Consider the following 44,520-nt stretch of genomic DNA (forward strand, 5'->3'; position numbering starts at 1 on the left):
TTCTGCGCATTGTGACCGCGCTGCAGTTCATCGAACACGGCACCCAGAAGCTGTTCAATTTCCCGATCAGCGACCACGCCGGTGCTTTGAGCGGGCTGTCACTCACCGCCGGCATCCTCGAATTCGCCGGCGGCATCCTGCTGGCGCTGGGCCTGTTCACCCGGCCGGTCGCGTTCCTTCTGGCCGGCGAAATGGCGATCGCCTATTTCATGGCGCACATGCCGCGCGACTTCTTCCCCGTCAACAATGGCGGCGATTCAGCGATCTCGTTCTGCTTCATCTTCCTATATCTGGTGTTTGCCGGCGCCGGCGCCTTCGCGCTGGACAACCGCCGCAGCGCCTGACGCCCAGAAGAAGGGGCATGCCTAGTGCATGTCGCCCAAAAGTGCCCAGCGGTTTTGGGACAACGACATGCACAAAACAGGAATCTGAAGCGCATCGGCGAAGCCGAAGCGCTTCAGGCACGCATCCGTTCGAAATTGGCGTCGAAAAGCGGCACCGCCTGAATGCGCGCCGCATGGCGCTTGCCCAGCAGCTCGATTTCGAAGCCGTCGCTCTCATCGGCGATCTCCTTCGGCACATAGCCGATGGCGACGGATTTCTTCGAATGATGCGCATAGCCGCCCGACGTCACCCAGCCGCGCACCGCACCATCGAACCAGATCGGCTCGTCGCCAATGACATCGGCATCGTCGGCATCGACGATAAAGGCGCGCAGGCGCAATTTGCCGCCCAGCTTGCGCTCGGCCAGCGCCGCGGCCTTGCCGATGAAATCGGCGTCCTTGCCGTAAGCAACGAAGCGGTCGAGCCCCGCTTCCAGCGGTCCGTAGATCGGCCGGTACTCGCGCCCCCATGAGCCGTAATTCTTGTCCAGCCGCAGCGCATTGAGGGCGCGCGAGCCGAACAGGCCGATGCCGAATTCCTCGCCCGCCGCCATCAGCGCTTGATAGGCGGCGCGCTGGTATTCCGGCGCCACCCAGATTTCGTAGCCGAGGTCGCCGGTATAGCTCACACGGCCGACCAGGCACGGCGCCATGCCGATATCCATCCGGCCAATGGCCATGAAGGAAAATGCCGCATTGGAGACATCCGAACGCGTGGCCTTTGCCAGCACATCCCGCGCCTTCGGGCCGGCGATCGACAGGCCGGTGAGCTTCGCGCCCAGCGCCTCGATGCGGACCGAGCCATCGTCTGGCAGGTGCTGCTCGAACCAGCGCATGTGGTATTGCTCGGCGATGCCGGAGCCGGCGAGGAACCAGCCGTCCTCCCCCAGATTGGCCAGCGTGAAGTCGCCGATCAGCCTGCCGTCCTGCTTCAGCATCGGCGCCAGCGTCATGCGGCCGGGTTTCGGCAGTTTGCAGGCAAGCATCCGGTCGAGCCAGGCGGCCGCCCCCTCACCCGTCACCTTGTATTTGGCGAAGCTCGAAATCTCGGACAGGCCGACACCGTCACGAACCGTCGCGACCTCCTTGGCGACCTGCGTGAAGTCGCTCGAGCGGCGCCACGAGAATTCGTCCTTGACGCCTTCCGGCGCGTACCACAGCGGCACTTCCAGCCCATAGGCAACGCCCCATTGCGCACCCGCAGCAGACAGCAGATCATAGATCGGCGTCGTCTTCAGCGGCCGCCCGGCGGGCAGCTCCTCATTGGGGAAGCGGATCGAAAAGCGCCTGGAATAATTCTCGCGCACCTTGGCGTTGGTGTAGGCCATCGTCGCCCAGTCGCCGTAGCGCGCGACATCCATCGCCCAGATATCGGCGCCGGGATCGCCCTCGATCATCCAGTTCGACAAAGCAAGGCCGACGCCGCCGCCTTGCGAAAAACCGGCCATGACGCCGCAGGCGACCCAGAAGCCCGGCAGCCCGCGCACCGGCCCGACCAGCGGGTTGCCGTCCGGCGCGAAGGTGAAGGGGCCGTTGATGATCTGCTTGATGCCGGTGTTCTGGAAGGCCGGGAAATGGCGGAAGCCGACCTCCAGCGACGGCGCGATGCGGTCGATGTCCGGCGCCAGCAGTTCATGGCCGAAATTCCATGGCGTCTGGTATTCGGACCACGGCTTGTTGGCCTTCTCATAGGTGCCCATCAGCATGCCGCCGCGCTCCTGGCGCAGGTAAAGCTCGCCATCGAAGTCGACCGCGTGGATGATCTCGGTGCCGGTCTTGGCGTTCCAGGCGGCGACCTCCGGCATATCCTCGGTGATCAGGTACATGTGCTCCATGGCCAGCACCGGCAGTTCGAGACCAACCATGCGGCCGACCTCGCGCGCCCACAGGCCGCCGGCATTGACGACATGCTCGGCCACCACCTCGCCCTTGTTGGTGATGACCCGCCACAGCCCGTCGGGACGCCGCACGATGTCCTCGACCTTGGTGAAACGCTCCACTTCCGCCCCAAGTTTCCGCGCGGCCTTGGCATAGGCATGGGTGACGCCCGAGGGGTCGAGATGGCCGTCCTCCTTGTTCCTGACGGCGCCGACGAACTGCCTGGGGTCGAGAAGCGGCATCAGTTCGGCCGCCTCGTTGGGCGAGATCTCCTCCAGCTCGATGCCGAGATAGCGGCCCTTGGCGACGACGCCGCGCAGCCAGTCCAGCCGCGCCTCGGTTGCCGCCAGAAGCACGCCACCGGTCAGATGCACGCCGGTCGCCTGCCCGGAAAGCTCCTCGATCTCCTTGTAGAGGTTGATGGTGTATTTCTGCAGCTTGGCGACGTTAGGGTCGCCATTAATGGTGTGCATGCCGCCGGCCGCGTGCCAGGTCGAGCCGGACGTCAATTCGTCGCGCTCCAGCAGGACAACATCGGTCCAGCCGTGGCGGGCGAGATGGAACAGCACGGAGCACCCGACGACGCCACCGCCAATGACCACGACCTTTGCATGCGATTTCATGAGTTTTGCTCTGTTATCAGTGAGTTGGATGGGTGAGTGGATTCAAGCTGGGAACGATCACGGCTCGCCCTGCCCGATCGCTTCCTTGCGCCTGGCCATGTAAGCCTCCAGCGCCTCGCGCACGGCGATATCCATCACCGGCTCGACATAGTCTTCCAGCGCCTTCTTCCACAGCCGCGTCGCGCGCGCCGTCGCGTCGAGCCCGCCAGCCTCCTGCCACGCCTCGTAATTCTGCCAGTTGGACAGCATCGGCTGGTAGAAGGCGGTGGCGTAGCGCTCCAGCGTGTGCGGTTCGCCGAAGAAATGGCCGCCGGTCGGCACCGCGCCCAACGCCTCGACGGCGAGCTCGGCCTCATTGACCTCGATCGGGCGCAAGAACTCCATCATGTGCTGGATCATCTCGACATCGATGATGAATTTTTCGAACGACGCCGTCAGCCCGCCCTCCTGCCAGCCGGCGGCGTGGTAGACGAGGTTGCCGTGGCCGAGCACCGCGCCCCACAGCGCCATCAGCGTCTCATAGGCGCCCTGCGCATCGGCAGCGTTGGAAGCCGAGCCCGGCGTCGTGCGGTACGGAAGCCCGTAGCGCCGCGCCAGTTGCCCCGACGCAATGTTGGCCTTGGTGTTCTCAGGCGTGCCGAAGGCCGGCGCGCCGGACTTCATGTCGACATTGGAGGTGAAGGCGCCATACATGACCGGCGCGCATGGACGGACAAGCTGCGTCAGCACGACGCCGAACAGCGCCTCGGCGTTCTGCTGCGCCAGCGCGCCGGCCAGCGTCACCGGGCTCATCGCCCCCATCAGCGTGAACGGCGTCACCGCCACCGACTGGCCGAACTCGGCCATGGTCATCAGTCCTTCGGCCATCATCTCGTCGAAGCGGCGCGGCGAGTTGACCGAGATGATGGTGGTGATGCCGGGGTCGTCGCGCATCTGATCGAGCGTCAGCCCGCGCGAAACCGCCATCATCTCGATGCCGTCAAGCGCCCTGCCCCTCCCGATCGCCGAGACATGGAAACTCTTGTCGGTCAGCGTCAGATTGGTGAAATAGGTGTCGAGATGGCGGGAATTGGCCGGCAGTTCGACCGGTGCGCAGACCTGGTTGCCCAGCATGTGGATGCAGTTGAAATGCTGCGCCAACCGGGTCAGATCCGAATAGTCGCGCAAATTTCCGGCGCGGCGGCCGCGCTCCATATCGTGCACATTGGGCGGTCCGGCAACCAGCGTGAAATTGATGGTGTTGCCGCCGAGATGAACCGCGTTGGCCGGGTTGCGCGGCGTCAACACATAGCTGGACTGCGTGGTCTTCAGCACGTCTTCGACCAGGCCGCGATCGATGCGGACATTCGCCGAGGCATGATCGACTTTGGCGCCGGCCTTCTCGAACAGCGACAGCGCCCGCGGGCTCATCACCTCGATGCCGAAATTCTCCAATATGTGCATCGACGCCTGATGGATCTGCTCGATCTGGTCGGGCGACAGCATCGCCATTGGCGGATAGGGATTTGTCACCCGCCTGAGCGACAGTTGCGGGATGGCCGATGGCCCTCTGTTGCTGGTGCGCTCGGCGCCGCGTTTGCGTCTTGGTTCGTTCATGCCGGTATCAAAGCCCCGGCAAACCGGGCAAGCTGTCAGAAATACGTCGTCTGCGGGCGCGATTTTAGCCACGGCGGCATTTCTGCAATGTCTGTTTAGAAAAAGCGACGAAGTGCGTCGGATTATCGATACTGGATTTCCTTGAGAGACTGCGCCGGCGAAGCGTTAACGGACGCCGCAAGATTCCCTTTATGATTTCGGCCTATTGCTCTGCCCATGCGTAGTTCGAGTTTTAGTAAAATTGGTGCGGTTTGCGTGCTGCTGGCGCTTTCGGCCTGCGCCACGCCGCCCAGCCACATCAACAATGTCTGTGCCGTCTTCGACCAGAATGACGGCTGGTTCGACAACTGGCAGTCGGCCGCCGAGCGCGCCCAGCAGAAATACGGCATCCCCGTTCCCGTGCTGATGGCGACGGTGCGCAAGGAATCCGGTTTCAAGAGCAATGCACGGCCGCCGCGCACCAAGCTGCTCGGCTTCATTCCGTGGAAGCATGTCTCGTCGGCCACCGGCTTCTCGCAGGCGCTGGACGGCACCTGGTCGCAATATCAGCGCGAGACCGGCAACTGGGCGGCACGGCGGACGAAATTCGCCGACGCCGTCGACTTTGTCGGCTGGTACCATTCCAAGACATCCGACACGTACGGCGTCGCCCGCAACGATACCTACAATCTCTACCTGGCCTACTATCTCGGCTGGACCGCCTATGGCCGCGGCAACCGGGGCGATGCCGGCGTCCAGGGCTATGCCCGGGCCACCGACAAGATGGCGCGGGACTATGCGCAGCAACTGAGTGAGTGCGGCAACTGACTTTGCCGGAGCATTACGCAGCCAAGTGAAATCACTTGGCGCTGCGGAAAAGTGATGTCGCCCCTCGAGCAGAAAAGATCTCAGCGATTCATTTGCTTGGGATCAGATGAAGGATTGCCTTCCCTGATTTTACCGCCGTCGTCGATAGCTTTCGGTCGAACGTCGCCAACTCGCCGTCATGCGACTTGGCCAGCGCCAGCAGATAACTGTCGGTTACTTGCGTCGAAGTCAGGATCTTGCCCGCGTCGATCTCTCTGGAACTGACAAGGCTAATGTCATCGGGCCAGAACTGGTGTCCGGCAAGTGCGTGCAATTTGCCGACGATCGGCGCGACGACGGCAGGGGAGCCAGGAGAGTTGGGGTATTTGGGGTTGCCCACGATCCTGATAACGCCATTCTCGGTGATGGGGCATGTGGCCCATGAGTGATGCCCGGTGGATTCGAACCACCGATGGGCATCGTCATGCGCGACATGAGCCGGATCGATCAGCGCAATCAACACATTGACGTCGAGCAGGAAGGTCACGGCAGCTCGTCGCGAAGCGCATTGACCGTTTCGAGATCGACCATCGGCCCGCCGGGCCGCGACGAAAGCAAGGGAATGCCGTTGCGCTCACCGCCCGCCTGCGGCCGACGCAGCGAACGGCGAACCAGATCGGAAATGACTTCTCCCACGCTGCGATCCTGCTGCCGCGCCATAGCCTTGGCGGCAAGAAGGACATCATCATCGATTGCAAGTGTCGTTCTCACAATTCGTCCTCCTTTCCAAGCATCAAACATCACGCATCACATAGAGCAACAGACTGAGATTCTCAAGGGACGCATGTTTTGCGCAGCATATGAAATTGATGGCATTGCCTGATGCCGGTCAGTTCGGTTTCCTAGAAACGCCCGGCTTTGGGGTATCGCCGGTTTCCGAAACCTCGTCGCGGACCTCGTGACGGCGGGCTTTCGAAACGGCTTCCGTCTCCTCGCCGGCCTGCCTCGCTGCATCGGCTTCCGCGCTGCCCGTCTTGCCGCGCGGACGCTTCGGTGGCGTGCCGGCAAAACCGGGGCCATCGCCATGCGGCGCGTCATCCGGCACGCCTTCGTGCGCGGCGTGCTCCTTATCGAACTTGATCACCGGCTCCATCGTTGCCAGCACGTCGTCGGAGAGCCAGCACAGGCTCATATGGCCGCCGCCGAGATGCTTGACCGGTGGCACCTTGGTCTCGCACAGATTGTCAGGCACCAGCTTCTTGTAGCCGCAGCGGGTCTGGAACGGGCAGCCGGACGGTGGGTTCATCGCCGAGGGAATGTCGCCCTCCAGCACGATGTGCCGCTTGACCACGCTGGTGTCAGCGATCGGGATCGCCGACAGCAGCGCCTCGGTATAAGGATGGTAGGGCGGCGCGAAGATCTGGTCGGTCGTGCCTTGCTCGACAATATAGCCGAGATACATGACCACGACGCGGTCGGCGATGTAGCGCACGACCGACAGATCATGGCTGATGAACAGCATTGTCGTCTTGTTCTTGCGCTGGATGTCCATCAGCAGTTCGGTCACCGCCGCCTGCACCGACACGTCGAGTGCCGAGACCGGCTCGTCGGCCACCACCACCTTGGCGTCGCCGGCAAAGGCCCGCGCCACGCCGATGCGCTGCTTCTGGCCGCCGGATAGCTGGCGCGGCTTGCGGGTCTCGAACGCCCTGGGCAGCTTCACCAGGTCGAGCAGCTCCAGCATGCGCTTGCGGCGGTCGGCGACCGTCTTGCCGACATTGAACTTCTCCAGCGTGCGGATGATCTGCGAACCGACCGAATGGCTGGGATTGAGCGTGTCGAACGGGTTCTGGAACACCATCTGGATCGACGACACCGTGTCGACACTCCGCTTCTCGATGCCCGTCGACTGGATTTCCTTGTTGCCCAGCGTCACCGTGCCGGCACTTGCCGTCTCCAGCCCGAGCAGCACCTTGGCCAGCGTCGACTTTCCGCAGCCGGATTCGCCGACGATGGCAACCGTCTCGGATTCGCGCGCCATGAACGAGATCGTCTCATTGGCCTTGACGACGCGGCCCTCGCTCGAGCCGAACACCTCGCTGCCGCCCACCCTGTAGTATTTTCTGAGATCCTCGATCTTGAGCACCGGAGCGCCGGGCACGACGCGCTCATTGACCTTTTTGGCGCCGGGCGGCAGCGCCTCCCAGTCGATCTCGTTGAAGCGCACGCAGCGCGAGAAATGGCCTTCGTGACCCGCGACCTCGATCATCGGGATTTCGGCGGCGTTGCAGACGCCCTCGACGAAATGGTGGCAGCGAGGGCCGAAATTGCAGCCCTTGGGCCGCTCGTGCGGCAGCGGCAGCTGGCCGGGGATCGAAATTAGCGGCCGCGAGTTCTTGTCGGCGCCGGGCAGCGGGATCGAGCGGAACAGCCCTTGCGTGTAAGGGTGGCGCATCCGGTCGAACACGTCCTTGATCTTGCCCGTTTCGACCGCTTCGCCCGAATACATAACCGTGATGCGGTCGCAGGTTTCCAGGATCAGGCCGAGATTGTGCGACACGAAAATCATCGACGTGCCGAACTTCTCGCCGAGCCCCTTGACCAGGTCGACAATGCCGGCCTCCACCGTCACGTCGAGCGCCGTCGTCGGTTCGTCGAGCAAAAGCAGCGCCGGCTTCGACAGCAGCGCCATGGCAATGACGATGCGTTGCTGCTGGCCGCCCGAGAGCTGGTGCGGATAGGAGCGCATCATGCGCTCGGGATCAGGCAGCTTGACCGCGCGCACCATGTCAAGCGCGCGTTTATGGGCCTCTTCCTTCGACACCTTGTCGTGGATCAGCGGCACTTCCATCAATTGCTGGCCGACCTTCATCGCCGGGTTCAGGCTCGCCATCGGCTCCTGGTAGATCATCGCGATCTTGTTGCCGCGAATGGAGCGCAACTCCTCGTCGGAGAGCTCGCCCATGTCCTTGCCCTGGAACTTGATCTTGCCGCCGACGATCTTCCCGATGTTGGAGAGGTCGCGCATGATGCCGAGCGACACGGTCGACTTGCCGCAGCCGGATTCGCCGACGATGCCCATCGCCTCGCCGGGCATGACGGTGCAGGAAAAATCCATGACCGCCGGGATCTCGCCCTTGCGGGTGAAGAAGGAGATCGACAGGTTCTCGATCTCGATGATCGGCGCGTTGGCCGGCCCATTGGTTGGCGTGGCGGGATTTCGAACTGCCTCGTTCATGGGTCGCTCCAATCCTGGTTCTTCTAGGCCTGTTTCTATCAGGCGCATCGGGTCGAAACCCGCGAGATCAGTCTTTCATCGATTGTTCGCGCAGCGAGTCGGCGAGCAGGTTCAAGCCCAGCACGAACGACATCAGTGCGATCGTCGGCGGCAACGCCGGGTGGATGAAGGAGCGCAGCAGGCGGCTGGCGTCCTTGATCGCGGTGCCCCAGTCCGGACTTTCTGGCGCCAGGCCAAGGCCGAAATAACCGAGCGTGCCGAGCAGGATCGTGGTGTAGCCGATGCGCAGGCAGGCGTCGACGATCAGTGGCCCGCGCGCATTGGGCAGGATCTCCCACAACATGATGTACCAGGGTGATTCACCGCGCGTCTGCGCGGCCGCCACATAGTCACGCGTCTTGATGTCCATCACCAGGCCACGCACGATGCGGAACACGCCGGGGCTGGAGGCGAACACCACGGCCACGAAGATGTTGAGCTGGTTGGGATCGATATGCACGATCTTCAGCGGATCGGCGTCGAAGACCAGGCCGGCATAGATCCAGCCGCCGAGGATCAGGGTGATGCCGAGCAGGATGTAGAGCCGGTCGGGCCGGTTCTTGTAGCGGGTCCAGAACAGCACGCTGAAAAAGATGATCGGGAACAGGAAGAAGACGCCGGCCATGCCATAGGGGATCGGCGTGTCCATGATGCCCGGCGTCACCAAAAGGTAGAACAGCAGGATGACCGGGAAGGCGAGCACGAGGTTGGCCAGGAACGACAGTACGGTGTCGATCTTGCCGCCATAATAGCCGGCCGGCAGGCCGAGCGTGATGCCGACCATCAGCGCGAACCCGGTTGCCGCAGGCGCGATGATCAACACGATCTGGCTGCCATAGACCATGCGCGAAAACACGTCGCGCGCCAGCTTGTCGCCGCCGAACAGATAGGTCAGCCCCGATTTCGGTTCGACGGCGCCCGGCAGCACATCCTTCATGATGGGAATCTGGGCCAGCGGGTCGAAGGGAGAAATGGTCGCGGCGAAGATCGCCGTGAACAGCCAGAACAGGCAGATGCCGACGCCGACGATGCCGACGCCGCTGTCGAACAGCTGGCCGTAGAGCGCCAGCTTCTTCTTGTAGGCGAAGCTCGCACCCATGACGATGACGAGCGCGATCCAGACCGGCCAGAAGCGCGACAGCACTTCGAGAACGATGGTGAAGCCACTGATGTATTGAACCGGCATCCGCTTCGCCCCCTACTGAACTCTGATACGCGGATTGAGAAACGCGTAGCCGACATCGGAAATGAGCTGCGTGATCAGGACGATGAACACCGAGACCAGCGAGCAGCCGAGCAAAAGGTCGATGTCGTTGTTGCCGGCCGCCTCGACCAGCGTGTAGCCGAAGCCCTGGTAACGGAACATCACCTCGACGATCACGACGCCGGTGAGCAGCCACGGGAATTGCAGCATGATGACGGTGAACGGTGCGATCAGCGCGTTGCGCAAGGCATGTTTGACCACGACGCTGCCGAAGGAAAGACCCTTCAACCTGGCAGTGCGGATATATTGCTGCGTCATCACTTCGACCATCGAAGCACGCGTCATGCGGGCGATGTAGCCGATGCCGTAGATCGCCAGCGTCATCACCGGCAAAGTGAAATTGTAGAAGGTGATGCCCTGGCTGGCCGAAGCCGCCGAGCCGTTCAGCCAGCCGAGCCATGAGGCGAAGATGACAGTGAAGATGACGCCCGACACATATTCAGGCGTCGCCGTCGAGGCGATCGACGCCACGGACAGCACCCGGTCGGTTCGCGACCCCTCGCGCATGCCGGCCAGAATGCCGATCAGCAGCGAGATCGGCACCATCACCACCAGCACCCAGAACATCAGGATGCCCGTAGCGCCGAGTGCCGGAAACAGCTTTGAGGCGACGGTCGCCTTGAACTTGGTCGAGCAGCCGAAATCGCCCTGGAAAACGCCGGCGAAGGTCGGCACGAGCGGATCGTTGCAGAAGGAGAACCGCTGCGCCGGCTTGCCGGTCGCCGGGTCTGTAACAGGTTGCTTGGGCACCACGCCCAGCCACTGCCCATAGCGGACGAAGAAGTTCTGCCGGTAGCCATGGTTGACCAGCCAGCTCTCGAGCTGCTCGGCCGACGTATGCATTTCGGTCTGGCTGATCGCCAGCTTCTTCAGATTGGGTTCGAGGTTGATCAGGAAGAAGACGACCATGGTCAGGCACAGCATCGTCAATGCCATGGTGCCAAGACGCCTGATAACGAAGGAAAGCATGGCGGCCCCCTGCCGATGGGTTGGGGTTTGAGCCGGCTATGAAAGCCAACCCTGCCGTAACCGGCGGGGCTGGCTGTCAAACAGGCCTTCGGATGCGATCAACCCTGTTTTTGTTGCATGGCCTTGCCCGCGAGTCCGCAACTTTTTTGAGGAAGTGCGGACCAGCAGGGACGGACGATGCAAAGAGCAAGGAAAGGGAGCGAGCCCCTTCCCCCATGTCGATGCGATCAAGCCTGCTCGAGCCAGACCTTGCCGTAGTCGCGTTCGAAGGTCGGGTGCATCTTGTAGTTCTGCACCGCCTTGACCGAGTGGCTGTAGAGCTTGCGCCAGTACGGCTGGATCATGATGCCGGAATCCTGCAGGATCTGCTCGATGTCCTTCATCATTTCCTTGCGCTTGGCGGCGTCGGCAACGGCGAGCGCCGCATTGAGCTTGGCGTCCCAGTCCGGATTCGACCAGCCGGCCTCGTTCCAGGCCTCGCCGGTGCGATAGGCGATGGCCAGAACCTGGACGCCGAGCGGGCGCATGTTCCAGTTGGTCATCGACAGCGGATACTTCGTCCAGTCGTTCCAGAACGTCGAACCCGGCAGAACGGTGCGCTTCACCTTGATGCCGGCGTCGCGCAGCTGGGCGGCGATCGCATCGCCGGTATTCTTGTGCCAGTCTTCATCGACGGTGATCAGCTCGTGTTCGAAGTCGGCCTGGCCGGCTTCCGCCATCAGCGCCTTTGCCTTGGCCGGATCACGGGCAACCTTGGGCAGCTCGTAATATTCCGGATGGATCGAGCAGACATGGTGGTTTTCGGCGACCGAACCGGCATTGCCGTAGCCGAGCTGCAAGACGACATTGTTGTCGACCGCAAGCTGCAGCGCGTTGCGCACCTTCTGGTCGCCATAGGGCTTGTTGTTGACGTTGGTGCGGCAGACGATGGTCGACGCGGTGACGATTTCCGACTTCACCAGGTCCATGCCGTCGAGGATCGACACGTAGTCGGCCGAAGTCTCGAAATTGGTGTGCACTTCGCCGGCTTCGAAAGCGCTGACCATGGCCGCCGGATCGGTGCCGTAGTCGATGAATTCCAGGCCGTCGAGGAACACTTCGCCGTCCCACCACTTGTCGTCGGTGCGGCGCTTGTAGACCACCTTCTGACCGACATCGTAGGAGACGAGTTCGAACGGACCGGTGCCGATCGGGCAGGCCTTGAAGTCGCCGCCCTTCTCATCGAAGGTCTTGTGGACGATGAGGCCGGGATAGTCGCACATGTTCGGAATCAGCGCGATGTCCGGCTTGGTGAGCTTCAGCACGACCGTGTGGTCGTCCGGCATGGTCACGGCGCTTTCGTCGAGCTTGTCGTCCTTGACCAGCGAGCCAAGACGGCCTGGCATGGAATTGCCTTCGGCTTTCTTGTCGGCCCAACGCTTCAGGTTGAAGACGACGTCGGCGGAGGTGAAGGCATCGCCATTCGACCAGGTGACGCCCTTGCGCACATGCAGCGTGTACTGCGTGGCATCGTCGTTGACGTCCCAGCTTTCCAGCAGATAGGGGCGGAACGTGTATTCGGACGTGTACTTGACCAACGGCTCGAGCGCCTGGCGCTCGGCATTGGCGATTTCCGACCAGTCGGCCTTGCGCGGGTCCTTGGGATCCTTAATCCACTGGGCGATCTTCAGCGTGCCGCCCTTCTTGCCCTTTACCTCTTCGGCCTTCGCCGGCGTCGGATCGGCGAGGCCGAGCAAGCCGTAAGCCATTGCCGTCGATGCACCGAAGACGCTGGCCATGGCCAGGAATTCGCGGCGATCCACCTTGCCTGCCTTGGCTTCTTCGGCCATGGCCAGGATGTGATCCGGAACGCGATCGCCATTACTCTTATAAATTGTCATGACTTAACTCCCATTGTTGGCTTTCCGCCTTTTAACATTCCGCATCCAGGCCATGATGTCAAAGACGGCGTGGATTGAGAACATGTTAGGGAATGTGCAACTTTGAAAGGGGAGCGGTTCGCGTGATAACGACAGTCTTGGCGCAAATTTGCTACTGTCCAACGGATTCTTCTGGAATCTCGGTAGTCGATTAAACTGAGACATTTACTCCAGCCCGGACAGCGCCAGAATCGATCCATCATGAGGCCAAAAGTCCTGCCGAACTATCAGTATTCCTTCTCGTAGAAGATGCCGCCCTTGGCTTCGCCGGCATCGTTGGCCTCGCCGCGCAGCTTGACGCCGCGTCCGACATTGAGGTCGATCGTCGCCTTGCCCGAGCCCGGCTTGTCGCCTTTCTGGATCGTGACATAGGTGCGGTCGTTGAGGTATTTGCCCGCCGAAACCGCCGTGCCGCCCTGGTCGTCGGTGGTGACGTCGAGGTCGTCGACACCAATGGCGCTGCGCAGGTTTTCCAGCAGCGACGTCGAGCCGCCGACGCCGGCCAGTTGCCCGGCGGCCTCGGCCAACTGGGCGATCTGCAGCGGCGACAGGTTCGACATCGAGCGCCCGAAGATCAATTGCGCCAGCACCTCGTCCTCGGGCAGCGCCGGCACCGAGGAGAAGGTGAACTTCGGATTGGTCGCCTCGCCCGACACCACGATGGTGACGGTGGCGCCGGTCGTCGTCGTAGTCGCCGTCAAATTGAGATAGGGCACCAGCGAACCGGAAAATCCGACCGTGCCTTCGGTGAAGGTCAGCCGCTTGCCGAGAATCGACAGCCGTCCGCGCTGCAGGGTGAAGGTGCCGACCGCTTGCGGCGACGAGGCCGGGCCGGTCAGCTTCAGCGAGCCGCCAAGTTCGGCATCGACGCCCCTGCCCTGGATGAAGATCTGGTTCGGCGCGTTGACCGTGACATCGAGCGCAAGGCCGCTACCGCCGCCCTTGCCGCTGGTCGTCGGCGGCCGCAGCGCCTTGTCCTGCGCCTTTACCGCACCTGGCGCGTTCTTGTGCTTGACGTCGAGCGCCGCCAGCGAGCCCGGCAATTTGTCCGGAACAGTGATCACCGTCTTGGCGAGATTGACGGTGCCGGCAATGACCGGTGCGGAGGTCAGCGGTCCCTTGATCGTAAGGTCGCCGCCGAGATTGGCGGTCACCACCCTTCCGTCCGTATAGCGGCCGTCGACCAGCTTGATCGACAAATCGGCCGGAAAACCCTGCGCCGGGTTGATGCCAACCGTGCCGCTGGCCGACAGGCTGCCGCGCGTCGACAGCGTTCCGGTCAACCGGTTGATCCTGGCGACGCCGCCGGCAATCGAGACATCGGCGGCGAGATCGTTGACGGCGAGGCCGGAGCGCGCATCGACAAGGCGCGCACCCGAGGTGCTGACGCTGCCGCCGATGACGGGCGATGTCGCGGGACCGCGCACCTGCACGTTGACATTGGCGGTTCCGGACAGCGACAGGCCCTGCGCGGCAAGCTTCTGGCTGAGCAGGCCGAACGGCACGACGCCATTGAAGTCGAGCACCAGTGCCGGCGTGCCGGCCGTCGTCACGCTGCCGCCGCCCTTCAGGCCAAGGCCGGCGCCATCGCCGACATTGGCATTGAAGGTCAGTTTGTTGGCGCCGAAGGTGCCCGACGAGGAGACACTGACCGCACCGACACCGGCACCGCGGGTCTGCGAGGTCTGCACGCCCGCTGCGTCGAGATTGAAGGCAATGGCGGGATTTGCCGGCGCGCCCGTCACCTTGACCGTGCCCGAAATCGAGCCGGCGGCGTCGAGGCCCGGCGAAAAACTGTTGGCGAGCGACATCGGCACCCGCGCCAGCGTCGCATTGATGTCGAGCGCCGTGCCGACCTTGCCGGTCACCGTCGCCGTGCCACCGCCAAGGTTGAGCACCAGCCGGTCCAGCGTCGTCGTGCCATTGGCGATGCTGACGGTCGAGGCCTGGGCAATGGCCGCCTTGATGCCCTGGACGGTCGCCTGGCCGGAGGCAAGCTCGATGGTCGTCGTGCCGTTGGCCACTTTCACGCGGCCGGCGGCCTGTGCCGGAATGCCCTTGACGGTTGCGCCGCCGGAGAAACCGGTCCAGTCGCCGTCGCGCTTCAAATCGACATCGATGCCGCTGATCACGGTGCCACCTGACGTGACGGTGTCGGCGCGGATCTTTCCGGAGATCACGGGCGCCGCCAGATAGTTGGCGACAAGCGCATCGATCGAGACGGCTTTCGCCTGCAGGTCGCCCCGCGTAATCGACGCGGTCGCCGCCTTGATGGCGACCTGCGGCGCGGTGCCGTTCTTCGAAAAGGCGATCGTGCCACGTACGTCGCCTTCGGCCTTTTCCAGCGCAAGTGCCGCCAGCGGGCCGATATCGGGCAGGTCGAGCGCGATGGTGCCGACCGGCACGAACTTCTCGTCCAGCGCCAGATCGCCGGAAATCCTGTTCTTGCCGAGCGACAGCAGCAGGCCGTTGATGGCGCTCTTGCCGTCCGCCGTCGCCAGCACCGCACTGCCTTGCAGCGCCTGGCCGGCGACATTGCCGGTCAGTTGCACATTCGCCGCCGGATTGGCGGCGTCGGCCTTGCCGGTGGCGGTCAGCTTCAACCCGGTGATCTCTCGCGCCGCCACGAGAAGGCGATCGCTGTCGACCGTCAGTGACAGATCCGGCGCCGTGGCCGGCCCCTGTGCGTTCAACGCAAAGGCGATGGCGCCCTTGGCATCCTTCGACAGCAGCGAGATGTCGCTCAGCGCGCCCTTGATGTCGGCGGCCACCTTGTTGTCGGCAAGGCTGGCTTGCCCGTCGGCGGTCAGCGCACCCGAGGTCAACTTCAATCCGCCTATGTTGATGCTGCCGTTGGGGTCGCGCTTCAGCGTGGCGCTGATCTCAGCGCGTTCGCCAAGCATGCCGCGCGCCGCCGCAGGCAAGGCCGACGATGGGGCATCCGCCTTCAGGTTGAGGTCTATGGCACCGTCTCGCAGCGATACCTGGCCGGCGACCTGGCTGTTCAATGCATCGCTTTTGAGCGAGCCGCTGTCGATGGCAAACAGGTCGGCCGTCAGGCGGCCGCTGACGGCTGCCGTGACCTTGCCGGCGATCAGCGGCGCGATCACCGGATTGTTGAGACCGACCTTGTCCACCGACACCGTGCCGGAAACCGGCCCTGCACGGTTCTTGAGATCGAACGCATCCGAATGCAACGCCAGGGCAAGCCCCTCCACCCTCGCCGGGCTGGTGACGATCGAGGGCAGGATCGCCGAGACATCCAGGCGGGCCCGCGTGCTCTCGCCCGCCACCTTTGCCGACAAGGACTGGATCTCGATCTTGACCGGGCTCTCGGCGCTGCCGACAGTCAGGGGCAGGCTGGGGCCGGATGAGATGAGATCGAGCACAAAATCGCTGGCGCCGTTCGGGTTGAGGGTGCCGGTTGCCTTGCCGGAAACCTTGTCGCCGGTCAGCGTCACCTGATCGAGCACCACGCCGCCGGCAATCGTGTAGCTGCCGGCCGCATCGACGGCGAGCGGTCCGAGCCCGGCCTGCCGGGTCTGGCTGGTTTCGATACCGGCCAGTTGCGCATTGAAGCGGACGTCGGGAGCGGCCGGCGGTCCGGTCAAACCAGCCGTGCCGCTGAGCGTGCCCACAGCATCGAGGCCGGGCGAAAATCCATTGGCGAGCGCCGCGGGCAGTGCCGAAAATTGCGCCGCGAGGTCGAGCGTCTGGCCAGCTGTCCCGGACAAGGTCACCGAGCCGCCGCCGACGTCGAGCGCCAGCCTTTCGATGCTGGTCGTGCCGTTGGCGATGCTTAGTGTCGACGCCTGAGCGATTGCCGCCTTGATGCCGCGAACCGTCGCCTCGCCGGAGGCAATCTCGATGCTCGTCGTGCCGTCGGCGATCTTCACCCGGCCGGCAGCGGTCGCCGGAATGCCCGCTATGGTGGCGCTGCCGGTAAAATTGGTCCAGTCGCCATCACGCTTCAGGTCGACGCCGATGCCGCCGATTTCCGTGCTCCCGGAGGTGACGCTGTCGGCCTTGATCGTACCCGCGATCGCCGGCGCCTTGAGATAATTGGCGATCAGCGCATTGACGGTGATGGCCTTGGCCGTCACCTCGCCGCGAGCGATCGATGTGCTCTTGGCATCGATGGCGACGGAGGGCGCGTCGCCATCCCCTGCGAAGCGGATGGTTCCGTCGATGTCGCCCGTTATCGCCTGGCCGGCAAGTGCGGCCAGCTGGTCGATGGCAGGTGCATCGAGCGTCAGCGTGCCGAGCGGCATGTACTTGTCGTCGAGCGCGAGATCACCCGAGACCTTGTTGTCGCCGAGCGAGACCAGAAAACCATTGATCGAACGCTTGCCTTCGCTCGTCACCAGCGCTGCTTTGATGTCGAGCGGCTGGTCGTCGACGGAGCCGGTCAGCGAGACATTGGCGGCGGGACTGGTGATATCGGCCTTGCCGCTAGCCGTCAGCTTGATGCTCTTCACCGTGCGGCCCGATGCCGTCAGGCTGTCGCTATCGGCGGTAACCGTGAAATCCGGCGCCGTCATGGCGCCGCTTGCCGACAGCGCGAAATCGACGCCACCGGCAACCGGCACGCCGACTGTCGGCGACAGCACCGAAACGTCGCCCAGTTTGCCCTTGATGTCGGCCTGGATGTCGGTGCCTTGCATGCTGGCCGTGCCGGCGGCGCTGAGCGTGCCGGAGGTGAATTCGATCGAATTGGCGGCGAAGGATCCCTGCGGATCGCGGGCCGCGCTGGCCGAGAATTTCACCCTAGCGCCGAGCACCGAGGCGATCTGCGGCGGAAAGGCCGTCGCCACGGCATCCGCGTTCATCTTGAGCTGCATAGACAGGTCGGCAAGCGCCACCGTCGCGGTCAGCGAAGCGTTGAGCGCGTCGGAACGCAGCGTGCCCTGGTCGATGGCAATGGCGTCCTTGCTGACCGACCCGGCCAGGTCGACATCGATCTTGCCGGTGATCAGCGGCGCCAGCGTCGCCACGTCGGTGTTGAGGCCGCCCGCCTCCAGCTTGACGGTGACCGGCCCGGCGCGGTTCTGGATGTCAAAACCGTCGGAATGGATCTGGGCCGCCAGATCGTCCAGCCGCGTGCCGCCGGCGACGATGGAGACGAAGGAGGCGCCGACGTCGATGATCGGCGCCTTGCCGTCGCCGAAGGCGCGGGCGGTGGCATTGCTGATCGCCAGCGTGATCGGCTGCGCCTTGCTGCCGACGCTGATCACCACGGGCGGCCCCTTGGCGGCGAGTTCGACCGAGAGGTCGCTGGCGCCGGCAGGATCGACAATGCCGGTCGCGGTGCCGTGCACCGCATCGCTGTCGATGTTGGCGCGGTCGACACTGACGCCACCGGCCGATGTGGCGGTGCCGGCAATATCGAAACTGGTCTTGCCGGCAAACAGCGGCTTGAGATTCTCAGGCAGGAAGCGAGCGAAATCGCCGTCGCCCTTGGCCTCGATATGATTGCCCTTGTCGGTCAGTTGGTGGCGACCCGTCAGCTGGGTGACGATCTTGCCGTCGACTGAGAACGTGCCGATGCCGTTCCAATTGGCGAGCGGCCCGGTGCCCGAGACATTTATGTCGACCGGTGGCGTATCGGGCAACTTGAGCAGATTGGCGATGATGCCGCCTGCCGGCTCCGAGGCCTTGAGGTCGAGATCGAGCCTGTTGTCCGCCGGCGCAAAGTGGATCTTGGCGTCGACATTACCTTGCTTGCCGTCATGGCGGGTGATGTTGAGCACCGTCTCGACCGCCAGCGGTGCGGCATCGGCCTTGACCGATCCCTTGGCCGCAAGCTCGGCGATGCCGCTGCCGGCCAGTTGCTGGCCAAGCGCGATCTCGGGCAGATCGATCTGCTTGATGTCGATGGAAACCGGCAGCGTCGTCGTACCCCCGCTCGGCGCTGGCTGCGTGCTGGCCACCGGCAATCGCGCCAGTTCGATACGCTCGGCAGCGATACGGTCGGCGCTGAAGTTTTTCGACAGCAGCGCCAGCGGCGACCAGTCGACGGCCACCTTGCGCGCCACCAGCCAGGCGCCCTCGCGGTCCTCCAGCACGACATGGTCGACGCTGAGCGCCCCGGACCAGATGCCGTCTATGCCGCTGACCGTGATCTTGCGGTTGTCGTTCGAAGCCAGCCGCGAAATGATGCCGGCGAGATTGTCGCGGCCGCGCTCGGTCTTGGTCAGCACCACCAGCGCGCCGATCGCTCCCGCAACCACGATCAGCAGCGTGTAAAGGACAATGCGGAGGATGCGCCAGACTGTTTTCATCGCTCAGAATGCCTGCCCGATGCCGGCATAGATGCCGAAACGCGGGTCGCCCGGATCGCGGTTGAGCGGCACGGCGGCATCGATGCGCAGTGGCCCGAACGGCGTGACATAGCGCAGGCCGACGCCGGCGCCGACCTTGACATCGGAGAAATCGGGAGCCGATTTGGTCGATACGGTGCCGGCGTCGACGAACGGCACGATGCCGATCGTATCGGTGATGGCGATGCGCATCTCGACCGAGGTTTCGAAGAAGGAGAGGCCGCCGATCGGCTGGCCGGTGAAGTCCTTGGGTCCGATGCCCTGATAGGCATAGCCGCGCACCGAACCGCCGCCCCCGGAATAAAAGCGCCGGTCGGCTGGCACATGTTCGAGGCTGGTGCCGACGATCGAACCGATGGCGACACGTTCGGCCAGCACGAATTTCGAAGCCGAGTCCAGCGACTGATAGGCCGACCCTTCGCCCCTCAGCTTCAGGAACGCCGCACCGCTCAAAATGTCGTAGCTGGGCTCGGCATAGGCCAGCACCCGGAAGCCGCTTGTCGGGTTCAGCCGGTTGTCCCGGTTGTCATAGACATATTGCAGCGGGATGCTGGCGATCAGGTATTTGTGCTTGCCGAAAGCGTCGTGGATGCGGGAATAGTCGAGCGCCACCTCGGCGGAAACCGTCTGCTTCTTGGTCAGCTCGTAGGACAGCCCGGTGCTGCCCTTGACCGAGAAATGGTCATAGGCGTCAGGATGTTCGAGTACCGTCTTGACGCCGGCGAAGAACTTCGATGCCGGCCCGATCACGCCCGGCTTTTCGAACATGATGCCGGCATTGTAGTTGAGCTCGCCGAGATCATTGCTGCCGATGCCACTGATCTTGCCGTCGATGCGCAGCTTCTCGGCCCGGCCGAACAAATTTCGGTGGCCCCAATAACCTTCCAGGCCCAGCCCCTCGGTGTTGGAGAAGGTGCCGCCGACGCCGAAATAGCGTGGCTTGCGCTCGCTGACCTGGACGCCGATCGGAATGTTGCCGTCGGCATCGAGCGTGTCGGCTTCCTTGAACGTCACGCTGTTGAAGACCTCGAGCGCCAGCAGCCGGTCGCGCGCGTCATCGATCTCTTGCGGCGAGTACTGCCGGCCGCGCTTGAGGCCGGTCATGTATTCGGTGAAGTCGCGGTCGACCTTTTCGGTGCCTTCCACCGTTGTGTCGCCATAGCCGGCGACCGGCCCAGCGGCGACCGTCAGCGTCACGTCCAGCGTCGAAGTAGCGTGGTCGGCGACGATCTGCCGGTCCGTCACCTCTGCCAGCGGCCTGCCTTGCTCCTTCAGCGTCCGCACGATCAGCGCCTCGGCCTTGAGCACAGCGCCGGATCCCGCATCGCCGCCTGATATCAAGCCGTAATCGGCGCTCATCAGCCCTGCCGCGTCGCCCTCAAGGTGGATATTGCCCAAGGTGAATTTCGGCCCGCTGGCAATGTCGATGACCACGGGAACCGGCTGCGGCCCCTTGAATTCGGCATCCGGCGGCAAATCGTCGAGCGGCTTGCCGTCGATGGTGACGGTGACGACGCCTTCGTAGCGGGCATCGGCATAGAGCGCGGCGACAAGCTGTTCGCGGTCGCTGCGCGCCTTGGCCATCAGCCCGAGCGAGCCGGAAACCGGACGCTCCTCGTCACTCTTCAGCGCCGAGGCATTTTCGAGCTTCTTGACCAGATCCTTGTCGGCGTCGGGGGCGGAAATGGTAACGGCGTAGCGCAGGGGATCGACGATATCGGCATCCTCGTCGCTGGACGATCCCCACAGCTTGATGCCGAAAAGCTCGAAAGCGGCCGCCGGCCGCGATTCGGCGACGAGCACGGTCGAGCACATCATGGCCAGCAGCAGGGCGCGCGGAAGCGCACGCCCTGGCGCGCGACCTCCTGACATCTGCTCTTCATGCGCCGGCATTAAGACAACCTAGATTACAAAACTAAAATTGGAATGAAGTTCTGAAGCGCTCGTAAAGGGGCCACAATCCAATTGTCTGAAATAGGGCGGGCTTGGAATTCACACCTTTTGCGTCGCCGCAAGAAAGCGTGATCCCCTGTCCTATGGAGGTACTACCGGTCATCGGCCGGAAAGGAAACCGTTGGCAGGCGGAACCCTGCCGCGTCCTCGTGTTGACAAGCCTGACTGAAGCTTGATCATGCCCGGACGTCAGCTGTGTCTGGAGGGGTGTTATGGCAATGCGCGCGGCTCGTGGTCTGTCTATCCTGATTCTTCTGTTTTTCGCCTGGGCCAATGTCCTGGCCTGGAGCAGCGCCGCGCAAGCGGCCGAGGCCCGGCGGATCGCGACAACGGACAATTCCGATTATTTCGGCTTTGATCTCAGGTCCGACCAGAATGTGACAATCGACCAGTGCAAGACGACATGCCTGGGAGACCCGGCCTGCCGCGCCTTCACCTACAACAAAAAAGCCAAATGGTGCTTCCTCAAATCCGACTACAACCAGCTGAAAACCTTCAACGGCGCGGTCGCGGGCAAGGTCGTCAACATCGATGGCGATCCTGATATCGGCGCGCCGCCGGAACTCGCTTTCTTCCCCAACTGGATGGCCGATCAGGCCCAGCAATACCGCAACAAGCTGCTCGGCCCGGCCTATGACAAGCCGACCGAAGGCATGGCTGCCTTGCTGAACGCCGCCGAACAGGCCGTGCTGACCGGGGATCACCGCTCCGCCATGCTGAAATACGAGGCCGCGGTCTCGGTGCTGCCCGATGATGGTCCGCTCTGGCTCAACCTGGCGCGTGAAACGCTGGCCGTTCAGCCCGCCGCCAGCACCTCCGAAGCCTCCACTTTGCCGGCGAACGGCACGTCGGCCGCTTTCAATGCCTATAAATTGCTGCGCACCACCAAGACGCGCGCCGAAGTGCTGGCGCTGCTCGGCAACGGGCTCGACAAGCGCGATCTCTACCGGCCGGCGCTGCAGGCCTATGAGGCCAGCCTTGCGCTGAACCCTTCGCCGGCGGTCCAGGCCGACTATGCCGATCTCAAGGCCCGCAAGGGTTTCCGCGTTGTCGATCACACCATCGACGCCGACACCAGCGCGCCGCGCATCTGCGCGCAATTCTCCGAGGATCTGGTCAAGACCGGCGTCGACTACGCGCCGTTCGTCACCGTCGACAACGCGCCACCCAAGGGCGTCGAGGCCAAGGACAAGCAAATCTGCGTCGAAGGGCTGGAGCATGGTCAGCATTACGACGTCACCTTCCGCGCCGGCCTGCCGGCGGCAATCGGCGAAGTGACCGCGGCCCCCGTGGTGCTGTCGATATATGTCCAGGACCGCGCACCGTCCGCCCGCTTCACCGGTGACAGCTTCGTGCTGCCGGCCGGCGCGCGCCGCGGCATTCCGATCGTCACCGTCAACATGAACGCCGCCGAGATGAAGCTCTACCGCATCGGCGATCGTTCGCTGGCCCAACTTCTGTCGGGCTACCAGTTCCTGCACCAGCTCGACGGCTACGACATCTCCAACATTTCCGAGCAGATGGGCGCGCCGGTCTGGCAAGGCCAGCTCGACATCGCCAATGATCTCAACAAGGAGGTCACCACCTCCTTCCCGGTCGACGAGGCGGTGCCGCAGCGCAAGCCCGGCGTCTACGTGCTGACCGCGCAGGCCGTCAACGACAAGAGCGACAACTACAATTCGATGGCCACGCAATGGTTCGTCGTCTCCGACATCGGCCTGTCGACCTATACGGGGCAGGACGGGCTCAACGTCTTTGCGCGTTCACTGGGCAGCGCCAAGCCGATAGCCGGCGCCGAACTGACGCTGGTTGCCAGGAACAATGAGGTTCTCGGCACGGCGACATCGGATGCCGACGGCCATGCCGTCTTCAACCCCGGCCTGACGCGCGGCGACGGCGGCATGGTGCCGGCCGTGCTGATGGCCAAGCAGGGCGACAATGATTTCGTCTTTCTAGATATGGGCCGGGCCGGCTTCGACCTGTCCGACCGCGGCGTCACCGGGCGCGCGGCGCCAGGTGCGCTGGACGTCTATGCCTGGACCGAACGCGGCATCTACCGCGCCGGCGAAGATGTTCATGTCGCGGCGCTTGCCCGCGACGGCGCCGCCAAGGCGGTCGAGAACCTGCCGTTGACCTTCGTCTTCTCGCGCCCCGACGGTGTCGAAAGCCGCCGCATCGTCAGTGACGGCGCTTCGGCCGGTGGCCATGCCGTCGACCTGCCGCTCGAACCCAACGCCATGCGAGGCACCTGGTCGGTGTCGATATATACCGATCCCAAGCAGCCGGCCGTGGCCAGCCACATGTTCCTGGTCGAGGATTTCGTGCCGGATCGCATCGAATTCGACATGAAGGCCGACAAGCAGGAAATCGCCCAGGGCGAAACCGCCAACATCGACATTGACGGCCGCTTCCTCTATGGCGCGCCGGCGGCGGGCCTGGCGCTGGAAGGCGAACTGACGCTGTCGACGTCGCGCGATTGGTACCGCTTCCAGGGCTTTTCCTTCGGTCTCGCCGACGAGCAGTCGGCCGAACCCACGGTCACTCCCCTCGCCGATCTGCCGGTGGTCGGCGATGACGGCAAGGTGACCTTCCCGGTCTCCGTCGACCAACTGCCCTCGACCACCAAGCTGGTCGACGCCAAAGTGACGGTGAGGATGCGCGAAACCGGCGGCCGCGCCATCGAGCGTTCGCTCAACATCGGCATCCGCCCGCAAGGCCATATGATCGGCATCCGTCCGGATTTCGCCGACAATGAAGTGCCGCAGGGCGGCACCGCCAAGTTCAGCCTGATCGCCGTCGATCCCGACGGCAAGCGCGAGGCGCTGAAAGGCGCGCAGTGGACGCTGGTCAAGGTCGAACGCAATTACCAGTGGTACCGCTCCAACAATTCCTGGAACTACGAGCCGGTCACCTTCACCAAGTCGATCGCCAACGGCCAGGTCGACCTTAGCGCCGACGGCGGCGCGACGGTCTCCGTGCCGGTCGATTGGGGTCAGTACCGCCTCGAGGTCGAGACATCGGATCCCGAGGGACCGGCGACAAGCTACGAGTTCGATGCCGGCTGGTATGTCTCCTCGACCACCACCGAAACGCCTGACGGCCTCGAAATCGCCCTCGACAAGGACAATTATGCCGCCGGCGAAGTGGCCAGGCTGAAAGTCTCGCCGCACTTTGCCGGCGAACTTCTCATCAACATCGGTTCCGACAAACTGTTGAAGACCGTCACGGCATCCGTGCCGGCCGGCGGCAGCACGGTCGACATACCGGTCGGCGACGATTGGGGTGCCGGTGCCTATGTCACGGCAACGCTTTTCAGGCCGGGCGATGCGCAGGAAACGCGCATGCCGGCCCGCGCCATCGGCGTGAAATGGCTGAAGGTCGATCCGGGCTCGAAAAAGCTCGCCATCACCTTGACGCCGCCGGACAAGACCATGCCGCGCCAGCAGCTGTCGATCCCGGTTTCGGTCGCCGGCGTGCAGCCGGGAAGCAATGCCTACGTCATGGTTGCCGCCGTCGATGTCGGCATCCTCAACCTGACCAACTACAAGGCCCCGGATCCGGAGAACTGGTTCTTCGGCCAGCGCATGCTGGGCATGGAAATCCGCGACATATACGGCCGCCTGATCGACGGCTCGCTCGGCAACACCGGCAAGCTCAGGACCGGCGGCGACGGCGCCAACATGCAGGCGCAAGGCAACCCGCCGACCGAAAAACTGGTCGCCTTCTTCTCCGGCATCGTCGAACTCGATGCCGACGGCAAGGCGCGGGTCGACTTCGACATCCCGCAGTTCAACGGCACCGTGCGCGTCATGGCCGTCGCCTGGACCAAGGATGCGGTCGGCCACGCCCAGTCCGATGTCATCGTGCGCGATCCCATCGTGATCACCGCTGGCCTGCCACGCTTCCTGGCGCCTGGTGACGCCGCCGTCATGCGCCTCGACGTCGCCGACACCGATGGTCCGGCCGGCGACTATGCGTTCTCGATCGAAACGACGGGTGACCTGTCGACCGGCGACAAGCCCCTGCCCCAGAAGCTGACGCTCGCCCAGGGCAAGCGCCAGACGCTGACCGTGCCGCTGATCGCTCAGACGGCCGGCAATGCCTCGCTCACCATCAAGCTTGCCCATGCCGACGGCACCAGGGTCGAGCAGACGCTCTATGTGCCGGTGCGCCCGGCGCAATTGCTGGTGACCACCCGGCTGGTGGTCGACCTCAAGGGCAATGGCGGCGCGCTGCGCGTCGACAAGGAACTGCTGGCAGCCAGCCTGCTCAACGGCGCCTCCGTCAGCGTCGGCGTTTCGCAGGCAGCCGCCTTCGACGTGCCGTCGCTGCTGATGACGCTCGACCGCTACCCCTATGGTTGCGCCGAGCAGACCACCAGCCGCGCCATGCCGCTTCTCTACGTCAATGAGTTGGCTTCCGGCGTCGGCATGGCCAGCGATCCCGATATCCATGGCCGCATCCAGGACGCCATCTATAAGGTTCTGAGCTATCAGGCCTCGGGCGGCAGCTTCGGCCTGTGGGGTCCGGGCTCTGGCGATCTGTGGCTTGATTCCTATGTCACCGACTTCCTGACCAGGGCGCGCGAGCAGAAATACGACGTGCCGAGCCTGGCCATGAACCAGGCGCTGAGCAATTTGCAGAACTCGCTCGGCTACGACCAGAGCGTGCAGGACCGTGGCAGCGAGATCGCCTACGCCCTCTACGTTCTGGCCCGCAACAAGAAGGCCTCGATCGGCGACCTGCGCTACTATGCGGATACCCAACTCGAAGCTTTCTCAAGCCCGATGGCCGTTGCCCAGCTGGCGGCAAGCCTGGCGCTCTACGGCGATACACCGCGCGCCGAAGCCACCTTCAAGACCGCCTTGCAGTTGGCAAAGTCCACCACCGACTACGACTACTACCGCTCCGACTACGGTTCGCGGCTGCGTGATGGCGCAGCGATGCTGGCGCTGGCGGCGGAATCGAAGCCGGTGCCGACAATCGTGCCGGAACTGATCAAGCTGGTGACCAGGGAACGCGCGGAAGCCCGCTGGACCACCACCCAGGACGAATCCTGGATGCTGCTGGCGGCCCGCGCGCTGAAGGAGGGCAATGATACGATCACGCTGGCCGTCAATGGCGCGGCGCATTCCGGCGGCTACTCCAACCAGGTGGAAGGCTCTGACCTGGCCGACAGCCCGCTGACCATCGCCAACACCGGCAAGACCCCGCTGCAGGCCGTCGTCACCACCGTGGCGTCGCCGGTCCAGCCCTTGCCGGCCGGCGGCGACGGCTTCACCATCAACCGCACCTACTACAAGCTCGACGGCACCGAGGCCAATGTCACCGAGGCGACGCAGAACGAACGCTATGTCGTCGTGCTCAAGGTCAACGAGCAGAACAAATGGCCGTCGCGCCTGCTGGTCACCGACCTGTTGCCGGCCGGCTTCGAGATCGACAATCCCGGCCTGGTGTCCAGCGCCCAGTTGACGAACTTCTCGTGGCTGGCGCAGACCGATGCCGCCCATCTCGAATTCCGCGACGACCGTTTCGTCGCGGCGTTCAACCCGGCCGACGGCGATCATGACCACAATCTGACGCTCGCCTATGTCGTGCGCGCGGTGACGCCTGGTACCTATGCGCACCCGGCGGCAACGGTGGAGGACATGTACCGGCCGCAATATTCGGCCCGCACCGCCACCGGCATGATGGAGGTCAAGGCGCCGTAAGGCGCCTTGGCGAATATGAAAGTGAGGCTTGTGCTGCCCCTCATTGCCCTGCCCGGCATTTCTCCCCGTATAGTGACGGGGAGAAAGAGGCCTGCAACAAAGCTTTCGCCAACTTTGAACGTTGCGGGAAAAGCGCCAACGGCCATGACAGCACCCTTCTCCCCGTCACTATACGGGGAGAAGGTGGCGGCAGCCGGATGAGGGGCGGCGCCATGCTTTCCAAGAAGTTCCTTCGTCGCACGGCCGTTGCAGGAGCCTCCCTCATTGGACTCACCGCAATTGCCGCCACCACCCTCTGGGCGCTCGACCGTGCCTTCCCACCCCCGCTTCCAGCCGAACTCACGGTCTCCACCGAAGTCCAGGACCGCGACGGCGAATTGTTGCGCGCCTTCGCCACGCCGGACGGCTACTGGCGGCTCGAAACCCGCCTCGACCAGGTCGACAAGCAGTTCGTCGACATGCTGGTCACCTACGAAGACAAGCGTTTCTGGGACCATGAAGGTGTCGACGTGCTGGCGCTGGCCCGCGCCGCCGGCCAGTTCGCCACCAGCGGCCGCATCGTCTCCGGCGGCTCGACGCTTTCGATGCAGCTTGCCCGGCTGATCGAGCCGCGCGAAAGCCGCAGCCTCGGCTCCAAGGTCAAGCAGATGCTGCGCGCCATCCAGATAGAGCGGCGGCTGTCGAAACGCGAGATCCTCGAACGCTACCTGACGCTGGCGCCTTATGGCGGCAATCTGGAAGGCGTGCGCGCCGCCTCGCTCGCCTATTTCGGCAAGGAGCCGAAACGGCTCACCGTTTCCGAGGCCGCCCTGCTCGTCGCTCTGCCGCAACTGCCGGAAAAGCGCCGGCCCGACCGCAATTTGAAGATCGCCCACGCCGCCCGCGACCGGGTGCTGACCCGAATGGTCTCCTCCCGCCTGCTCGGCGAGCGCGAGGCCGCACGGGCCGCCCTCGACGATGTCTCGGACCTGCGCCGCACGCTGCCGGCGCTCGCCGCGCACGCCGCCTATGCGATGTTGCCCAAGGCCGTCCCCGGCCAGCCCTTGCAGCTGACGATCCGCAAGAGCGTCCAGGAGGGGCTGGAACAGGTGGCGAGGGACGCGGCCACCAAGCTCGGCCCCCGTCTGTCGGTCGCTATGGTGCTGGCCGACTCCCGCACCGGCGACATCCTTGGCGAAGTCGGCTCGGCCAATTTCTTCGACGCCAGCCGCTCCGGCTGGATCGATATGACAAAGATCGTCCGCTCGCCCGGCTCGACGCTGAAGCCCTTCATCTACGGCCTGGCCTTCGAACAGGGCCTGGTGGCGCAGGAAACGCTGATCGACGACAGCCCCGTCGATTTCTCCGGCTACCGGCCGAAGAATTTCGATATGGGCTACCAGGGCGATGTCAGCATCCGGCAAGCGCTGCAATTGTCGCTCAATGTGCCGGCGATCCGCGTGCTCGACGCAGTCGGGCCAACGCGGCTGATGGCGCGCTTCCGCCAGGCCGGCGTCAGCCCCATACTGCCGGTCAACGAAGCCCCGGGCCTGGCCATCGGTCTTGGCGGCGTCGGGGTGACATTGCGCGACCTCGTCCAGCTCTACACAGGGCTCGCCAATGGCGGCAAGACGCACACGCTGCATGACGGCACCGAGCCTGCCAATGCCGAGCGCACCAGCGCCACCATCCTCGACGGTCCGGCCAACTGGCAGATCATCGACATATTGTCGGGCGTCAAGCCGCCCGAGGGTGCCTTGCAGCGCGGCATCGCCTACAAGACCGGAACGTCCTATGGATACCGCGACGCCTGGTCGGTCGGCTTCGACGGCCGCTATGTGCTGGGCGTATGGGTCGGTCGCCCGGATGCCGGCGCGGTGCCCGGCCTTTCCGGCTATGTCTCGGCCGCTCCCATCCTGTTCGAGGGTTTTGTCCGCTCGGGCCTCGCCGCCATCCCCTTGCCGGGCAAACCGCCCGGCATGTTCAGCCCCAGACGCGAGGACCTGCCGGTGACGCTCGCCCGCTTCGGCGCCGGGTCGGACGGCCTGGTGCAGGCGACGGTGAGCGAACCCGCACCGACCATCATCTTCCCGCCCGACGGCGCCCGCGTCGATCTCGGCACCAATTCGGCCGACGCCTCGCCACTGGTGCTGAAGCTGCAAGGCGGCCGTGCGCCGTTCCGCTGGCTCGCCAACGGCAAGCCGCTGGCAGGCATCGATCGTCGCCGCACCGCGACCTGGCAGCCCGACGGCGCCGGCTATTCGACGCTGACCGTCATCGACGCCGCAGGGCGTGCGGCGAGTGTGAAGGTGTTCGTCGAATAGATCGCGCCAAGAGATTCATGGAATTGGCTTTCCGGACGCTCGGCAGATAGCAGGATACTCACCCATGCCTGTTCCGAGGCACCCCTCGCGCAATCCGTTCTTGTCGGCAGCCTCGGCACTGGCAGCAACAATCCTTGTCGCGGCAACCACCCTCCCCGCTTTGGCCGATGCCCTGCCCGCCGGCTTCGTCCGGCTCGCCGATGTCGATCCCTCGATCCGCCAGGACATACGCTACGCCGGATCGGACAATTTTCTGCATCGCAAGGTGGACGGCTATGACGCCCCGGCCTGCATCCTCACCGAGCAGGCGGCAAAGGCACTGTCCGCCGTCCAGAAAGCGATCGCCGCCAAAGGCCTGACCCTGGTGTTGTTCGATTGCTACCGCCCTGCCCGCGCCGTCGCCGACATGAATGAATGGACGCGCGATGGCGGGTCGCCCGATCCACAATGGTATCCGAAGGTCAGGCGCAGTGAGCTGATCGCCAAGGGTTATGTCGGAGAACTATCGACCCATTCACGTGGCTCGACCGTCGATGTCGCCGTCGCCCGGACGGACCGCAGGTCCAGCCCGAACCAGGCCTGCGGCGCGGGCGATGCCGACACGCTCGATTTCGGCACCGGCTTCGACTGCTTTGATCCGATGAGCGAAACCGCCCACCGAGGCCTTGCCAGTGAAGCGGCGGCAAACCGCAAGATGCTTGTCGACGCCATGCGCGCCGGCGGCTTCAAGAACTATGCAAGGGAATGGTGGCACTTCACGCTGAAAAGCGAACCGTTCGCCAGACAGCGTTTCGACTTTCCCATCACCGCCGATTGATGCACCGGACCAAATTCCGCACCTTGCCTCGGCACCGCCCCTTGCTAGATAGGCTGAGTGGCCGGGCCATGGATTCTTCCTTTGGCCTCAAGAGGAAAATATTTCTCCTAACGGCGAAATGGCGTCGAACATTTTCTCAAGAGGGGCAAAAAAGGCAACATTGAATGCATCTAATTTCTACCAATTCGGTAGATTTGGCGCGGGTTCAACGGAGGCAGAAATGACCAAACCTCATTTCAGGAAACTGCTCGGCGCACTGGTCGCCACATCTGTCCAGTTCGGCACGCTCGGTTTCGCGTTTGCCGATACCACCATTCTCAACGTGTCCTACGATCCGACACGCGAGCTCTACAAGGCCTATGACGAAGCTTTCGTCGCGCATTGGAAGGCCGAGACCGGAGAGACCGTCACCGTCCAGCAGTCGCATGGCGGATCGGGCGCCCAGGCCCGCGCCGTGATCGACGGCCTCGACGCCGATGTGGTGACGCTGGCACTTGAAGGCGACATCAACGCCATCGTCTCGAAGGCGAAGAAGATCAATCCGGACTGGCGCACCAAATTCGAAAACAATTCAGCGCCTTACACCTCGACCATCATCTTCCTCGTCCGCAAGGGCAATCCCAAAGGCATTCACGACTGGAGCGACCTCGTCAAGGACGGTGTCCAGGTGATTACGCCCAATCCCAAAACCTCCGGCGGCGCGCGCTGGAACTATCTCGCCGCCTGGGCCTACGCCAACGCCAATGACGGCGGCGACGAGGCCAAGACCAAGGAATTCGTCGGCAAGCTCTACGCCAATGCTCCGGTGCTCGACACCGGCGCGCGCGGCTCGACCGTGACCTTCGCGCAAAAGGGTCTTGGCGATGTGCTTATCGCCTGGGAAAACGAGGCCTATCTGGCGCTCGACGAGTTCGGTGCCGATAATTTCGACATCGTCTACCCGCCGACCTCCATCCTGGCAGAACCGCCGGTGGCGGTGGTCGACGCCAATGTCGATGCCAAGGGCACGCGCAAGGTCGCCGAAGCCTATCTGAGCTGGCTCTATTCCAAAGAAGCGCAGACGATCATCGCCAAGAACCATTATCGTCCTGCCAAGCCCGATCTGGTGCCGGCCGAGGACCTCGCCAAGCTGCCGCCGATCAAGCTCGTAACCATCGACGATCCACAGTTTGGTGGCTGGAAAAAAGCACAGCCTTATCATTTCGGCGATGGTGGTATATTCGACCAGATCTACAAGCCCCAGTAAGCAGTCGATATTCAGGACGACATGACCACAGCACCCGCCCAGGCGGGGTGGCGATTCAGGCAGCCGAGCGTCATTCCGGGTTTCGGATTGACGCTCGGCTTCTCGCTTGCCTACCTCACCCTCATCATCCTCATCCCGCTATCCGGGCTGCTCTGGCGCTCGGCCGCCCTTGGCTGGCCTGAATTCTGGGCGATCGCCACCGATCGCCGCACCATCAATGCGCTGAGAATCAGCTTCGGCACCGCCTTCGTCGCGGCTGCGGTCAACGTCGTCTTCGGCACGCTGGTCGCATGGGTGCTGGTGCGCTACCGCTTCCCCGGCCGCCGCATCGTCGATGCCATGGTCGACCTGCCCTTCGCCCTGCCGACGGCTGTGGCCGGCATCGCGCTGACCACGCTCTACGCGCCAAACGGCTGGATCGGCAAATTGCTGATGCCGCTCGGCATCAAGGTCGCCTATACGCCGCTCGGTATCGTCATCGCGCTGATCTTCATCGGGCTGCCCTTCGTCGTGCGCACCGTGCAGCCGATCATGGAGGAGATCGACAAGGAAGTGGAGGAAGCCGCCGCCACGCTTGGCGCCAATCGCTTCCAGATCATCACCCGCATCCTGTTTCCGGGCCTGGCGCCGGCCATCGTCACCGGCTTCGCCCTCGCCTTCGCGCGTGGCGTCGGCGAATACGGCTCGGTCATCTTCATCGCCGGCAACTTGCCCTACAAATCAGAAATCGCACCCCTGCTGATCGTCATTCGGTTGGAGGAATACAATTATCCGGCGGCGACAGCGATCGCGGCGATCATGCTCGCTCTGTCGTTCATCATGCTTTTGGTCGTCAATCTCGCACAGTCATGGAGCCGCAAGCGCTATGGCTGACCCGGAGATCAAATCCTACGAACCGCATCATGAAAGCCAGTCGGCGGCGGTCACTGAAAGCCGCCCTGCGCGCCTTGCTCTGATGGCCGTCGCCTTCGCCTTCCTCGGCATTTTCCTGCTCTTGCCGCTGATCATCGTCTTCAACGAAGCCTTCGCCAAGGGCATCGGTGCCTACACCGAAGCGCTGGGCAGTGCCGACACGCGCTCGGCGATCCGGCTGACGCTGCTGGTGGCGGCGATCTCGGTGCCGCTCAACATCGTCTTCGGCATCTCCGCCGCCTGGGCGATCGCCAAGTTCGAGTTCAAGGGCAAGGCCTTCCTGACCACGCTGATCGACCTCCCCTTCTCGGTCTCGCCGGTCATATCGGGCCTCGTCTATGTGCTTCTGTTCGGCGCCCAGGGGCTGCTCGGCACCTGGCTGAAAGCGCATGGCATCGTCATCCTGTTTGCCGTGCCGGGCATCGTGCTGGCCACAATCTTCGTCACCTTCCCCTTCGTCGCCCGCGAGTTGATCCCGCTGATGCAGGAGCAAGGCAATGGCGACGAGGAGGCAGCGCTTTCGCTCGGCGCCAATGGCTGGCAGACCTTCTGGTACGTGACCTTGCCCAACGTCAAATGGGGGCTGCTCTACGGCGTGCTCCTGTGCAATGCGCGTGCCATGGGCGAGTTCGGCGCGGTATCGGTGGTGTCGGGCCACATACGCGGCCTGACCAACACCATGCCGCTGCATGTCGAAATCCTCTACAACGAGTACAACGCCGTCGGTGCCTTCGCCGTCGCTTCATTGCTTGCGGGCCTGGCGCTCGTCACGCTGGTCTTGAAAACACTTCTCGAGATGCGCTACGGCGCCGAGATCGCCGCGACACGCGGGCACTGACAAAGGGACCACTATGGAAGTTCGCGTTGCCAACGTGCGCAAGGAGTTTGACCGGTTTCCGGCGCTTCACGACGTGTCGCTCGACATCAAGTCGGGCGAACTGATCGCGTTGCTGGGACCGTCCGGTTCCGGCAAGACGACGCTGCTCAGGCTGATCGCCGGGCTGGAGCGGCCGACACGGGGAAAGATATTCTTCGGCGACGAGGACGCCTCGCACAAGTCCATCCAGGAGCGCAATGTCGGCTTTGTCTTCCAGCACTATGCGCTGTTCCGGCACATGACGGTGGCGGACAATATCGGCTTCGGCCTGAAGGTCCGGCACGGACCGTTGCGCCCGCCGGCGCAGGAGATCCGCCGTCGCGCCTCCGAGCTTCTGGACCTCGTCCAGCTTTCAGGGCTCGAAAAGCGCTATCCGGCGCAGCTCTCCGGCGGCCAGAGGCAGCGCGTGGCGCTGGCGCGCGCCATGGCGATCGAGCCCAAGGTGCTGCTGCTCGACGAGCCGTTCGGCGCGCTTGACGCGCAAGTGCGCCGGGAATTGCGCCGCTGGCTGCGCGAAATCCATGACGCCACCGGCCACACCACCGTCTTCGTCACCCACGACCAGGAAGAGGCGCTGGAGCTTGCCGACCGCGTCGTGGTGATGAGCCAGGGCCGCATCGAGCAGGTCGGCACCGCCGACGATATCTACGACACGCCGAACTCGCCCTTCGTCTACGGCTTCATCGGTGAATCGAGCTCGCTTCCCGTCAAGGTCGACAATGGCGAAATCTGGCTCGCCGACCGTCCGATCGGGCTTGCCGCGCCCAACGAGCCCTCGGGCGATGCGACGCTCTACTTCCGCCCGCACGATGTCGAATTGCTGGACGGCTGCAGCGGCTGCATCGCCGGCACGGTCGCCGCCAGCCGGCGCGTCGCCGGCACGCGCCGGGTCGAGCTTGAGATCGGCGGAGAGCGCCAGCGGGTCGAAATCGAACTGCCGGTCGATCACCCCGCGGCGCAGAAAAGCCGGGTGGCGTTCCGCCCCGGACGCTGGAAGCTTTTTCCGGCGGCTTGATCCTCTGGTCTATGGCTACGCCAGCCAGTTCTCGACCTTCAGGCCCCTGATCCGGTTGAACTCTCCCGTGTTGGCGGTCACCAGCGTGGTGCCCAATGCACAGGCATGAGCGGCGATAAAAAGATCGTTGTGGCCAATGGTCTGGCCCGCGGCTTCAAGCTCGGCGCGAAGTCCGCCATACTCGGCATCCACCGGCACATCGAGCGGCAAGACAGGAATCTCGGCCAGCAAGTCTTCAACCTTCTTGAGCAGCTTGGCCGATCCCTTCTTGGCGCAGCCATATCGCAATTCCGAGGCGACCACGATGCTGGTGCAAACGGCGTCATCTCCCTCGCGCGACATTGCCCTCGCGGCCTTGCCAGCCGGGTTTCGGATCATGTCGCTGATAATGTTCGTATCCAGCATGAACCGCATCTAGAAAATGTCCTCGGATTTGACTGGCGTGTCGTAGATCTCGGGGAAGTCGTCTTCAGGATCGAGCGGCGGCTCTTTCGCCCACTGGGCGAGCAACGCGGTGAGGCCAGGTTTGCGAACCGGCTCGATGACAAGACGATCGCCTTCCCGGCTGATCAGGACTTTTTCGCCGGGAAGCTCGAACTCGACAGGAATGCGCACCGCCTGGCTGCGGTTGTTGCGAAACAGCTTCGCCTCCTTGGGCGGCGTTGTTGAATGTCGGCTCTGGGGCATGTTGCAGCTCTTTTGTATATGCCTTTTGTATATGCCATGCAGCGCCGCAAAACAAGGCGCAGAAAAACTCCGACGAAGGTAGCATTATCCTGGAACAGAATTCCAACATTCATCGACTTAGGCGACATATTTTCCTACGATGAGGCCACGAACCTACGGCGCATGCCTCGTCGCACACCACGCACCCCGGCTATGGTCCCACCATAAATTGCATCGGAGCCTGTTTTCATGAGACGACTTTTCCTCGGGCTTGCCACCGTCGCAGGCCTGTTCCTTGCATCCTCCCAAGCCTGGTCGGCCGACAAACTGCTCAATGCGTCCTATGACGTCGGCCGCGAACTGTTCGTGCAGGTGAACAAGGCCTTCATCGCGCAGCATCCGGGCGTCACGGTCGATCAGTCGCATGCCGGCACTTCGGCGCAGGCGCGTGCCATCGCCGAGGGCCTTGGCGCCGATGTCGTTACCTTCAACCAGGTCACCGACATCGACTTCCTGGTCAAGAAGGACCTCGTCTCGGCCGACTGGCAAAAGGATTTTCCCGACAACGCCTCGCCCTTCTATTCGCTGCCGTCCTTCCTTGTCCGCGCGGGCAATCCCAAGCATATCAAGGACTGGAACGATCTCGTGCGCGACGACGTGCAGGTGATTTTCCCAAATCCGAAAACCTCCGGCAATGCGCGCTACACCTATCTGGCGGCCACCGCCTACGCCAAGGAAGCCTTCAAGGGCGACGAGGCCAAGGTGAAGGAGTTCATCACCAAACTTTTCAACAACGTGCCGATTTTCGACACCGGCGGCCGCGCCGCGACCACCACCTTCGTGCAGCGCGAGATCGGTGATGTGCTGATCACCTTCGAGTCGGAGACGCGCGGCATTCGCAAGGAGTATGGCGACGGCAAGTTCGAGCAGGTCACTCCGACGGTCAGCCTGCTGGCCGAATTCCCCGTCGCGATCGTCGACAAGGTTGCCGACGAGCACGGCACGCGCGATCTGGCCAAGACCTATCTCGACTTCCTCTACACGCCGGAGGGCCAGGACATCGCCGCCCGCAACGGCCTCAGAGCCCGCGACGCCGCTGTGGCGGCAAAATACAAGGCCGATTTCCCCGATATCCGGCTGCTGACGGTGGAAGACGTCTTCGGCGGCTGGGACAAAGTGCAGAAAGAGCATTTCGCCGCTGGCGGCCTGCTCGACCAGACCTACGGCAGCCGCTGAAGGCCGCGATATCTGCGCAGTTGACGGAAAAGCCGGCGCCCTGCCGGCTTTTTTCGTTTTGAACGCCGAAAACCTGGTTATCAGCGGAATATCCGCCTTCTCAGTGCAAAACGTTACAAAGAATCAACGCGTTTGTGCCTAACTGCAATCCGGCGGCTTGTTTTCGCGAAACATCATCGCGCGGCGAAAACGTCATTATTTGCACACAAACAGTCGCCAGATGCGAGTGGTTGGGGCTTCAATGGGTTGATCTGGGCATGCTGACGAAAAAAGGCAAATACGGCCTCAAGGCCCTCGTGCATCTGTCTGGCCTGCCGGCCGGCCAATTGGCCTTCGTCAATGACATCGCGGTGGCCAACAACATCCCGAAGAAATTCCTCGACGCCATCCTGGGCGAGTTGCGCAACGCCGGTTTCGTTCAGAGCCGCAAAGGCAAGGAAGGCGGCTACCGCCTCGCCCGGCCGGCCTCCGAAATCAAGATCGGCCATGTCGTGCGCGTGCTTGATGGGCCGCTGGCGCCGATCCCTTGCGCCAGCCGCACGCAGTATCAGCGCTGCGAGGATTGCGACGAGGCGACCTGCCAGGTCCGCCACATGATGCTGGAGGTGCGGCAGGCGATCGCCGAAGTGCTGGACAATCGCAGCCTTGCCGCCATGCGCGACGCCGACAATGACGATTTCCCGGTTGAACTGACGTCGCAGATATAAACCACTGCAAGCTGACCGCGCTCAGACAGATGTGAGATTCGTGCGTTGAAGGAGGGAGTTCTCCGAATCTCGGGTTTCGAAGCTCGAAATCACGGAGAACCCCATGCAGTTTTGGCCTACCCGTTCACATTTGACGCAGCCTCGAATACAGCGCGTGCGGACGTCGTACCCGCTACATGCTCCGTACCCGCCACACCGAGGTCCATCCATCCTGCATTCACGGCCTCGTACATTTCTTCGGCAGGTCCGCTGTGGCCCCTCGGGATGCCGAATTGTTCGAGCGCTTCCGCCCACCCTGCACGCGGGATTGCAAAGGCTTTCACGTCGAGGTTCAGGACTTCACCCAACTGCTCCGCGACTTCATCCGCGCTGACCATCGAACCAAGCTCGACGATGCGCTGCCCTGACCACGTTGGCCCGGTCAGAAGCGTTGCGAATTCCGCGCCGATGTCGTTCGTCGCGACCATGGTCGATTTCCGGTTTGTCGGATTGTAGAAAGCCGGCAGCGTTCCGCCCTGCGCGACCTGCAACCCGAAAAGAAAATTCTCGAAGAATCCGCCTGCGCGCACAAAAGCAACTGGCGATCTCAGGTCGCGAAAACCTTGCTCCAGAAGGGACAAGGCCGCGATCACCCCGTGCCCGCTGGTTCTGTTCGCGCCCATCGACGAAAGCGCAACCACTCGCGGCGGCGCTGCCTTGGTGAGCGCCTCGACATAGCTTACAATCACGCCCTTTGCTTCCTTGTAATCGGGCGAAGGCGCCCAGACAGGGGGCAGCATGACGAACGCGCCTTCGACGCCTTCGAGCGCCCGCTCGATGGCTGCCGAATCATTCCAATCGCCGTCAACCAGCTCCACGCCCCGGTTCGCCCAGCTCAACGCCTTCTCGCGGTCGCGGACCAGCGCGCGCACCTTTTTGCCTTGCGCTAGCAAATGCCTTGCCGTCGCGCCGCCCACGTTTCCCGTGATTCCCATTACTAAGAACATGTGTTTTCTCCTGATGTTGAGGGACAGAACTGCCCCTGTTGGTTCAATGGATGAGCGGCAGAATGGCCCGGATACGGGGATCGCGCAGATAGAGGCCGCCCCAGGTCATCGCGCCCAGAAGCAGGGAAATGATTTCCGGCGGCGATCCCAACTCACCGATGCGGAGATGGGCGCAGATGGCACCTCCCAAAAAGCCCGTCACCAGGATCGCGCCGAGGACGGCGGTGACCGGGATGGCGTAGAGGATGGCGCAGGCGAGGATGATCGGACCCACGACGCGCGTCAGGTCCATCGCGAACCCGGTTTCCTGCAACATGCTCGCGATCCGTGCCGGCGCGAAAAGCTGAACAGTGCCGTCTGCCATCAAAGCGATAACGACAAACGCGCTCATTATCCGGCCGGCCCACAGGGCGCGATGCAAGGTCATAGTTTCAGGTGTCTGATGCGGGTTCACAGTTTCGGACACTTGTCATTCTCCGATGGGGAGATCCCATATTCGAAGCTTACTGTGCCTCTCAGGTGTGATAAACACCGAGGAAATGAACCGACTGTTCTCTTTTTGGGGAACAATACCGGGAAACGAAAATGCAAAATCTCGAACACATCCTCATTTTCATAACGGTAGCGGAAATGGGGAGCTTCACCCGCGCAGCCGACAGCCTGGGCATCCAAAAGGGGAGAGCCTCAACGGCGGTCCGGAAGCTGGAAGAAGATCTCGGTGTCAGGCTCCTGCACCGGACGACGCGCAGCGTGCGGTTGACGGAAGACGGACGCGCATTTCATGCCCGTGCCCGCGATCTGCTTGCTGAAGTCGATGATCTGCACTCGATGTTCGCAGGCGATCGCGTGGCACTTCGCGGGCGTTTGCGGGTCGACCTTCCGACCGAAGTGGCGCGCACAACGATCGTGCCGGCCTTGCCGGATTTCATGGCGGCGCACCCCCAATTGGAGCTGGAGGTGTCGAGTACCGATCGGCAAGTCGATCTGGTTCAAGAGGGGTTCGATTGTGTATTGCGGCTTGGACCCATTCGGGACGAGACGCTGATTGCCCGCCCATTGGGCCTGTTGCGCATGGCCAACGCTGCCAGTCCCGCCTATCTGGCGCGCTATGGCGTGCCTCGATCGCTGGAAGATCTCCAGCGTCAGGACCATAGGACAATTCATTTTTCGACGATGCTGGGCGCGAAACCTTATGGATGGGAATATCCGGACGGCGACAGCTACGCGACGCTTCAGTTGCCAGGCGCGCTACACGTCAACAGCGCGCAGACCTACGAAGCCGCTGCCCTCGCCGGCCTTGGCCTGATCCAGGCGCCACTCTTGGGCATTGGCCGGTACTTGGAGAGTGGAGCGCTTGTCGAGATCATACCCGATTTTCGTCGCCGGGCGCTCACCGTGTCCCTCGTCGTCGCACATCGGAGCAATCTATCGCGCCGAGTCCGCGCGTTCATGAAATGGATCGAAGATGTGCTGACGCCGTATATGGAATAGCGACACGAATATCTTCGTCCGGCCCTCGAAATCAACATTTCTGAAGTTATGTCTGCCGACCGGCGGTCCGGCATCGCCGGCGCCAGCTCGCGCTGCTGATAATCTTGCTTGTCGGGTGCAATGACGTAAGCGACGCGCCTGTCCCAGGTATAGGGCAAGCGAAATTTGCAGAAGTCTCGAGCGCGGACACGACCTTGCACGGCCCAAGCCGACGCAGTAAAGCGGGGTTCGAAGAACGGGCTGGACCGATGAGGCTGTGGTGGTTAGCAAAATCCCGCAAGGCCGCCCGCAAGCTGCCATCGGCAGCCAGTTTCCGCACTGAAATCATCGCCGACGTCTTCGTCCCGGAACGGGCGGAGGACGTGCGCTTCTTCAGCCGCAAGCTGGTTCGCCCCGGCCGGCTTCGCCGCTTCTCCAACAAGGACCTTCGCGAAGGCCTGCTGTCCGTCTTCTATCTCGTGGTGGCAGCGGCACTGCCGGTGCGCTGGTGGGCGCCGATCTGCGGCCGCATATCGAGGTTTCGCCTCAAGCGCCATATGCGCAAGGAATTCCCGGCCTACGCTGCCGCCACACGCGCGGTGCTTGGCGATGGTATCGATGCACGCAAGCTGTTCGAGGGATTGCTGGCGGCGCGCCACCGCCGCCGCTTGCAGCTCGCCGCACATCTGGTGGCCGGCCGCTGGTCGCCGACGATCCGGCTGGAGGGGCTGGAGGGACTGCGGTCGGCCTTGCAGCGCGGCCACGGCGCCATCCTCTGGTGCGATCAGTTCGCCGCCCAGACCATCATCGGCAAGCGCGCGCTGTACGAGGCCGGTATCGAAGCGCATCAGGTGAGCGTCAACACCCACGGTATTTCCGAATCGGCGTTTGGCTTGCGTTTCCTCAACCCGCCGCTGATCAATGTCGAAAACCGGTTCCTGAAGAGCCGGGTCGCCTTTGATCGTGACGACGCCTATCAGGTCACCGTCCGCATCCAGAAAATCCTGAAGCAGAATGGCGTGGTGACGATGACCAACACCATCCATGCCGGCACGACTTTCACCGAGGCAGCCATGGGCGAAAGCGGCTGGACGCATCTCGCCTCGGCGCCCGCGAATTTTGCCGCCAGGGGCAGAACCGCCCTGTTTGCCATGTCGACCTTCGAGATGGTTCCCTTCATCGAATACCGGGCCGTGCTCAGCCCCGAGCTGACGCTGGAGGCTCCGGCCGCCCCGGCAACGGACATGGCCAGGGATGGCGCCAAGAACATGACTGTGCAGGCGCGCTACATCCTGCTCAAGCGCGACCGCCTGCTGGAAGCGCTGAGGCTCTACCCCGAGCAGATGCTGACGTGGTCCCGCCGGCAGCGGCTGACCGAGGCCCAGGACAGCACCGGCATCGGCATGGATGAAGGCTCATGACCGGCGTATCAGGCGGACCGCGGCAGCGACGAGCTCACCGACCGGGCGTGTGGCATCGAGTGTCGAGGCGCGCTCATCCGCAGCCGGCGGCTCGAGGATGGCGAACTGGCTGTCGACCAGGCTCGCCGGCATGAAGTGGCCCTTGCGGTTGCCGACGCGCTGCCTGGCCGTGGCAGGGTCGATCTCCAGATAGAGGAAGACGATTTCCGGGCAGAAGCCGCTCAGCCGGTCGCGGTAGCTGCGCTTCAGCGCCGAGCAGGCGGCAACCACGCCCTGTCCGCTGCCCACCGACTCCGCGATGCGCTCGCCGATCGCATCGAGCCAGCCTTCGCGCAGTTGATCGGTAAGCGGCTCGCCGCTTGCCATGCGCGCGACGTTTTCCGGCGGATGCAGCCTGTCGCCCTCGATAAAGGTAACGCCCAGAGCGGCGGCAAGCCCAATGCCCACCGCCGACTTGCCGCAGCCGGCGACGCCCATGACCACGATGGCCGGCACCGAGCCGGGGGCGCTCGTCGGCGCCTGTGCTGCCACTTCGTCCACGGTCAGCGGCTTGCCGGCGCGCGGCCGTAGAGCAGCAGCATGGCGACGATGACGACACCGTAGATGATCTGCCGCCCCGCCTCCGGCATCTGCATGACCGACAGGATGGATTGCAGCAGCGTGATCAGGATGACACCGGCGACAGTGCCGAGATAAGAGCCGCGTCCGCCCAGGATCGAGGTGCCGCCAAGCACCACCGCGGCGATCGACGGCAGCAGATAAGCGTCGCCCATCGACTGCGCCGCCTTGGAGGCATAGCCCGCCAGAAGCACGCCGCCGAAAGCCGAGAGCCCGCCGGAGACGGCGAAGGCGATCATCACCACGCGCCGCGTATCGATGCCGGAGAGATAGGCCGCGCGCTCGCGGTTGCCGATGCCGTAGACGGTGCGGCCGAAGCTGGTACGGGTCAGCACGAACACCATCGCGGCCCCGATCAGCGCCCAGATGATGACCGCGTTGGGCACGCCAGGAATGGCGAAGCCGGTCGCCAGGTAGCGCATCGCGCCCGTCGCCGAATCCTGCGGCGAGAAGCCGCCGGTGTAGACCACCATCAGCCCTTGCGCGACGGCGTTGGTGGCCAATGTGATGATCATCGAGGGGATGCGCAGATAGGCGACGCCGATGCCGTTGACGACGCCGATCAGCATGCCGCAGAAAATACCGAACGGAATGGCCAGCGCCACGCCGACCGGGCCGTAGGCCGCCGCAGCGCAGGCCATCATGGCGCCCGCCGCCACCGCCCACGGCACCGACAGGTCGATCTGACCGAGCAGGATGACCAGCATCATCCCGGTGGCGATGACGCCGAGGAATGAAGCCACCTTGAGCTGCTGCAGAAGATATTCAGGCGACAGGAAGCTTCTGGAATAGAGGCTGCCCAGGAACAGCAAGAGAACGATGCAGGCAAAGGCCGTCAGCACCGCCGGATCGGCACGGCGGATGAATCTGGGCACGCGGCCGGCAATGCCGCCAAGCGTCGTTTCGCTCACAGGAACCACTCCAGCCGGTTGCGGACCCGAAACAGGGCGAAGGCGCCGAGGCTGACGGCGACCAGCAGGATAACGCCCTGGAACAGCGGCTGCCAGAGCGGATCGAAATCGAAGACGAACAACAGGTCGCCGATGGTGCGGAAGGCCAGTGCGCCGAAGATGGCGCCGATGGCGCTGCCCTTGCCGCCGAACAGCGAAACGCCGCCGAGCACCACCGCGGCGATCGAAAACAGCGTGTAGGAGTTGCCGCTGGCATAGGCCGCTTCACCCGTATAGGTGAAGAAGGTCAGGAACAGTCCGCCGATCGCCGCCAGCAGGCCGGCCAGCGTGTAGGCGGCGAACTTGCCGCGCCGGATCGGCACGCCGGACATGTAGGCCGCCGTCTCCGACGACCCCGCCGCGTAGGCCGCGCGGCCGAGCACCGAGCGGCTGAACGGCACCCAGATCACCAGCACGACGGCCAGCAGGACGACCAGGCTCGCCGGCACCACGCCGAACGCACGGCCGGTCAGCGCGTCGGCCAGATCCTCATTGACCGAGCCGCCCGGAAATGGCCGCAGCAACAGGCCGATGCCGTAATAGACGGCGCCTGTGGCAATGGTGGCGACGATCGGCTGCAGCCGGCCATAGATGACGATGGCGCCGTTGATCGCGCCGCACAGCAGCCCTACCGCCAGCACGGCGATGACACCGAGCGTCGTCTGCATCGGCGTGCCGACCACCAGCCAGGAGGCGAGGCAGTTGGTGAGCAGGAAGATCATGCCGACGGACAAGTCGATGCCCGCGGTGATCACCACCAGCGTCTGCGCCATGGCGACGAAGGCGAGCAGCACACCCTTGTTCGACGCCGTCTGCACGACATTGGCGGTGAAGCCCGCCGGATGGTTCGAGGTGTAGATGACGAACATGACGATGAAGATGCCGAACGCCAGCAGCGTTCCGCGCTGCTCGGCCAGCCAATAGCGCCAATCTTTCACGCGCTTGCTCCCAGGCCCACTGGGCTCTCCTCGCCATGGATGTTGAGCGCGCTTGATATCAGCGCCCGCTCGGTGATCTCGGCACCGACCAACTCGCGCTTGACCGCCCCGTCATAGAGCACCAGCACGCGATCGCAGCAGCCGATCAGTTCGTCATAGTCGGTCGAGTAGAACAGGATCGCCGCACCCGCGTCGGCCAGTTTGCGCATCAGCTGGTACAGTTCCTGCTTGGTGCCGACGTCGATGCCGCGCGTCGGATCGTTGAGCAGGATGATGCGCGGCTGGCGCATCAGCCATTTGGCGATGACCACTTTCTGCTGGTTGCCGCCCGAAAGCGCGCCGACCGGAATGTCGAGGCCCGCCGTCTTGATCGCCAAGAGGCCGACCATGTCGTCGATCAGCCGCTGCTCGGCGGCGCGATCGATGATGCCGGCCTTCGACAGCCGGTCGAGCGCCGCGAACGACAGGTTCTCGCGCACCGTCATCGGCAGCATCAGCCCTTCGGTCTTGCGGTCCTCGGGAATGAGCGCCATGCCGATGCCGTCGTCGCGCGCAACGGATGGACTGGTGATCGAGACAGACTTGCCGTCGATCAGGATCTGGCCGCTGAGGCCCCGCAGCACGCCGAAGAAGGCGAGCAGCAATTCGCGCTGGCCCTGGCCGTCGAGGCCGCCAAGGCCGACCACCTCACCTGCCCTGACGGTCAGCGAGATATCGTGCAGCCGGTCGGCCCATGAGAGCTTGCGGGCCTCGAGCCTGGGGGCCGCGGTGGCAGGCACGGCCGCCGGCTTGGGCGGAAAGATATGGCTGTATTCGCGGCCGATCATCAGTTCGACCACCTCATTGTCGCTCTTCGAGCCGGCTGCATAGCTGGCGACATTGCGGCCGTTGCGGAACACCGTGCACTGATCCGCCAGTTCGGCGATCTCGTTCATGCGGTGCGAGATGTAAAGCAGCGCCAGCCCTTCCGAGCGCAGCCGCTTGAGCACCGCGAAGATCTTCGAGACATCCGCGGCGGTCAGCGCGGAGGTGGCTTCGTCGAGGATGAGGATGCGCGGCTTGCGTGCCAATGCCTTGGCGATCTCGACCATCTGGCGGCGCGACAATGGCAGGTCCTTGACCAGCGCCAGCGGGTGGATGTCGGCGGCGCCGGCGCGAGCAAGTGCTTCTTCGGCGATGCGGCGCTGCGCCTTGCGGTCGATCATGCCGAAGCGTTTGGGCGGATCGGAAATGACGATGTTGTCGGCCACGCTGAGCTCGGGGACCAGCGACAGTTCCTGGAAGATGCAGACGATGCCGGCCTTGTTGGCGGCCCCCGGAGAAGCGAAGGTCGCCTCGCGCCCGTCCAGCGTCATGCGGCCCTCATCGGGCGCCACGACACCTGCCATAACCTTGATCAGCGTCGATTTGCCGGCGCCGTTTTCACCGAGAATGGCGTGGATGCTGCCGGCTTCGACGACAAGCTCGGCCTTCTCCAGCGCCCGTACGCCGCCATAGCGCTTGGATATGCCTTCCATACGAAAGAGCGGAGCCGCACCGTCCATCGGCCCTCCCAGGGCGATTGTGGGATTGAGACAAGCGCCCCGCCGGCAGCCCCCGCGCCCCCGGACATCCACCCAATTTTTAAAGGGGGTGGAGTTTAAACAAAATAAGCGGCCCACCAGCGCATAGGGGTTGAT

At 63.7% G+C, this 44,520-nt stretch carries 31 protein-coding genes (1 of these 31 running past the window's edge); 13 read left to right on the plus strand and 18 right to left on the minus strand.

Annotated elements, in window-relative coordinates; genetic code table 11:
* Positions 1-344 carry the 3' portion of a DoxX family protein gene (locus NKJ67_RS22140; RefSeq protein ID WP_352583084.1) on the plus strand. The gene continues 49 nt to the left of window position 1, outside the view, so 344 of the gene's 393 nt are visible here — the last part of the coding sequence; its start codon lies off the left edge, out of view; the stop codon is at positions 342-344.
* Positions 345-457: 113 nt separating this feature from the next.
* On the opposite strand, the gene NKJ67_RS22145 is transcribed toward NKJ67_RS22140, so the two are convergent.
* Both NKJ67_RS22145 and NKJ67_RS22150 read right to left on the minus strand, forming a co-directional pair.
* A complete protein-coding gene (locus tag NKJ67_RS22145) occupies positions 458-2,884 on the minus strand; it encodes a GcvT family protein (RefSeq protein WP_352551713.1) in 2,427 nt (808 codons plus the stop codon).
* A gap of 57 nt (positions 2,885-2,941) precedes the next feature.
* Entirely contained in the window at positions 2,942-4,480 is a 1,539-nt protein-coding gene (locus NKJ67_RS22150; RefSeq protein ID WP_352583086.1) for a trimethylamine methyltransferase family protein, read from the minus strand.
* A gap of 216 nt (positions 4,481-4,696) precedes the next feature.
* Here NKJ67_RS22150 and NKJ67_RS22155 point away from each other — a divergent pair, with 216 nt between their 5' ends.
* Positions 4,697-5,287, plus strand: a complete 591-nt coding sequence (locus NKJ67_RS22155) for a transglycosylase SLT domain-containing protein (RefSeq protein WP_352551710.1) — start codon at positions 4,697-4,699, stop codon at positions 5,285-5,287.
* 88 nt (positions 5,288-5,375) lie between these two features.
* Here NKJ67_RS22155 and NKJ67_RS22160 read toward each other — a convergent pair whose 3' ends face one another.
* From NKJ67_RS22160 to NKJ67_RS22195, 8 genes are all read right to left on the minus strand, one after another.
* Entirely contained in the window at positions 5,376-5,813 is a 438-nt protein-coding gene (locus NKJ67_RS22160) for a TA system VapC family ribonuclease toxin (RefSeq protein ID WP_023813212.1), read from the minus strand.
* A complete protein-coding gene (locus NKJ67_RS22165) occupies positions 5,810-6,037 on the minus strand; it encodes a ribbon-helix-helix domain-containing protein (protein WP_023813213.1) in 228 nt (75 codons plus the stop codon). Before NKJ67_RS22165 ends, NKJ67_RS22160 begins: the two co-directional genes overlap by 4 nt.
* 118 nt (positions 6,038-6,155) lie before the next feature.
* Entirely contained in the window at positions 6,156-8,504 is a 2,349-nt protein-coding gene (locus tag NKJ67_RS22170; protein WP_128303439.1) for a dipeptide ABC transporter ATP-binding protein, read from the minus strand.
* Positions 8,505-8,571: 67 nt separating this feature from the next.
* Entirely contained in the window at positions 8,572-9,729 is a 1,158-nt protein-coding gene (locus tag NKJ67_RS22175; protein WP_027035013.1) for an ABC transporter permease, read from the minus strand.
* Positions 9,730-9,741: 12 nt separating this feature from the next.
* A complete protein-coding gene (locus tag NKJ67_RS22180) occupies positions 9,742-10,776 on the minus strand; it encodes an ABC transporter permease (protein ID WP_027035014.1) in 1,035 nt (344 codons plus the stop codon).
* A 227-nt stretch (positions 10,777-11,003) separates the two neighbouring features.
* On the minus strand, positions 11,004-12,656 hold the full coding sequence (locus tag NKJ67_RS22185) for an ABC transporter substrate-binding protein (protein ID WP_127331805.1): 1,653 nt from the start codon (positions 12,654-12,656) through the stop codon (positions 11,004-11,006).
* A gap of 266 nt (positions 12,657-12,922) precedes the next feature.
* Positions 12,923-18,976: a translocation/assembly module TamB domain-containing protein gene (locus tag NKJ67_RS22190; protein WP_352583089.1), complete on the minus strand. Its 6,054-nt coding sequence runs from the start codon at positions 18,974-18,976 to the stop codon at positions 12,923-12,925.
* Between the two features lie 3 nt (positions 18,977-18,979).
* Positions 18,980-20,908, minus strand: coding sequence for an autotransporter assembly complex protein TamA (locus NKJ67_RS22195; RefSeq protein ID WP_127398130.1), 1,929 nt, complete (start codon positions 20,906-20,908; stop codon positions 18,980-18,982).
* 272 nt (positions 20,909-21,180) lie between these two features.
* On the opposite strand from NKJ67_RS22195, the gene NKJ67_RS22200 reads away from it, so the two are divergent.
* The 7 genes from NKJ67_RS22200 to NKJ67_RS22230 all read left to right on the plus strand — a co-directional run bounded on the left by NKJ67_RS22200 (position 21,181) and on the right by NKJ67_RS22230 (position 33,849).
* A complete protein-coding gene (locus NKJ67_RS22200; protein ID WP_352583091.1) occupies positions 21,181-26,679 on the plus strand; it encodes an alpha-2-macroglobulin family protein in 5,499 nt (1,832 codons plus the stop codon).
* Positions 26,680-26,891: 212 nt separating this feature from the next.
* A complete protein-coding gene (gene pbpC / locus NKJ67_RS22205) occupies positions 26,892-28,982 on the plus strand; it encodes a penicillin-binding protein 1C (protein WP_352583093.1) in 2,091 nt (696 codons plus the stop codon).
* Between the two features lie 64 nt (positions 28,983-29,046).
* Complete coding sequence (locus tag NKJ67_RS22210; RefSeq protein WP_352583095.1) at positions 29,047-29,799, plus strand: M15 family metallopeptidase; 753 nt, start codon at positions 29,047-29,049, stop codon at positions 29,797-29,799.
* A gap of 220 nt (positions 29,800-30,019) precedes the next feature.
* Positions 30,020-31,045, plus strand: a complete 1,026-nt coding sequence (locus tag NKJ67_RS22215) for a sulfate ABC transporter substrate-binding protein (protein ID WP_127271865.1) — start codon at positions 30,020-30,022, stop codon at positions 31,043-31,045.
* Between the two features lie 21 nt (positions 31,046-31,066).
* Positions 31,067-31,918, plus strand: a complete 852-nt coding sequence (gene cysT / locus NKJ67_RS22220) for a sulfate ABC transporter permease subunit CysT (RefSeq protein WP_013530875.1) — start codon at positions 31,067-31,069, stop codon at positions 31,916-31,918.
* Positions 31,911-32,795, plus strand: a complete 885-nt coding sequence (gene cysW, locus NKJ67_RS22225; RefSeq protein ID WP_127270916.1) for a sulfate ABC transporter permease subunit CysW — start codon at positions 31,911-31,913, stop codon at positions 32,793-32,795. The genes cysT and cysW overlap by 8 nt, the downstream gene beginning before the upstream one ends.
* Before the next feature lie 13 nt (positions 32,796-32,808).
* Positions 32,809-33,849 carry a sulfate/molybdate ABC transporter ATP-binding protein gene (locus NKJ67_RS22230; protein ID WP_352583097.1) on the plus strand — a complete coding sequence of 347 codons (1,041 nt, stop codon included), beginning with the start codon at positions 32,809-32,811 and terminating at the stop codon, positions 33,847-33,849.
* Positions 33,850-33,864: 15 nt separating this feature from the next.
* Here the strand turns inward: NKJ67_RS22230 and NKJ67_RS22235 are convergent, their stop codons facing one another.
* Complete coding sequence (locus tag NKJ67_RS22235; protein WP_127271404.1) at positions 33,865-34,263, minus strand: type II toxin-antitoxin system VapC family toxin; 399 nt, start codon at positions 34,261-34,263, stop codon at positions 33,865-33,867.
* Positions 34,264-34,536 (minus strand): antitoxin, encoded by a 273-nt coding sequence (locus NKJ67_RS22240; RefSeq protein ID WP_127271402.1) that lies wholly within the window; start codon positions 34,534-34,536, stop codon positions 34,264-34,266.
* Between the two features lie 228 nt (positions 34,537-34,764).
* Between NKJ67_RS22240 and NKJ67_RS22245 the strand changes: the two genes are divergently transcribed.
* Together NKJ67_RS22245 and NKJ67_RS22250 are read left to right on the plus strand one after the other, a co-directional pair.
* Positions 34,765-35,751, plus strand: a complete 987-nt coding sequence (locus NKJ67_RS22245; RefSeq protein ID WP_352583100.1) for a sulfate ABC transporter substrate-binding protein — start codon at positions 34,765-34,767, stop codon at positions 35,749-35,751.
* 257 nt (positions 35,752-36,008) lie between these two features.
* Positions 36,009-36,458: an RrF2 family transcriptional regulator gene (locus tag NKJ67_RS22250; protein WP_013530871.1), complete on the plus strand. Its 450-nt coding sequence runs from the start codon at positions 36,009-36,011 to the stop codon at positions 36,456-36,458.
* Between the two features lie 116 nt (positions 36,459-36,574).
* Here the strand turns inward: NKJ67_RS22250 and NKJ67_RS22255 are convergent, their stop codons facing one another.
* Together NKJ67_RS22255 and NKJ67_RS22260 are read right to left on the minus strand one after the other, a co-directional pair.
* Complete coding sequence (locus tag NKJ67_RS22255) at positions 36,575-37,444, minus strand: NmrA family NAD(P)-binding protein (RefSeq protein WP_352583103.1); 870 nt, start codon at positions 37,442-37,444, stop codon at positions 36,575-36,577.
* A 43-nt stretch (positions 37,445-37,487) separates the two neighbouring features.
* Entirely contained in the window at positions 37,488-37,910 is a 423-nt protein-coding gene (locus tag NKJ67_RS22260) for a DoxX family protein (RefSeq protein ID WP_292458037.1), read from the minus strand.
* A 119-nt stretch (positions 37,911-38,029) separates the two neighbouring features.
* On the opposite strand from NKJ67_RS22260, the gene NKJ67_RS22265 reads away from it, so the two are divergent.
* Entirely contained in the window at positions 38,030-38,935 is a 906-nt protein-coding gene (locus NKJ67_RS22265) for a LysR family transcriptional regulator (protein ID WP_352583105.1), read from the plus strand.
* A 248-nt stretch (positions 38,936-39,183) separates the two neighbouring features.
* On the plus strand, positions 39,184-40,335 hold the full coding sequence (locus tag NKJ67_RS22270) for a hypothetical protein (protein WP_352583107.1): 1,152 nt from the start codon (positions 39,184-39,186) through the stop codon (positions 40,333-40,335).
* On the opposite strand, the gene NKJ67_RS22275 is transcribed toward NKJ67_RS22270, so the two are convergent.
* From NKJ67_RS22275 to NKJ67_RS22290, 4 genes are read right to left on the minus strand one after another with little or no spacing between them, the layout of a single operon-like run.
* On the minus strand, positions 40,330-40,875 hold the full coding sequence (locus NKJ67_RS22275; protein ID WP_352583109.1) for a gluconokinase: 546 nt from the start codon (positions 40,873-40,875) through the stop codon (positions 40,330-40,332). The two genes, NKJ67_RS22270 and NKJ67_RS22275, sit on opposite strands and share 6 nt — an antisense overlap.
* Before the next feature lie 2 nt (positions 40,876-40,877).
* Positions 40,878-41,864: an ABC transporter permease gene (locus NKJ67_RS22280; protein WP_023813233.1), complete on the minus strand. Its 987-nt coding sequence runs from the start codon at positions 41,862-41,864 to the stop codon at positions 40,878-40,880.
* A complete protein-coding gene (locus tag NKJ67_RS22285; protein WP_023813234.1) occupies positions 41,861-42,841 on the minus strand; it encodes an ABC transporter permease in 981 nt (326 codons plus the stop codon). The genes NKJ67_RS22280 and NKJ67_RS22285 overlap by 4 nt, the downstream gene beginning before the upstream one ends.
* Positions 42,838-44,385, minus strand: coding sequence for a sugar ABC transporter ATP-binding protein (locus tag NKJ67_RS22290; protein ID WP_023813235.1), 1,548 nt, complete (start codon positions 44,383-44,385; stop codon positions 42,838-42,840). The genes NKJ67_RS22285 and NKJ67_RS22290 overlap by 4 nt, the downstream gene beginning before the upstream one ends.
* Between the last annotated feature and the right edge of the window lie 135 nt (positions 44,386-44,520).

The sequence above is a fragment of the Mesorhizobium sp. M0088 genome (genome assembly GCF_040322895.1).
Classification (GTDB): domain Bacteria; phylum Pseudomonadota; class Alphaproteobacteria; order Rhizobiales; family Rhizobiaceae; genus Mesorhizobium.

Excerpts from the sequence above, each read along its gene's own strand:
- NKJ67_RS22145 (WP_352551713.1), bottom strand. The coding sequence starts at position 2,884 with ATGAAATCGCATGCAAAGGTCGTGGTCATTGGCGGTGGCGTCGTCGGG.
- NKJ67_RS22170 (WP_128303439.1), bottom strand. The coding sequence starts at position 8,504 with ATGAACGAGGCAGTTCGAAATCCCGCCACGCCAACCAATGGGCCGGCC.
- NKJ67_RS22195 (WP_127398130.1), bottom strand. The coding sequence starts at position 20,908 with ATGCCGGCGCATGAAGAGCAGATGTCAGGAGGTCGCGCGCCAGGGCGT.
- NKJ67_RS22185 (WP_127331805.1), bottom strand. The coding sequence starts at position 12,656 with ATGACAATTTATAAGAGTAATGGCGATCGCGTTCCGGATCACATCCTG.
- NKJ67_RS22180 (WP_027035014.1), bottom strand. The coding sequence starts at position 10,776 with ATGCTTTCCTTCGTTATCAGGCGTCTTGGCACCATGGCATTGACGATG.
- cysW (WP_127270916.1), top strand. The coding sequence starts at position 31,911 with ATGGCTGACCCGGAGATCAAATCCTACGAACCGCATCATGAAAGCCAG.
- NKJ67_RS22270 (WP_352583107.1), top strand. The coding sequence starts at position 39,184 with ATGAGGCTGTGGTGGTTAGCAAAATCCCGCAAGGCCGCCCGCAAGCTG.
- NKJ67_RS22155 (WP_352551710.1), top strand. The coding sequence starts at position 4,697 with ATGCGTAGTTCGAGTTTTAGTAAAATTGGTGCGGTTTGCGTGCTGCTG.
- pbpC (WP_352583093.1), top strand. The coding sequence starts at position 26,892 with ATGCTTTCCAAGAAGTTCCTTCGTCGCACGGCCGTTGCAGGAGCCTCC.
- NKJ67_RS22215 (WP_127271865.1), top strand. The coding sequence starts at position 30,020 with ATGACCAAACCTCATTTCAGGAAACTGCTCGGCGCACTGGTCGCCACA.
- NKJ67_RS22250 (WP_013530871.1), top strand. The coding sequence starts at position 36,009 with ATGCTGACGAAAAAAGGCAAATACGGCCTCAAGGCCCTCGTGCATCTG.
- NKJ67_RS22290 (WP_023813235.1), bottom strand. The coding sequence starts at position 44,385 with ATGGACGGTGCGGCTCCGCTCTTTCGTATGGAAGGCATATCCAAGCGC.
- NKJ67_RS22265 (WP_352583105.1), top strand. The coding sequence starts at position 38,030 with ATGCAAAATCTCGAACACATCCTCATTTTCATAACGGTAGCGGAAATG.
- NKJ67_RS22210 (WP_352583095.1), top strand. The coding sequence starts at position 29,047 with ATGCCTGTTCCGAGGCACCCCTCGCGCAATCCGTTCTTGTCGGCAGCC.
- NKJ67_RS22150 (WP_352583086.1), bottom strand. The coding sequence starts at position 4,480 with ATGAACGAACCAAGACGCAAACGCGGCGCCGAGCGCACCAGCAACAGA.
- NKJ67_RS22190 (WP_352583089.1), bottom strand. The coding sequence starts at position 18,976 with ATGAAAACAGTCTGGCGCATCCTCCGCATTGTCCTTTACACGCTGCTG.
- NKJ67_RS22255 (WP_352583103.1), bottom strand. The coding sequence starts at position 37,444 with ATGTTCTTAGTAATGGGAATCACGGGAAACGTGGGCGGCGCGACGGCA.
- NKJ67_RS22235 (WP_127271404.1), bottom strand. The coding sequence starts at position 34,263 with ATGCGGTTCATGCTGGATACGAACATTATCAGCGACATGATCCGAAAC.
- NKJ67_RS22200 (WP_352583091.1), top strand. The coding sequence starts at position 21,181 with ATGGCAATGCGCGCGGCTCGTGGTCTGTCTATCCTGATTCTTCTGTTT.
- NKJ67_RS22240 (WP_127271402.1), bottom strand. The coding sequence starts at position 34,536 with ATGCCCCAGAGCCGACATTCAACAACGCCGCCCAAGGAGGCGAAGCTG.
- cysT (WP_013530875.1), top strand. The coding sequence starts at position 31,067 with ATGACCACAGCACCCGCCCAGGCGGGGTGGCGATTCAGGCAGCCGAGC.
- NKJ67_RS22245 (WP_352583100.1), top strand. The coding sequence starts at position 34,765 with ATGAGACGACTTTTCCTCGGGCTTGCCACCGTCGCAGGCCTGTTCCTT.
- NKJ67_RS22230 (WP_352583097.1), top strand. The coding sequence starts at position 32,809 with ATGGAAGTTCGCGTTGCCAACGTGCGCAAGGAGTTTGACCGGTTTCCG.
- NKJ67_RS22175 (WP_027035013.1), bottom strand. The coding sequence starts at position 9,729 with ATGCCGGTTCAATACATCAGTGGCTTCACCATCGTTCTCGAAGTGCTG.